Below are 57,671 nucleotides of genomic sequence, written 5' to 3'. Positions count from 1 at the left end.
ATAAACACCTTGATCAGCGATGCCGTCGAAGTCTTTGTGAACAACGAGGAAACCATTTTAAAGGGAGATTTTGGCGCAGCACTTTTGGACAAGGGGAAGTACAAAGCACAAATAGATGATATTCTAAAGTTGAGTGTTGAAAAAATCTACCAATCTGCCCATGTGATCGATAAGGAATTGGCAGGGTATCGAATCATTGCGGACCTATTGGACATGTATACTACGGCCTTGATCCGAAAAAAGGAAGACCGTGCCAACAATTATGATGGATTATTGATCAAGAGCTTGCCTGAAAATTACAGAAACACGGATGCCTCTGTATACAAGATTTTATTGGACACCAGCTGTTTTGTGGCCAGTCTATCGGATAGTGCGGCGGTACACATCCATGATAAGTTGACCGGCCGGAAAATTTAGAAGGCGTATCTAAGGCCTACCCCTAAAATCTGCTTAAACTGTATTTTGGATATTCCCGGATCGGTTATCGTACCATCTTCAGCTACCACTTCGTCAAACTTAATGTCATCATCAAAAATCACATGGGTGCCGATCATGGCGTTCATATATTCATTGACTTTTAGGTTGAAGGTCATTTCCCAATCCACATCCACGTTGCCAAAACTCCTTACATAATCCGTATAAAGGTTGATGCGATGGTTCATCAACACATTTTTAAGGATTTCCTTTTCCCAGGTGTTGGTAACGAGGAAACCAAGTTCCAGAAATACATTTTCTCCCTCATCCACCCCAAATGCACCTTGGTTGGACAAAGTTTCATCCAAAACAAAGGTAGATTTCAAGGTAGCGGGAGAAATGTAGAGGTTGAATTTTTCATTTTGGGGAATATAGGAGGTACCAATACCGACAAAAAGATAACCGGGAGCCATAAATCTGGAAATCGGGTTTTCCCGGTCGGGATATTTAAAACCGTTGGAAAACTGGGTGTTGAAATTCGCTTTTACCGAATAGTACCAGTTGGTGATGGTGTCTTTTCTAAAACCTATGGTAGAGGATAATCGTATTTGATCGTCCGTTTTTCGCAGTTTCCTCCCTTCTTGGGCGTTGAGGCCGTACCGTAGTTTCACCTCATTTTTCCAGTTCAGGTACCGGAATTTGTAATTTCGTTCAAAGTCGGCACTGGCCAAGGCAGATACGGAATTGTCACCCCCAGCATTCCAATTTACAAAGGAAACTTCATTGATATTAAGGCCAAATGCATTCTTTTTATCCCAAAAGGAATGGGGTACAAAGCGTTTGTACCACCTTTTAATGGGTTTTACCCGATTAAGCACCGTTCTTGGGTCGGTCAGTTTTGCACTACGGGTGAGGTACTTGAGTTTGACATCCTTTATCCGTACCACCCGAAAGCCGGTCTCGGTACTGTCGGGTTCAAAAACTTTTAAACGATTGATCTGGGCATTGGCGGAAAAGGAGACGGCTAGGAAGAGGAGTAAACAACAGATTATTCGCATTGGTCTAAGGTTGATTGTATAAAAGAATGAATGGTTTCAAAATCTATGCCAGCCAGTTTATGCGTCTGCGGAATTGTTCCATGACCAACAAACCTATCTGGAATGCCAAAAATTGTAACAGGTTTCACATATTGTTCTGCATTGGCAAACTCCAGTACCGCGGAACCAAACCCACCTATCTCGCAACCATCCTCGAGCGTAATGATATGATCATACGTCTTAAAAATGGTGCGCAACAGTTTTTGGTCCAAGGGCTTTACAAAACGCATATCGTAATGGCCAATGGCATCGGTTTGGTCAAGTGTTTGCAATAACCGGGAAATTTCATTTCCAATATGACCCACGGTAAGGACGGCTATTTTTGACCCTTCCTTGAGGCAACGCCCTGTTCCCCATGGAGTGGGTTCCAATTCATTTTTCCAGTCAATGGTTACACCTTGTCCCCGGGGGTATCGAATGGCGATGGGTCCATCCATGCCCAATTGGGCCGTGTACATGATGTTCCTAAGTTCCATTTCGTTCATGGGGGCAAATAAGGTAAGATTGGGAATGCATCTTAAGTATGCAATATCAAACACACCATGGTGCGTGGGACCGTCCTGACCTACCAGTCCAGCTCTATCCAAGCAAAAAATGACCGGGAGGTTCTGGAGGGCCACATCATGGATGACCTGATCATAGGCACGTTGCAAAAAGGTGGAATAGATATTGCAAAATGGGATAAGCCCTTGTGCGGCCATCCCGGCGGCCAAGGTCACTGCATGTTGCTCCGCGATGCCCACATCAAATGCCCGATCGGGTATTTGCTCCATCATGTATTTAAGGGAACTTCCTGTGGGCATGGCAGGCGTGATGCCCACTATATTCTTGTTTTTTTGGGCCAATTCCACCAAGGTATGCCCAAATACTTCCTGGTATTTCGGGGGTTGGGCCTCTTGGGGTTTCTTGAGGCGTTCCCCGGTAACTTTATCGAATTTTCCGGGGGCATGGTAAACCACCTGATCTTCTTCCGCTTTTTTTAAGCCTTTTCCTTTGGTGGTAATGATATGAAGGAGTTTGGGGCCATCCACTTCCTTTAGGCGCTGCAATTCTTCCACAAGGCGTTTTACATCATGTCCATCCAATGGACCGGAATAATCAAGGTTCAAACATTCAAAAATATTTTCATCCTTGGCCGTACCGGCTTTCACGTTGGTGAGGTATTTTTTTAGGGCCCCTACACTGGGGTCTATGCCTATGGCATTGTCATTTAGGATGATGAGGGCATTTACATTGGTGACCCCAAGATGGTTCAATCCTTCAAAGGCCATGCCGCTGGCTATGGAGGCATCGCCCACCACGGCAATGTGCTGTTTGGAGTTTTCCCCACTTAGTTTGGAGGCCATGGCCATTCCCAAAATGGCCGATATCGCCGTAGAGCTATGTCCGGTGCCAAAATCATCATATGGGCTTTCACTACGTTTGGGAAATCCGCTTATTCCACCAAGTTGTCTGTTGGTTTCGAAAATTTCCTTTCTACCGGTCAATATTTTGTGGCCATAGGCTTGATGGCCCACGTCCCATATAAGCTTATCTGTTGGAGTATCAAAAACATAATGGAGGGCTATGGTGAGTTCCACAACTCCCAAGCTGGCCCCCAAATGGCCTTCTTTTGTAGAAACAATATCAATAATAAATTCCCGAAGCTCTTGGGCGAGTTTGGGTAGTTTATCCAAAGGCAGTTTTTTAAGGTCTGCCGGGGAATTGATATGTGTTAAAAGCGTTTCCAACGAATAAAAAACAAAAGTACCTATAATAGGTAAAATTATTTTATGCTTAGCTTAGCCTTTTGATGAAAAGTTTCAATAAAAATTGTGGAGAACCCGTTTGACGACACCTATTTTATGAAAAAAGCCCTACAAGAGGCCGAAATGGCCTATGAAATGGGTGAAGTTCCCGTGGGGGCCATCGTAGTAGTGGACAACCGGATTATTGGACGTGCCCATAACCTCACGGAGCGATTGAAGGATGTAACGGCCCATGCCGAGATGCAGGCCATAACAGCGGCATCAAATTTTCTTGGCGGTAAGTATCTGCATGGTTGCACACTCTATGTGACCTTGGAACCGTGCCAAATGTGTGCTGGGGCACTATATTGGAGCCAAATTTCAAAGATTGTCTATGGGGCGGCCGATTTGGAGCGAGGATTCAATGTCATGGGAGGCCATCTGCACCCCAAAACGGAAGTGGTCAGTGGAATTATGGAAAACGAGGCTTCGGAATTACTGAAACGTTTTTTTATCCAAAGAAGAAACCTCAACTAAAGTAAAAGCCCCGGCATGGGCCAGGGCTTCGAAATTTTTCAAAATAAAATATAATTATCCGATTACTTGCACTTGTGCAGCAACCCTTCCTTTTCTTCCTTCTTCTTCTTGGTATTCTACTTTGTCGCCTTCGTTCAATTCCACCCCGTTCAATGCTGTAACATGAACAAAGATGTCCTTTCCTGTGTCGTCGTTGGTAATGAACCCATAACCTTTGGATCCATTAAAAAATTTTACTGTACCGGTCATTAAAAAAAAATAAATGTTAAAGCACGAATGTAGGATATTTTACGTCTAATCAGGTAAAATAACCATTAAATCTTGATGAGATTATTCTTTTCCAGTGTTTTTGCGCTCTTGATCCTGCATTTTTTTTATGTTGTCCTTGGTGAGCATGTAGTCTTTCATGTTCTTGCCCTTGCTCTCCTTGAACAGGAAAAGGGGCATGGCCACCAAAAACAGTCCTATGGTACCCAAACCGATATATTTGTGGGCAGTGGAAGGTTGTTCCTCTTCAATGGAAAAGCCAAATATGATGGAGGAAATGGAAGCCAGAACGATAAGGACAATGATATATTTGAGCTTGAATTTCATTGGGTGTAATTGATGAGTTTTCGGCGATAGGCCGTCAATAATTTCGATTTTGAAATAAAACCTTCGTATGTACCATCCTTGATAACGGGAAGGTTCCAGGCCCCACTGTCCTGAAACTTTTTCATGACCTGTTTCATGGTATCCTTTCCATAAAAGATATGCTCGGGAGGGGCATGCATTAAATTCTTTACATGAACGGTTTCATAAAGATCTCGATCAAACATAAATTGGCGAATATCATCCAACACAATGATGCCCATCAATTTTTTATCATCGTCCAGCACCGGGAAAATGTTCCTTTTGGATTTGGAAACGGATTCGTGCAACATATCCCCCAAGGACATTTCTGGATGTACCGATTTGAAATTTTTCTCGATTACATCGTCCATTTCCATAAGTCCCAAGACCATTTGGTCCTTATTGTGGGATAGTACGGCGCCAATTTTTGCCAGTTCTTTGGTGTAAATGGTATAGTCCAACGCATTTTTGGTGGTGAGATAGGAGATGGAAGCCGTAATCATCAAGGGAACAAAGAGTTCATAACCTCCAGTGATTTCAGCAATCAAGAAGATAGCGGTCAAAGGCGCATGGATAACCCCAGCGATCAAACCGGCCATGCCGATCAGGGTGAAGTTGCTCTCCGATACCGAAAATCCGAGCCCCAGATGGTTGATGATCTTGGCCACTACATTGCCCAACGCGCTTCCCATAACCATGGTGGGAATAAAGATTCCACCGGCACCACCAGCGGCAAAGGTCGTGGTCATGGCTATGGCCTTAAAAATGGTAATGCCGAACAAAAGGGCAATCACTACCCAAATGTTATCCGTATAAGCATCGAACGGGGTTTTTCCCAAAGCCTTTAAATGGTCCCCATCCAATAAATTATTGATGAAACCAAAACCTTCTCCGTAGAGTGGAGGGATGGCATAAAGCATAATTCCTATGGCAATACCGCCTACCAAAAGTTTGTACTTGGGGCTTTTGAACCGTTTGAAAAAGGTGAGTATGGAAAAGTACATCTTGGTAAAATATATCGAGGCGAAGGCGGTACCCACGCCCAACAATACATAAAATGGGGTATCCTTCAATTCAAATCCTTCTGTAAGGGAAAAACTAAAAAGCACTTCGTTTCCCAAAAAGAAATAGGAGGTGAGCACTCCAGAAATTGATGCCAAAAGTAGGGGTAGCATGGACATCATGGTCAAATCCAGTGTGAATACCTCCACGGCAAAGATGATGGCGGCAATAGGGGATTGGAAGATGGATGAAATGGCCCCTGCCGAAGCACAGGCAACCAATAAGGACCGGGTCTTGGCATCAATATGAAACAGACGACTAAGGTTGGAACTTATGGCCGAACCGGACTTGACTGCTGGCCCCAAAAGTCCCACGGACCCTCCAAACCCTACAGTAAGTGGAGCTGTGATCAGTGGGGCGTAAATATCCTTGGTCGATAGGAGTCCGCCTTTTTTGGAAAGGGAGAAAATGATGGATGACACGGCATGCTGAATCGGCTTTTTGTGTACAAACTTTACGTAGAGATACACAAACGTCAACCCAATGGTGGGTAGGATGAAGTAGAGCTGATTTTCTGAAAAAACGATTCCCATTTTAAGGAGGGACTCGATAAAATAGGTGAAGTTTTTTAAGGTAACGGCCACCAACCCGGCCAAAAAACCCACTACCAGACTCATGAGGTGCACAAAAGTTTTGTTGGAGATATTTTTATACCTCCATTTCAAAAACTTCGTGAATATTTTTTTTGTTCGGTTGGACATGAGGTTGATGAAACTACCTAAATGTATTAAAAAATCCCGCTTAAGCGGGATTGTGTTTTAAAGATCCAACTTTAAATGGAGTTCTTTAAGTTGCTCATCATCAATGCTCGCCGGAGCATCTATCATAACATCCCTACCGCTATTGTTTTTTGGGAAAGCGATAAAGTCGCGAATGGTCTCCTGTCCACCTAAAATGGCCACCAATCGGTCCAAACCAAATGCAATTCCACCATGGGGCGGGGCACCGTATTGGAAGGCATCCATTAAAAACCCGAACTGGGCCTTGGCCTCTTCAGGGGTAAACCCTAGATGCTTGAACATGGTTGCCTGTACTTGTTTATCGTGGATACGGATAGATCCACCGCCAATTTCATTGCCGTTCAACACCAAATCATAGGCATTGGCCTTGACAGCTCCCGGGTCGGTGTCCAACAATTCCAATTGACCGGGTTTTGGTGAGGTGAAGGGGTGGTGCATGGCATGATAGGTGCCGGTTTCCTCATCCAGTTCCAACAAGGGAAAATCCACGACCCATAGAGGAGCGAACTCATCCGGTTTTCTTAGACCGAGCCTTTCGGCCAACTCCATTCTAAGGGCGCTGAGCTGTGCACGGGTTTCGTTGGTGTTCCCGGAAAGAACACAAATAAGGTCGCCCGGTTTTGCGCCAGTGACTTCGGCCCATTGGGCCAAATCATCTTGGTCATAAAACTTATCCACGGATGATTTGTAGGAACTGTCCTCGTTGCATTTTACGTAGACCATCCCCTTGGCACCCACTTGGGGGCGTTTAACCCAATCGATAAGGGCGTCTATTTCTTTTCGGGTATAGCTTGCTGCTCCGGGAACAGCGATGCCCACAACCAGCTCGGCAGAGTTAAAGACGTTGAACTCCTTATGTTGGGCCACGGCGTTCAGTTCCCCAAACTGCATTCCAAAACGGATATCGGGCTTGTCGTTACCATACAGGCGCATGGCATCATCAAAAGTCATTCTTGGAAATTCATCGATTTCCACTCCTTTTATTTCCTTGAGCAAATGCTTGGTAAGGCCTTCAAAGGTATTCAGGATGTCCTCTTGTTCCACAAAGGCCATTTCGCAATCTATCTGGGTGAATTCGGGTTGTCTGTCTGCCCGTAGGTCTTCATCCCTAAAGCATTTTACAATTTGAAAATACTTGTCCAGCCCACCGACCATCAACAACTGCTTAAACGTCTGTGGGGATTGGGGCAGGGCGTAGAACTGACCTTCATTCATTCGGCTAGGGACCAAAAAGTCGCGCGCGCCTTCTGGGGTAGACTTGATCAAATAGGGGGTCTCCACATCGATGAATCCTTGTTCCGAAAGGTATTTTCGGACTTCCATGCTTACTTTGTGCCTAAAAATAAGCTTGTTCTTTACCGGATTCCTTCGGATATCCAAGTAACGGTATTTCATGCGGATGTCCTCTCCGCCATCCGTTTCATCCTCAATGGTAAAGGGGGGCAGGAGGGATTTGTTGAGAATGGTAAGTTCCTTGACCAATACCTCGATTTCCCCAGTTGGGATATTTGGGTTTTTTGAGGCCCGTTCAATGACCTCTCCCTTGACCTGAATCACCGTTTCACGACCCAATTCCCTGGCTTGTTCCAAAAGCTCTTTGGGGGTGCGGTCTTCATCAAACACCAATTGGGTAATGCCGTAGCGATCGCGAAGGTCTACCCAAACCACAAAACCCTTGTCACGGAGTTTGTGTACCCAACCACTTAAAACTACTTCCGAACCGATATGTGATGCCCTTAATGCACCGCAGGTATTACTTCTGTACATGATGTTTGTTATGAGACGGCAAATTTAATAGGAATGCCAAAATTTATTGCTAGATATATGGATTTTCTCCTTCCTGATCGGCATAGGATTTTGATAAAAGAGCTTTTGACCTCGATCCAATCATAGGCCAGCGTAAAGGTTTGATTCAAAAAGGGTGCTTTTTTTACCGATAAACGGGATAAAATGCAATTTTACTAAAAAGTTAACTATCTATATTTCAGTTAAATATGAATTTAATGTAAATTTATTGTTACGTAAATCTTTATTTAATGTAAAATTTAAATAAATTTATAGCGTTAGTACAAGTAGTTCAAGATTTTAAATCCCAATGTATTATGAAGAAAGCAATATTTTTTATGGCGGTGATGTTTTCGGTTTATATGTATCCGCAAGATACCCAACCGACTTTTGAGAAAGTGGGAAAAATGGTAAAAGCAACATATTTTCATGAAAACGGAGAAATGGCCCAAACCGGCTATTATCTGAACGGAAAATTACACGGTCAATGGTTGATGTACAACGCGGAAGGCAAGAAAATGGCTTCCGGGGCGTATATTAATGGACAGAGAACTGGAAAATGGTTTTTCTGGGAAGGCGATTTGTTGAGGGAAGTGGATTTCAGCGACAATAGGATTGCCAGTGTAAAAAACTGGAACCAATCTGAAATCGTATCGATTGACAAGTAATGTAAAACAATTTAATTAAAAAGCCCCTGCCATTGGCAGGGGCTTTTTTTGTGACCTAGGCGGCCATATCCAATTGTTCTTTTTTCTTTTGTTCCCTTCTTTTTTGGTTTCTATGGATTCGCAGTTTAATACGGTATACCAAAGTAAATAGGATGGGAACCACGATCAGGGTCAAGAAGGTGGCTACCAACAGACCATAGATCACTGTCCAGGCCAAAGGTCCCCAGAAGATTACGTTGTCTCCCCCAAAGTATATGTAGGGGTTAAACTCGCTCATCAAGGTAAAGAAGTTGATGTTGAACCCGGTTGCCAATGGAATCAACCCCAAAATGGTGGTGATGGCCGTAAGGAGTACAGGGCGCAACCTTGCCTTACCTCCTTTGACCACGGCTTCTTTAAAGTCTTCGGGTTCCAAAAGGTCTTCCTCGTCCAGATCCAAAGCTACTTTCTTCCTATCGATAAGGAGTTGGGTATAATCCAAGAGTACCACACCGTTGTTCACCACAATTCCCGCCAATGAGATAATACCCATCATGGTCATCATGATCACAAAAGCACTTCCAGTAGCGACGATACCTCCAAATACCCCGATTAAACTCAAGAAAATGGCGAGCATGATGATACCAGGCTTGGAAACCGAGTTGAACTGGAAGATCAAAATGAAGAAAATCAGACCAAGTCCTGTAAAGAAAGCGCCCATTAAAAAGGCCATTTGCTTGTTTTGCTCCTCAATCTGACCAGTATAGTCGACTTTGATATCCGATGGCAGCCCATCAAAATCGTTCATCTCTTCCTGAATCTTATTTACAATAGCACCAGCATCCGTAAAACCGGGGGCTAAAGCAGAGTAGACAGTAACCACACGTCTGGTGTCCCGGTGCTTGATGGCACTAAAACCAGTACTGTTCACCTGTTTGGCCACAGCGGATACTGGAACTTCCTTTATCTGTCCTGAAGACGCATCCCTAAATGTAATGCGTTGGTTAAAGATGGCGCTGGTATTGTATCTGTTCTCCTCATTGAAACGTACATAGATGTCGTAATCCTCACCATCCTCCTTGTAGATTCCGGCTTTGGCTCCAAAGATGGAGTTACGGAGCTGTTGCCCCACTTGTCCTGTGGCAACACCCAATTCACCGGCCTTTTTGCGGTCCACGGCAACCAACATGGAGGGTTTGGATTTGTTCACATCGATTTTGAGCTCATCAATACCCGGAATGTTCCTCGTATTGATGAAATTCCGCATCTGCTCTGCGGCAACGATCAATTCTGAATAATCATCACCTTCCAATTCTATGTTGATGGGATACCCTGCTGGCGGACCAACGGCATCTTTCTCTACCGAAATGGCTACTCCGGGATATACATCTTTCAAGGCCTCTTGAACTTTTCTTAAAAGATCATTACTGTCAGCCCCTTCCCTAAACTTGTATTCCCGCATGGTGGCGGTTATTTTTCCACGGTGGGGCATCTCTGCGGATGAACCTCCATCGGTTTGTGGATTTCCTGCACCCTCACCCACTTGGGAGACCCCGCTTTCTACCAAGAAATTGTAATCGCCATGCGTATAGGCATCTGCATTGACAATGTCAAATACCCGTTGCTCAATATCCTTGGTGATGGTATTGGTCTTTTTTATATCGGTCCCTTCCGGATACTCAATGTATACGATAATCTGGTTGGGGGTGTTGTCCGGGAAGAATTCCACTTTGGTCCTTTGGCTTCCCACCGAGGCTCCAAAGCCCATAAAGGCAATCAAAAGGAGAACAAAAGTCCCGATGGCAATAAAGATGGGTTTTCTACCTGATAAGGTGTAACGTAAAGTCCGCTCATAAAATCGTTCCCATCTGGGCAATACCTTGTTTTGGAACCCATTGGCCCAATTTCTCAAAAAGAGTCTATAGATCCATAGCATTATAGCGGTCAATACCATTAAGGACCCCAAAGCCCTATAAGCACCTCCAAACAGAATGATCAAAAGTCCGATTACGGAGATGATGGATGTGATACGAATAATCTGCTTTAGCGGCATACTCTTGTCCTCCGTTGTCATGTATCGCGACACGAGTACGGAGTTGAAGAAGATAGCCACAAAGAGGGATGATCCCAATACCACGGATAGGGTAACCGGGAAATAGATCATAAACTGCCCCATGACTCCAGGCCATAATCCAAGGGGTACAAAGGCCGCCACGGTGGTCAAGGTGGAAATGATGATGGGGAATGCAATCTCTCCGATACCCTTTTTTGCCGCTTCAATACGCGACATGCCCTCTTCGTCCATAAGGCGGTATACGTTTTCCACTACTACAATACCGTTGTCCACCAACATACCCAGTCCCATGATCAATCCAAAGAGAATCATGGTGTTCATGGTATAGCCCAAGGTGTTCAGGATCATTAGGGACATGAACATGGACATGGGGATGGCGAAACCAACAAATAGTGCATTTTTGAAGCCCAAGAAGAACATCAATACGGTTACCACCAAGATGATACCGAAGATGATGTTGTTCACCAAATCATCTACCTGACCTATGGTCTTGGAAGATTGATCATTGGCAATGGTCACTTTTAAATCCTGTGGGAATACATTTTTGACGGCATCGTCCACAATGACCTGAATTTGTTCGGCCGCGGCCACCATATTCTTTCCAGCACGTTTTTTAACGTCCAACATTACCACGGGAGCGCCATATTCACGGGCATACGTGGTCTTATCCTCTTCCTTGAAGGTGACCTTGGCAATATCCCTAAGATAAATGGGGTTGCCATTTTCCGATTTCACCACAAAATTTTCCAGTTCATTGGGCCTGTCTATCTCACCCACAATACGGATAGTCCTACGCTGCCCACTGGTAATGAGGTTGCCCGCAGAGGTGGTCATGTTCTCATTGCTGATGGTATTGATGATGTCGTTGAAGCTCACTTTGGCGGCCATCATTTTATAGATGTCCACGGCCACTTCCACTTCTTTCTCTTGCGCACCACGAATGTCCACTTGTTTTATTTCGAGTAGGCCTTCAATTTCATCTTCAAGGTACTCGCCGTACTCCTTGAGCTTGTCCACAGGGTAGTCCCCTGAAATGTTGATGTTCAGGATGGGCATCTCTTCGGATAGACTCAGGTCAAAAACATTGGGTTCTACCTTGGCTCCGTTGAATGTGGGCCAATCTTCTCCCGCAGTTTTTGAATCTACCTCATCCTTTACTTTTTGCAGGGCACCTTCAACGGAAATGTTCTCATCAAACTCCACAATGATCATGGAATAATCTTCCTGGGAGGTAGAGGTGATCTCCACAACATTACTCACGGTTTTCAATTCATCCTCAAGTGGGTCGGTAATCAATTTTTCAATATCCTCGGCAGTATTTCCGGGATAGAGGGAACTGATATAGATCTTGGTTTCCTTGATTTCGGGAAAACTTTCCCTAGGCATACTGAAATAGGCCGATGCTCCTAGAAAAAGGATAACGGCTATCAGCACATACATGGTCGTTTTATTGTCGATAGCCCATGAGGACAGCCTAAATTCCTTATCTACGCTTTTCTTTTGTTTGCTCATAACTGGCTGGCTATATATTGTTCTTAATTTTTACTTTTTGCCCTTCTTTTACACTACGGGCCCCTTCGTCTATGATGCCATCACCACTATTGATGCCAGATAGTACCTCTACATAATCTCCTTGGGTCTTGCCGGTTTCAATGACCACTTTTTTGGCCACAGGGTCGGATGATATGGAATCGGCATCCACCAAGAACACATATTGCTCCCCATCGGCATTTTCAGAGACAATGCTTTGAGGGATAAGAATGGCATTTTCACTGGTGTAATCATTGATCATCACTTTTGCCGTTAGGTTGGGCTTTACCTTTCCATCATGGCTTGGCACAGGGATTTCCGCAGTGAACGACCTGTTGCTGGGGTTGATGAAATTCCCGGTCTGACGAATTTTGGTGATTACACTGTCTCCCAATACAGGGAAATACACGCGAACATCTTTTCCTGGGGTAACGTTGGGCAGGTGACTTTCAGGTACCTCTACCTTAATGTACATGTTGGAAAGGTTTACGATTCGGAACACCTCAGAACCTGGTCCAGGACTTACCACGGTACCCTGATCTTTGATCACATCGTCTATGATACCGGCAAAAGGCGCACGGATAGTGGATTTGCCCACTTGGCTTTCCAATTGCTTTACGGCACTTTGTTGTGCTTCGTAAGTGGTTTTGGCCTGCAAATATTGGATTTCGGAGCCAATGTTTTGCTCCCAAAGCCTTTTCTGACGCTCAAAAGTGGTTCTACTGAGTTCGGCCTGGGTCTTTGCCTGTGCCAATTGGCTGGAAAGTCCACCGTCGTCAATGGAAGCCAATACTTGGCCTTTGGCCACTTTTTGTCCTTCCTTGACGTATACGCGGTAAAGTGTCCCGGCCATTTCTGGATAGATGAGCACATTCTGCTTGGTGGTCACATCACCTTGTAGTTCCAAATAGTGGACAAACTTCTCAGGGTTTACCTCAAAGGTGGTCACCAATGGAAGTTTGGCATTGTCATCCAATTGTGCAATGGCAGAGTCCAAGGTTTTTAGTTCTATCTCCAAGGCCTTGTGCTGCTGCGAAATCTCGGAATGCTTGGCCCTAATGGCCTCGAGATTGTTACTTTCTATAACGCTCTCCACCGAGTTTTTACTGCTACCTCCGCAAGAAGCCAAAGTTGCTGTTATAAATGCTATATATATTGCTTTTTTCATGATGGTACGGTTTTCTCTTTTGTTTATTGATTTATGATGGTTTCCAGTTCGGTTTTCTTGTTGATCACATCCACCATGGACTGCAAGTATTCCTGTTGACTGGTATATAATTGGGTCTGTGCCTGTCTTAGCTCAAAGCTGGTGGCCAAACCTTCAGAATATTTTATTTGGTTTTTGTTTTCAATGCGTTCGGCCAGCTCCAAGTTTTGCTTGGAGGTTCCATATTCCTCAATGGCCAGTATGTAATTGCTTTTGGCATTTTCCAATTGAAGCCAGATTTGTTCTTCGGCCTCGGTCAATTGGGTTTTAGCCTTCTCCAAGGCAATTTTGGCCCGTTGTGTGGAAGCGCTTCTTCCCAAAGAACTGAAAATGGGAATGTTGAGATCAACACCCAGAATGGATGATTCAAACCATGGTTGCCCGCTGCTTAAAAAGTTGAAACGGTCACTAAAGGAATTCCCGCCATAGCTTACAAAAGCATTAAGGGTGGGCAATGCCCTGCTCTTGGCCAATTTCAGCTCAAAGTAACGTTGCTCGTTGAGGTTTGTGGCCAGTTTGTAATCCACGTTGTTCTCTATGTTGAATTCGGTGTCCAACAGTCCCAAATCTATTTGTTCTTGGGTAAGGTCGTCCAAGTTCTCGGTCAACACCGTTTGGGTCTCAATGGGCAGCCCCAAAACCAGGTTCAACATCTGGAGGGTGATAATCTCCAATCGTTTGGCGTTTTTCAACTGATTGTCCACCGAAGAAAGGGTAATCTGCAATTGATCTACGCTTTCCTCATCGCCCAGGCCATTCTCATAAACCCGTTTGGTTTCGTACAGGTTTTTCTCCAAAGTAGCCTTGTTATTTTCGGAGATGAGGACACTTTCCTTGGCCAAAAGCACATTGCCATAGGCTTCCACTACCGCCTTTCTTACGTCCAAATCCGTTTTCTCCTTGTTGTTTTGACTGTAGTCCAAAAAGGTTTTGGTGGCCTGTACACCAACAATATAAGATCCATCAAAGATCTGTTGTTTTAGTGTTGCTGAAGCTGACATGGATTGGGGCTGGCCAAAGACCACTTCCTGATAAGTACCCGGTTCACCGCCAAAAAACTCGGCAGGAATCTGGGATACAGGTTGTATCAATTGGTTTTGATAACTAACGGCCCCTGAAATCTGGGGAAGACCGCTGGCAATGGTCTCCCATTTCTGTTTCTGGGCATCGTCCAGGTCCCTAGTTGCATTCAATGAACTATAATTATGTTCCAAGGCATATTGGATGGCCCCCTCCAGATTGAATCTGGGAATGGTATCCTGCGCTGAGGAAAGCCATGGGAGCAATAGTAGTAAACTGATTAAGGTTGTTCGCATTTATTCTTGGTTTGAATTGATGATTGAGTTTAAGATTTTTCGTCCTTTAGGGGTGACGATGCCCCTTAGATGGTATTCCAGATATTGGTCCAAGACATCAGGTTTGGAAAAAATCTGGGAAGGAAACAGGTTTTCATCCTTTAAGCTCATGACCCCTGAAAAATAGATTCTGGATACAAATTCCACATTAAGGTTGCTCCTGTAGATTTCCATTTCCATTCCCCGCTTTACATTTTCCAGTACACAGCCATGCATGGATTCGTATTGCTTTTCCTTTAGGGACCCATGTATCTTGGGATAATATTTTTGCAGTTGGTACAGGGGAGAGGTTTTCTCGTTCTTTAAATTCACCATGACAAACTTTTTGATCTCATAGAGTTCTTCAATGGGGTTCTTTTGCAGACAAACAATGTTGTCTATGCCACAGGTTATAAAGTCGCACATGGTCATTGTGGTCTCTTCAACCAGTTCGCTTTTGTTTCTGAAATGGGAGTAAATGGTCTTTTTGGATATCCCCATCTCGTTGGCCAAATCATCCATGGTCACACTCTTAAACCCCAGATTTATGAAAAGTTCCGTCGCCTTCTGTATAATCTTTTCCCTCATAATGGGGGCAAAAGTAGGAATGGAAACTTTAAAAACAAAAAAAGTTTCCAAGGTTTTACATTTTTTTAACGAGCACTTAAAGGTTGATCTTTAATGGGACCAACCAACTATGTGTTGACGAAATAGGGTGTCTCTTTTGGACTGGGAGGGAGATTTAGATCGTAAAGTCCAGAAAAAGGATTTGTATTGACGTTTGTAACGTTCTTGGATAAAGTTCTTTTTACTCGGTATCATGATTTTCGTTTTTGATTCGTTCCACATATGCTTTAAAAGCGGTTTCTCCTTCTTCTTTCCAGAATTGGTCATAGTGTTTCCATTCGTCGAAATCGCGCCTGAGCGAGCCACATCTTTTTTTGGAGAAGCCATGTTTTTTCTTCCGATGGGATTTTTTTCCACCCTTATCGTCCCCAAAGCCAAAGCCAAAAATGAGTTTGGCCAGGACAAAGATGCCCAGGGCTTGCCAGTAGGTTACGGTGGGCAGCCCAAAGATGTCCGGCATCAACCAGTTCCATAACCACATCAACACATAATTGGCCAATAGGAGAAAAAGGATACCCAAAATGACCATTGCGATCACCTTGAATACTTTTTTCACATAGTATTCCACTTTACTTTCCACACTTTTTTCAATGTCTTCTTTATATTCCATGACTATATACTTTTAAATTCTTTACTATTTTCCAGATTATTCAATAATACGGACATGGCCCGGTGTCTTCGCGACATGAGCGTTCCGGTTGGGATGCCGGTCCTTTCCGCGATCTCTTTGTAGGTGTACCCTTCAAAGTCAATGGCAATGATGATATCCCGGTAAGCGGGTTTCAACGCTGCCACGGCTTTTTTCAATTCCTCTTCCAATGCAGGTGAGTAGGAATTGTCCGCATCGCCATAAAAGGCCTCTGCAAAATCCTGCCACTGCTTGTCAATTTCCTCCGAGGGATATTTATGCTCTTTTCTTCCTCGCATAATATCAATGATCCTATTGCGAATGGCGCTGTAAACAAATCCCCCAATGTTGTTTATGGGGTTCAGGTCATCGGCCCGCGAATAAATACGGAGCGCCACATCCTGGACAATGTCCTCGGCATCCCGTTCCGATGTATTTCGGATTTTGGACTGCACGTACATTCGCAATGAGTGGTATTCCTCATTGAAAAAAGTGGTCAGGTTGTTGCGGTTCTCTGTTTTGCCGGCCATTTAAAAAAACGGATTGCTTGCTTTATCTGTTAAGACGAAGCTTTTCAAATCTATTGCATTTTTCGGGCGATTTTTTTGATAAATGGAACGATCACAGGATTTTCAATGGAGATAGCCGTCAAAGTATTCCGCTGCTTGACCCGTTGTTTTTTGTTTTTTTGCACGTATTTTTGGCTCCATGTCAGATATCGATATCATTAGTCAGTATAGGGAACAGTTTGTTACGCATCTTAAGGCAAGAACCCAAATGACCGAACCCAAGAACCTGTACGAACCCGTACATTATATTTTGGGTTTGGGGGGTAAACGGTTACGGCCCATACTTACCCTAATGACCGCCGAGGTTTTTGGGGGAAAGGCAAAGGATGCCATGGATGCAGCCCTGGCCATAGAAATGTTCCATAACTTTTCCTTGGTTCATGATGATATTATGGATGATGCCCCATTGCGGAGGGGAAAAGCAACCGTACACGAAAAATGGGATTTGAATACGGGAATCCTTTCCGGGGATGCCATGTTGATTCTGTCCTACCAGTTTTTTGAAGGTTATCCATCTGAGATCTTCAAAAAACTCACGGCGCTTTTTAGCAAGACAGCCATTGAAGTTTGTGAAGGACAACAATACGATGTGGATTTTGAGACCCGGGATGATGTCACCATTCCGGAATACCTGAAGATGATCGAGTACAAAACTTCGGTTTTGGTGGCTGCTGCCATGCAGATGGGCGCCCTCATTGCCCATGCATCCGATCAGGATGCCGAGGCCATGTATGAGTTTGGGAGAAATCTGGGGATTGCCTTTCAACTTCAAGACGATTACCTGGATGCTTTTGGGGATCCCAAGACCTTTGGGAAACAGGTGGGAGGCGATATCATGGAAAATAAAAAGACTTTTTTGTACCTGAAATCACTTGAAAAGTCCACCAAGGAAGACCGGGAAAGTCTCTTGCACCTCTATTCCATCAAACCGAAAGACTCCGCGGCAAAAGTCGAGGCGGTAAAGCACATTTTTACGGAGAGCGGTGCCGTGGAAGCGACCCAAATGGAAATCGAGGCCTATACGAGAAAAGCGTTTGAGGTTTTGGAACAATTGACAATCCCCGAAACCAACAAACAGCTGCTGCGAAAGTTTGGGGAGAACTTGATGAAGCGAACCGTCTAAAAAAATCTTCGAAACAATGCCTTTAGAAAAGGCCATGGTTTAGGAGCCGTCACAATCTGCAGTTCTTCGCCGAGATGGGTGCCATTACCCAAAAACTTTAAGATCAAGGATGCTTTTCGCTTGGCAAACAGCGATTCAAATATGGATTGTCCCAAATGATTCTCCCGATAGAGAATGTCCAACAGGAGTGAGTCATAAAACCCAAACCGACTCTTTTTATGGAATGTGTCCAAGGGTTTTTCCTGTTTTAGGTGGGTAACCAAAGCCTTGATTTGTCGACTTGTATTGTAAAACGTAAACCCAGTGCTGGGCTTTGCCCATCCTCCTGCAATACCGATGTGGAATACTGTATTGGAATTATGCTTGTGAAACGGATAGCAAGTCATGGGGATGCTACCAAACTCTGTTTCTGAGATGATAAACTCGGTACTGTTGTATTTTTCTTGAAGATACTTTTTCAGGGCTTCTTCGTATTCATTTTTCTCCAAAAGGTGTTCAGAGAACAGGGTGTATTCCACCAAAGCTTCCGTAGTTGAGTTAGGAAGCACGTACATAAAACGGGTATTGCCTTTTTGCGGAACGGAAAAATCCATGAATGTGGCTTCTTCTGGGTTGAAAACAGGTTCTTTGGTCGTAATGAACCATCCCAAAAAGTGTTGTTGTAAAACCGGGAATTTAGTTTGTTGGGAAACGGAATCCCAATCCACTATACTGGAAAAAACCGTTTTGCCGGAAAAAGTGTCTCCCTTCGTCTGGACCAAAGCCCCTTCTTCATTTTCCTGAATATGGGTGACCTCGTCCTGAATCCATGTGATATTGGGACAACTTTTTATTTCAGGAAGGTATTTGGAATAAAAATCTATCCCCCGAAGCATTTTGTAGGTATAGGGAGCTATGGATGTGGATAGACGAAGTTCCTTTCCCGCTACATGGATGGTGTCCCATGTTTTACAGACCAAATCGTCAAAATCGCCTTGCCCTTTTTCCCAAAAACACCAGGTACGATCGTTCCGATTCTTGGAATCCTTGTCCAACACCAATATGGATTTGGAAGCAAAAAAAGCATCTTTCCCAAGGGTATGGGCCAATAAAATTCCGGCAGCTCCCGCTCCTATGATGATGTAGTCGTATTGGGACATGGTCCCAAAAATACGGAAAGGAAGACAGTCGTATGAAAGGATTTTATTTTCTAACTATTGAAAATGGTTTTTAGTGACAGATCATCTTTTAAAAAACCGTATATCTGACTCCAAAGAAACCACGGATACCTTGGTTCGGGGCATACACGTAACTTGGGTCAAAAGTTAGGGCGTATGGATTGTCCGGAGTGGCCAAGGCATTACCATTGGCATCAAAAGTCACATTTTTGTCAAATGGGTCATTGGTACGTGCAATGATAAATGGATTGCCTTTGTTCGGGGTCCAGTCCAATAGGTTTTTGATGCCGCCGTACACCTCAAAATTGTTCCACCCCTTATACGTGAATTGAATGTTCTGGATGCTCCAAGTAGGGGAATACTCCTGTCTGGGGTCCAAATCACCCAAAAGGGGCAATCGCATGGGACCATATAGGTTTCCGGTATAGTCCACACTTAAATCCAACATTCTAAAAGTGTATGAAAGGTTCCAAGTACCCGTAATGCTCTCGGTAAGGATCTGTTGTTGTGTAATGCCATTTTCCGTATTGCTGACATCCTGCCAAGTGGCTCCCAACAAGAATTTGATGCCATTGGGAAACACTACGTCCAAATTGGCACTGATTCCTTTGGAAACCGAATTTCCATCCAGATTGTCATAGATGATTTGATTGGGGTTGGTGTCATAATCCGGTAGAATGATGTTCGAAAAATGGGTGTAAAATGCAGAGGCATCAATGCCTACAAAAGTGCCGTTGTCACTGTAGATTTTTTTCAAATAGTTAAGGTTGACGTTCACGGAGCGCTCCGGTTTCAGCTCTTCGGTGATGATCACCTCCCGGGCCCCGGTCAGGGCGGCATGGTCTTCGGTAAATAGGTTTACCACCCGAAATCCGGTTCCCGCATTGATTCGGAAAATATCATTGTCCGAAATTTTACATTTGTAGGCCGCGCGGGGTGTTAAAATGTTGCCGTGTCGTTTGTCATAATCATAGCGTAATCCTGCCAAGAAGGAGTGTTTTGGGGCAAGTTTTATCTCATCTTGGGCAAAAACACTTGGAATCCAAATATTGTCCGCTTCGGCAGTTGCCGGAGTATTGTCATCATAATAGTTGTATCGGAGGGCACTCCCGAACAAAAGATCATGGCTTCCGGCCGATTTGTCCCAAGTAAGCTGTGCAAAACCGATGCGTTGGTCCGCCAAATATTGTGTGTCGCCATACACCGAGTTCTGGTTATGGTCGTTGTACGATAAAGAGAGCAACATTTTCTCTTCAATGGGCAGTTGATATTTCCCTAAAATTTCCCAACGACGGGTGTAGATACTTTCGCCATAAATTTCATCACCCCCTCTAAATTCTGGTGTCCACTGCATTTCCCCTCCCCAACGATCTTCGTAAAAAAATCTCCCAGCGACAGAGAAGATTCGGGAATTATCCCGTTCAAAATCCCATTTTTGAAAGATGGAAATCCGATCCTGAAGGGTAACGTCGGTAAAATTGTCCCCGTTGTTGTCTATCGGGACATCATAATTAAAATAGTTGATTCCAAGGAGCATATTGGCTTTTTTGCCCACCTCGATTTTACTACCCACATCCAGATTGTATTCGCCCCACCCGGTTACAAAGCCATCCGCAAAAAATTCTGGGGCCGTGATGGCGTTTTTGGTGATGATGTTGATCAATCCCCCTACAGCTTCGCTACCATAAAGGGAAGAGGCGGGACCCTTTACAATTTCTATCTGATCAATCAAGGAATTGGGGATGCCGGTGAGGCCATAAACGGTTCCCAAACCACTTACAATAGGCATACCGTCAATCAAAACCAATGTGTACGGACCTTCCAGTCCATTGATATGGATGTCGCCCGTATTGCACACGTTACAGTTGATCTGTGGACGGACCCCATTGACATTTTGAAGCGCGTCAAAAACACTGGCAGTAGGGTTCTTTTTAAAAAAAGTAGGGGAGTAGACCTCTACGGGAACTGGGCTTTCCAGTCGGCTAACGGGTTTAAGGGTGCCCGTTACCACCGTTTCATCCAAACTTTGTGCTAAAGGTTCCAGTTGAATGTTGATGGTTTTGTCTGCTCCAGCGGTTAAGCTGATTTTGGTTTGATACGTTTGATATCCCAAAGATGTTACTATCAGCACATGGTTTCCAGGGGCAATATGGGTCAATTGAAATAGCCCATCTATATCCGTTGCGGCACCTATCTCGGTCCCCTTTAACAATATATTCACCAAGGGAAGTGGCTCTCCATTGTCAGTAACCCTTCCTGAAATGGAAGCCTCTTGGGCAAATGCAGTTGTAAAAAGACTCGATACAACAAAAACAAAGAATAATGTAAAATTTATTTTCAATGGACTAAAATTTAAATTTAGACAAATCTAAAAATAGGTTTTGATAAATAAAAATGTATTTTTGAAAAAATTTTTTTGCATGACCCGTTCCGAAGAGAACTATCTCAAGATTATCTTTCATCTAGGAGGTAGCGATTCTATCCCCATCACCACCAATGCCATTGCCGAACAGATGGAGACCAAACCCTCATCGGTCACCGACATGGCCAAGAAATTGGCGGAAAAGGGACTGGTGAACTACAAAAGGTATCAAGGGGTTTCGCTGACGGATCAGGGAACAAAAACGGCACTTTCCATCATCAGGAAGCATCGGTTATGGGAAGTTTTTTTGGTGAAGAAATTGGACTTTTCTTGGGATGAAGTCCATGAGGTGGCCGAGCAGTTGGAGCATATCAAAAGTGAAAAACTCATAGACAAGATTGATGAATTATTGGAGTTTCCAAAGTTTGACCCCCATGGTGATCCCATTCCAAGCAAAGATGGCAAGTTCATGGTGCGGGACAAACAACTTTTAAGTGAAATGCCCATCGGAGGCAAAGGAGTATGCGTTGGAGTGAAGGATTCTTCGGCACCCTTCTTAAAGTTTTTGGACAAGAATAAAATCGCTTTGGGCCATACCATCCAAATTTTGGAAAAAGAGGATTTTGATCAATCATTGCATATAGCCATGGAAGGCAGGGAGCTGCGCATTTCACATCAGATCGCATCCAATCTTTATGTTAAAAAGAACGAATAATGGAACAAGTAATTACCTATTTTGAAAGTATTGACCCTATTTTGGCCGCTTTGTACGCCACCTTGTTCACCTGGGGACTGACCGCCCTAGGTGCAGGCTTGGTTTTCTTTTTTAAAAATGCCAACCGTGCCGTATTGGATGGGATGTTGGGATTTACGGGAGGAGTTATGGTTGCTGCCAGTTTTTGGAGTTTGTTGGCGCCCGGCATTGAAATGAGCGAGGGTGAAGGCTTTGTAAAGGTGATTCCCGCTGCTGTTGGATTTCTACTTGGGGCCGCATTCATTTTTGGTTTGGATAAGATCTTGCCGCACCTCCACATCAATTTTAAGATGAGCGAGGCCGAAGGGGTAAAAACTCCTTGGCACAGAACCACCTTGCTAACCTTGGCCATAACCTTGCACAATATTCCAGAGGGTTTGGCCGTAGGGGTACTTTTTGGTGGAGTGGCCGCAGGTTTTGATGGCGCTACCATTGGAGGTGCGGTGGCCTTGGCTTTGGGAATTGGACTGCAGAATTTCCCGGAAGGTTTTGCGGTGGCCATGCCCTTACGCCGACACGGTCTTAGCCGACGAAAAAGTTGGATGTATGGACAGGCATCCGCCATAGTGGAGCCCATTGCAGGGGTGTTGGGAGCTTGGGCCGTTTTAACCTTTGAGCCAATTTTACCCTATGCGCTTTCCTTTGCTGCTGGAGCGATGATCTTTGTGGTGGTCGAGGAGGTTATCCCAGAGACCCAACAGGATAAATACACCGATATCGCCACAATGGGCTTTATCGGCGGATTTATCATTATGATGACTTTGGATGTTGGGTTGGGTTAAAACTAGTTCCCAAACAGGTCATAGACCCCCTTCACCAAAAATTGGTCGTTATCGTTGAGCTTTTCTTGGGAAGTTATCTCCACATGGCCTGCATAGCTATCGCCTAAAGTTACCCCAACACGTTCAAATTGAAGGTCATCCCCTTCTTTGGATATCAACTTTAGGAGATAGGAAGAACCTTCCACGTTAAAAACGGCCTCTTCAGGCAGACCCCAGGCTTTGGTGGTATCGGTCATGATTTTGGCGTCAACGAACATTCCGGGAAGGAAACCACCATCCTCTTTTTCCAAATGTCCATGGACTTTGATTGTTCGTTGGGCATCCTCAATGGAAGTCCCTACCAAATATACTTCGGCCCCAAAGGTTTCCTCGGAAGCCTCAGGAATCTTAAATTGGATTTCCTGTCCCTTTTTTATTTTCAAAATGTCCTTTTCAAAAACAGTCAGCTCCAGATGTACGTGCTCATTGTCCACAATTTCCAGGATTTCCATGGAAGGAGAGACATAACTTCCCGTTGATACGTGCATTTTGGTGATGCTCCCATCAATGGGGGAATAGATGACCGCTTCCGGGGTGATGATGCGCTGTTCCACATTTTTAGGGGAAATATTGAGCATCTGCAATTGCTTTTTAAGCCCTTCGTATTTGGCCAAAAAGGTTTCATAATTGCTCTTGGCTTCCAAATAGTTCTTTTGTGAAGCAATTTTTTCCTCAAAAAGCGTCTTGTTCCTGTCGTATTCAGCCTTTAAAAAATCAAGTTGGTTGAATACCTCAAGATATTCCTGTTGCATTTTTACAAATTCCTGGCTCTCCAAAGTAACCAAAGGTTGTCCCTTTTTTACCCGGTCACCTACCAACAACGGGGTTCTTTTTACAAAACCGCCCATAAATGCGGTGATTATGGCTTTGTTCTTGGGCGGGACATCAATCATTCCTGAAGTTTCCACCATATTGGGAAAGGTCTGTTTCTGCATATTTCCCAAGGCAAACCCACTACTATTGAACTGCTCTTGGGTTACAATAACGGTGGAAGTTTCGGTCGATTCTTCGTTGGAAGTCTCACTGCTTTTTTGATTGCCGCATCCTGCAATCAGCAGGGCTAAAAATGAGGCATAAATGAAGCTTATATTTTTCATGGTCTTATTATAATGTTATGGTCAAATAATTAATGGCGAGTACGGTTGTATTGTATTGGTTGAGGACATCCAAATGGCTCAATTGGATCTCGTAGGCATTTTCAAGGCTTTGGATGTACTGGAAGAAATCGATTTCCCCGTTCTGAAAATTTCCCATGGCAGCTTTGATGATCTGTTCCGAAAGTTGCTGCCCTTCATTTTCATAGTACACCAGTTCCTTGGACTGCTGTTCCAATTGATTTAAAAGGCCTTGATAGGTCTGGTTGGCGGCAATGGTAACCTGTTGGTTTTCCAATTCCGTGATCTGTGCATTGATCTTGGAAGATTTCAACCTGCTGCTATGCCCAAAAAAAAGAATGGGGATTTTTAGACCCAATTGTATTCCGTAGAGCGATGTTCCCAGCCCATTGTTGGTGCCTTGGAAATACTCTAGGCTAAGATCGGGGAGTAATCGGTTTCCCTCCAATTGTTTTTCCGCATTGCTCCTGTTTTGAAGAGATTCCAAAAAGGTGGTTTCCGTTTCCATTAACCCCACGGGGTTGACCACAGTCAGCTTTTCAGGTTTCTCCAACTTGATGTCCAAGGTATCATTGCTCTGTACCAAACTGATAATCTCCGTATAGGTGGTTCCCAGTTCCTGTTGTATTTTGGAATAGGTATTGGTGACCTGACGAAGTTTGGCCTGGGCCGTTACCTTTTCCAAATAATTGGTCTCGCCCAATTCAAAACGCCTGTTGGCCGCGTGGGAAAACTGGGAGTAAATGCTGTCCAAGGTTTTGTACAATAGTGCTTTTTGGTGCAAGGTTTGGTACTTGTAATACACGGTACTCAAGGATTTGAACAGTTCCTTTTTTCGGATTTCAAGCGCTGATTTCTGAACTTCGTACTGTGCATTTTGGAGTTTGTTTTTGGCCCCGTACACGGTCGGAAACTCAAATTGTTGCTGTACCCCGAATACTTTTAAGGGTTCATTGTTCAAGGCCAGGTTGTTTTCATCATATTGATAGTACACCTCGGTCTTGTCAAACTGGAACGCCGTTCCCTTCAGGGCATCTGCCCTGTCTACCTGTAGCGCATTGGCCTGGATACCTTTATTGTTTTCCAAGGAAAGGGACATGAGGTCTTCCAAGCCCAATTGCTCTTGTGAAAATCCAAGAAATGGCAAGGAAAAGGCTATCAGCAATAAGGTGTTTTTGGACATTTTTTTTCTTTTTCTGGTTTTTCCAAAATGAACATTATGTGAATAAGCATAGAGTACAGGGAGTACCACCAAAGTCAACAGGGTCGCCGTGACCAATCCTCCAATGACCACAGTAGCCAAGGGGCGTTGTACCTCGGCCCCGGCATTGGTGGAAACTGCCATAGGCAAGAAGCCTAGCGCTGCAGCGGATGCCGTCAACAGTACAGCCCGCAATCGGTCTTTGGTGCCTTGCTTGATCAAGTTTTCCAAGGAATCAAAATCAGAACCCTTAAGCTCTTTAAAATGCTCTATGAGCACAATTCCATTGAGCACCGCAATACCAAAAAGAGCAATAAAGCCAACCCCGGCCGAGATGCTGAACGGCATGTCCCTTAACCAAAGAAGCAAAACCCCACCCACTGCGGAAAGGGGAATGGCAGTAAACACCAACAAGGCTTCCTTTACCGATTTAAAGGCAAAGTAGAGCATTATAAAAATGAGCAATAGGGCAATGGGCACGGCAATTAACAATCGGGCCTTGGCATTTTGCAGGTTTTCAAACTGTCCACCATAGGTGATGGTGTACCCTACTGGAAGTTTCAGATGTGCATTTACCAATTCCTGCACATCGTCCACCACGGATTGGAGGTCGCGATTCCGAACATTGATGCCCACCACGATACGTCTTCGGGTATCATCCCTTGAGATTTTTGCGGCTCCTTTTTGATAGGTGATTTCCGCCAATTCGCTGAGGGGAATCTTTCCTCCCGAAGGGATGTCAACATACAGGTTTTTTAAGTTGGAAATGTCTTTTCTGTTCTCAGAATTCAATCGTACGGCAAGGTCAAACTGTCGTTCTCCTTCAAAAACACTTCCCACTACCTTTCCGGCAAATCCCATGGAGACCATTTCGTTAAGGTCGGCAATATTCAGTCCGTGTCGGGCCACTTTTGCACGATTATAGGTAACGTTCATTTGCGGAAGGCCTTCCACTTTTTCTACAGTGATGTCCGAGGCTCCCTCCACATTTTCAATGAGCTGTCTTACCTCATTGGCTTTCTCATCAAGAATCTCAAGGTCTTCCCCAAAAATTTTGATGGCGATGTCTGCCCTGACCCCGGTGATGAGCTCATTGAAGCGCATTTCTATAGGTTGGGTGAATTCCACCTCAATGCCCGGTAGAACCGAAAGGGCCTCTTTGAATTTATCGGCCAACTCGTCCTTGGACTCGGCAGAAACCCATTCCGATTTGGGTTTTAGAACAATGATCACATCACTTTCTTCCATGGACATGGGGTCCGTAGGTACTTCGGCAGCCCCAATCCGACTCACCACCTGTTTTACCTCTGGAAAATTCTCCAAAAGGATTTGTTCCATTTTGGTAGTGGTCTCCACGGTTTTCGCCAATGAAGTTCCGGTCTTGAGTACAGGTTGGATTACAAAATCGCCTTCGTCCAGAGTGGGTACAAATTCCCCTCCCATGTTGGAAAACAAGATTACGGCACCAATGAGCAATGCACTTGCTATGGACAACACCAGTTTTTTACTTTCCATGGCCCAATCGATGATGGGCTCATATTTTTTTCTGATCCAATCCATCAAACGCGCAGAAATCCCTTTTCCAGAATTTTTAGTGGGCTTTAGGAACATGGCCGATGCAACCGGCACGTAGGTAAAGCACAATATTATGGCACCAAGAAGGGCAAAACTGAAGGTCATGGCCATGGGCTTGAACATTTTTCCTTCTACCCCGCTCAAGGACAGTATGGGAATAAAGACAATTAAAATGATAAGCTGCCCAAAAACAGCGGAATTCATCATTTTGGTGGCACCCTTTAGGGTGATGTCGTCTTTAACATCCTGACTTTGTTCCTTATCAAGGGCGTTCAGTTCAGAGTGCTTGGCCGTAATTTGAAAGGCGATATACTCCACGATGATAACGGCCCCGTCTATAATGATTCCAAAATCTATCGCTCCTAAACTCAGCAGGTTGGCATCGACCCCAAAAATATACATCAAAGTGAGGGCAAAGAGCAGACATAAAGGGATTACAGAGGCTACGACCAATCCTGAACGCCAATTGCCCAAGAGGAGTACCACCACAAAAATGACGATCAAACAGCCCAATACCAGATTTTCGGTCACAGTAAAGGTGGTTCGACCAATGAGCTCACTACGATCCAAAAAAGGATTGATGTAAACTCCTTCGGGCAGTGACTTTGAAATTTCGGCCACCCGTTCCTTTACGGCATCAATGACCTTTTTGGAGTTGGCATCCTTGAGCATCATAATCTGGCCCAGAACTTTTTCCCCTTCGCCGTTGCCTGTAATGGCCCCAAAACGGGGAGCACTTCCATAACCTACTTGGGCGATGTCGCGAACATAAATGGGAGTGCCGTTTCTTCTGGCCACCACAATGTCTTCGATGTCCCGTAAATTTTCAACCAAGCCTTCCCCTCTGATGAAATAGGCCTGATTGACTTTTTCGATATATCCACCACCGGAAACACTGTTGTTCATTTCCAAAGCGGTAAAAACTTCCTTGGCTGAAATGTTCAGGGCATTGAGCTTTTGGGTCTCAATGGCTACTTCATATTGTTTCAGATAACCGCCCCAGGTATTCACTTCCACCACACCTGGTATACCGGAAAGCTGCCGCTTAACCACCCAATCCTGAATGGTCCGCAATTGAGTGGGGGTGTATTGATCCTTGTAGGCGGGTTCCACATCCAAGGTGTATTGGTAGATTTCTCCCAAACCTGTGGTAATGGGCCCCATTTCCGGGGTGCCAAAGCCCTCCGGGATTCGTTTGGAGGCCGATATGATTTTTTCGGCAATCAATTGTCTGGGGAGATAGGTTCCCATATCATCCTCAAAAACAATGGTAACCACCGAGATTCCAAATTTTGAGATGGAACGGATTTCCTTGACCCCGGGAAGGTTGGCCATTTCCAGTTCAATGGGGTAGGTTATGAACTGTTCCATATCCTGTGTGGAAAGGCTGGTTGAGGTGGTAATGACCTGAACTTGATTGTTGGTGACGTCTGGTACAGCACCTATGGGAATCTTGGACAAAGAAAACAGGCCAAGTCCAATAATAAATAAAGTAAAGAGCAGAACAATGAATTTGTTCTTAATGCTAAAGTTTATGATGTTTGAAAACATGATTCATAGAAATAGATAGCGTTACAGATTTGATAAAGCTTCCGAAAAAGTGTCCAGCGTGGCTGGAGAGACTATGAATTATGCCTGTTTTGGGGGCTGAAAAGGCCCATCTCCCCAAATAGTGGAGTAGGACATTTGGTAGTGAAAATTATCTGAAGTGGCAACGGGGACTTCCGAGCGGGATTCCAAAATGGGTTTGTGGTCTTCCACAAAAACCAAAAGTTGGGAACATTGTGTTTGATGTTGAAAAGGAAGTTCTTCATGTTCCTGTTGTTCTTCCTGATGCTGTTGACTGTGAGTGTTTTTCTGCGCCCCGTAATGTTTGGAGATGAAAATCAAGAAGTTGTCGCCATATTCATCACTGTGAAACTGATAGTGTTCAACAAGTTCATCCAACTCCACCAAATCATTAAAGTGGAGGTTGATGCTCTGCATAAAAATGAGCGAAGAGAGTGATATGGCAAATAGCCTTAACATACAGCGCCCTAAAAATACGACTTTTTACAAGGTTGATATACTGCCAGTTGTTAATTTAGACTTAATCTCATTTAAGTTCAAGCCATTGCATCTTATGGCAATTTGACCATGGATGCCCCATTTTTTTGCAATGCTGCGTTTATTTTGGGCAATTGCTTTTTTAGAGTTTCGTTCAGTTTTGCCATATGAACATCCAATTCTTTTGAGAGCTCATCAAAAACTTTATAAGCCCCATCAGTGGGCCTTGCATCCCCGGTTTCGATGCTTCGCTGCAAGGCGTTGAATCGGTTGTTCAGTTTTATGGGAAAATTCAAGGGATCTTGCCCGGAACGGTTCTTTACCTGATAAAGGTCCTCTTCAATCTCCGTCAATGTAACCAGAAATGCCTTGGCTTGTTTTTGGAAGGATTTGCTGGAAACGGTTTTGCCCAGACTATCCAGTTGTTTTCTGATGTTTCGGATTTGTATAACCGCTTCATTGGCGATACTGGCCTTTTGTGTGATTTTTGAGGCCAATTGAAATTGCTCTTGCAAATCTTCTGCTGTGATTCCTTTTAGATTGGGGTCCATGGTAATTTTGAACGGAGCGGTCTGTACTACTTCCTCTCCAATTTTCATTCTAACGGTATAGTCTCCCAAAGGAGCTTTGGGCCCTCTGTCCGCAGCGGCGCCCCAAATAATAATACCATCAAAGGTGGTGGGTCCGGGATATCTGAGATTCCAGGAAAAACTGTTCAGCCCTTTGGCGGTAGTGGGTTTTGTGCTGGCACTGCCACCCCACCAAGAGGTACTTTTTTTCTCTTCGTATTTGGGTTGATTTCCTCCAAAGGAATCGATTAAGGCATTGTTGCGGTCCAAAATTTCAAAAGTGATGGTATCCACCTCTTCTTGCAGGTAATATTGGAACGTGGCATCATAAATTCCCCGAATGGCATCCGTAGGCTTAAAAAGTGCTTGTTTTTTAGCGATCAATTCGTTGGAGTATTCACGGAAAGGTTGAATATCATCCAAAATCCAAAATCCTCTTCCGTGGGAACCCAAGACCACATCGTTGTCTTTAATGACCAAATCACGGATAGGGGTATCGGGCAAGTTCAGTTGAAGCGATTGCCATTGTGCCCCATCATTGATGGAAAAATACACCCCATGTTCCGTGGCCAAGAACAGCAGGCCTTCTTTTTGGTGGTCTTCGCGAATGGCCCGTGCAAAATGCCCAGGGGCGATTCCATTGATGATTTTGGTCCATGTTTTTCCGTAGTCATGGGTTTTAAAAACATAGGGTTCACGGTCATCCACTTGATATCGGTTGGCCGCCACATACAGGGTGCCAGGGTTATGGATAGACTCATCAATGATGCTCACCCTTGAAAATTTGGGCAGTTCAGTGGGGGTGATATCCGTCCAGTTTTTTCCGCCATCACGGGTGATGTGGATTTTTCCATCGTCCGATCCCGCCCAAATGGTATTGATGTCATGATGGGAAGGCGCCAAGGCAAATACAGTGGCATAGATTTCAGGGCCGTTCATGTCCATGGTAATGACCCCTCCTGTTTTACCCAAGGTCTCTGGGTCTGCATAGGTAAGGTCCGGGCTGATTTTTTCCCAAGTTTGTCCATCATTGGTGGTTTTCCAGACATGTTGGGAGCAGGTATACATCACATTGGAATCCTTAGGAGCAAACATAATGGGGAATGTCCATTGCCAACGCTCGGGAAGGGCACTGGCCGGTTCCCCGGAAAAGAATCGGGGATACACCTGAATGTCCCTGGTCTGACCGTTGCTGCGGTCGTATCGGGTGAGCAAGGCACCTTGGCTTCCTGCGTAAAAAACATCAGGATTTGTAGGACTTTGGGTAATCCATCCACTTTCACCACCACCCACGGCATAATACCATCCATGGTTGGCACCCATTCTAGCTTGCATAAAATCCCATCCATCGCTGGGCATGGCCAAAGTGGTATTGTCTTGTTGCGCCCCTACCACATGATAGGGAACATCACTGGTGGCCATCACATGATAGAACTGTGAGGTGGGAAAATCCTGTTCGGTCCAAGTTTTTCCACCATTGATGCTGACATTGCCGCCACCATCATTGGAACTGATCATTCGCTCTGGATTATTGGGGTCGATCCACAGATCATGGTTGTCGCCATGGGGCACTTCAATTTCAATGTCGAATGTCTTTCCGCCGTCGGTGGATTTAAAGAAATCCACATTCAACCCGTAGACCACATCCTTGTCCTTAGGGTCGGCATAAATTCGTGAATAATAAAAAGCCCTCTGTCTTAGCTTACGTTCGTTATTGGTGAGTTCCCAAGTCTTTCCAGCATCATCGGATCGAAATACACCACCTTCGTTGGCCTCAACAACGGCCCAAACCCTATTGGAATCGACAGGGGAAACCGTCACCCCAATTTTACCGATAGGACCTTTGGGCATTCCTGGATTTTTGGTGAGGTCGGTCCAAGTTTCTCCGCCATCCGTGGATTTCCACAATTTGCAATCCGGGCCGCCACCCCACATTTTCCAAGCTTTGCGGTATACTTGCCAGGTGCTGGCGTATAGCGTGTTCGGGTTGTTTCTATCAATGATCAAGTCGGCGGCTCCGGCCTTTTCACTGACATATAGTACTTTTTTCCAAGTCTCCCCACCATCTGTGCTTTTGAACACTCCACGTTCCTCATTGTCTCCATAAGGGTGGCCCAGTGCGGCCACATAAACAATATTCTCGTTGGTGGGGTGTACGCGTATTCTGGAAATGGCCTGGGTTTCCTCTAGTCCCAAATGGGACCATGTTTTTCCACCATCCTTGGTTTTGTAGACGCCATCCCCTTGGGTGATGCTGCCTCGGAGTTGGGTTTCTCCCATGCCGATATAAACCACATCAGGATTGGTCTCCGCAACGGCCACAGCTCCAACGGAAGAACTGGTCACTTGACCATCGGTAACGCAGGACCATGTGTTTCCACCATCAATGGTTTTCCATAAACCACCTCCGGTAGCACCAAAATAGTACTCGTTGGGTCGGGTGGGACTTCCGGCGCATCCCAACGATCTCCCCCCTCTGTCGGGACCAATGTTTCGCCATTTGAACCCACTGTAAAAGCTGGTGTCAACGGCCATGTTTTGTGCTTGAATAAAAAAAGAGGGGATCAAAAGGGCAAAAAACAGCCCTATACGCAAGGAGGTTGGTTGCATTTTCATAGTGTCAGTTCTGGAGTTGATACATTAGTCGTATCCTAATGTACTGAATCTTTTTGAATCACTCATGGAGTTGGTTTCCAAAAGGATGTGTCACAAATTCTCCAGAATCAACCCGTAGTCGTACTGTAAATCCTCGTGGAGGGTTGGCAATTTTTTCTTGATGTATTCCAACTGCCTTTGGTACAAATTGTGCAAGGCGGTGTTGCGATGGATGGAAGGTGTGAAGGAGTTCAATTTTTCGCAAAAGTAGAGGAGGAGCTCAACTTCGGTCTCTTTCTTGTTGGAATAGCGACTATATTTTTTGATGGTCCGCAAGATTTTACGGATACTTTTTTTGATGTAGAAAAAGCTCTTGGTATTGATTTCCCCAAACAATTCATCCACCTCTAGTTTGATGGATTCCACATACCCACTTTCGTTCTCGGCCTCGAACAAAAGATAGGTGAGCAGTTCTTTATTTTCCTTTTTGAAACGGGCCAATCGAAGGCAGAGTTGTAACACTTCGTCCTGAGATCTATGTTGGAGTTCCTTTTTTAATTGGGCAATGGTAGATGCTTTCATAGGCTCAACTTCTAAGGTAGGATGCCCCGTTTACATCGATAATGGTTCCGGAGGAATAAGCGGCACCCTCCGATGCCAAAAATAAAATGGCGTGCGCCACCTCCTCGGGGCGGGCCATTCGTTTAAATGGGGATTCGCGCAGCAAATTTTCCCTCTCCTCAGGGGTAAGGGTCTTGGCAGCCATTTCGGTTTCGGTAAACCCCGGGGCCACCACGCCAACATAAATGTTGTGGGGCGCCAACTTCTTGGCCAGGGATTGGCTCATGGCATTCAAAGCGGCCTTGCTGGCCCCATAGGCCGGTTTGGTGGGTTCGCCCCTAAAGGCGCCCCGAGAAGAAACATTCACGATATGGCCTCCGCCAGATTTCATCATGGATTGGGCTGCCCAGTAACAAAGATTGGCCGCAGCAAAAAGATTGGTTTCAAACGTTTTTTCCCAAGCATGGGTCCAGTGGTCAAAATCCACTTGGTCTATCTCATGAAAAATGGAAATCCCTGCGTTATTTACCAACACATCTAAATGGCCATACGCTTTTACAAAGTCCTCGATCAAGGCTTGGGTTTCCCCTTTTTGGGATATGTCTCGCTTAAAGAGTTGATGGCCTTCGCCGGGCAATTCCTTTAAAGTGTATTCGGCCGCTTCATCGTTACTTCTGTAATTGAGGCCCACATTGGCTCCGTTTTGGGCAAAGGCAAGGGCCGCTGCCCTTCCAATTCCTCGGGATGCACCAGTGATTAATACGTTCTTGCCTGTGAAATTGTTTGCTTGCATTTGAATATCAATTAAATACCGCTATGATGTGTAATAAAAAGGGGTGCTTCTTAAGCATTGACCCTAAAGATAAGGAGTTGGACAGATTTAATAAGGTATTAAGACAAAGCAGATTGGTTAAATAGGAAATCCAAGTTCCAAAACAAGGGCTATGGCCACATTGAATTCTCCATTGAATTGCGTTATCTTTAAAAACTTCAAAAAAGTAACGTAATGAATACATTTTTTCGTTTGTTGTTTTTGGTATGTGCCGTTCAGGTTACCATGGCCCAAAAACAAAACTTTTCCTATCTCGATATTTTTGACCTTCAATATGTGTCCGATCCACAAATCTCCCCAAATGGGGAATGGGTAGTATACCGCCGCATGGGCTTGGATATTATGAAAGATGCAACTACGGGCAACCTTTGGTTGATCAAGGCAGATGGAAGCCAAAACCAAAAGCTCACCTCTCGCGAAGTGAACGAAAGTAGTCCCCGATGGTCTCCCAGTGGGGACCGTATTGTCTTTGCGAGCAGTACCGACGAGGGTTCCGAAATCTATATGTATTGGGTTGCTTCGGGAAGAGTGGCCAAGCTTACGCAATTGCCTTTTAGTCCCAGTTCATTGACCTGGTCGCCCGATGGAAAACAATTGGCCTTTTCCATGAATGTGCCCCAAGCTCCTCCTGTCATTGCCAAGATTCCAGCCAAGCCCAAAGGGGCTAAATGGCAGGATACGCCGCGGATTACGGATCGGGTTTACCACGAAGCAGATGGCAGAGGCTATATCGCACCGGGCTTCAACCATATTTTTACCATTCCCGCCAATGGAGGTGCGCCCCGTCAGATTACTTCTGGGGATTGGCACCACAGAGGAAACCTTTCATGGGGTAAGGAGGGGTCCAAGATTTATTTTTCGGCCAATAGGGTAGACGATTGGGAGTACCGTTTTCGAAATAGTGAAATCTATTCGGTGGATGTGGAAACGGGCAAGATAGTCGCCTTGACCGACCGTGATGGTCCAGACCATGATCCCCAAGTATCCCCAGATGGAAAGCACATTGCCTATGTGGGGTATGAGGACAAGATACAGACCTATCAAGTCCGAAAATTGCACATCATGGATATGGATGGGAGAAACAAAAGGGTTGTTTCTGAGGATTTCGACCGATCTATCGCGGATATCCAATGGAATGCCAAAGGCGATGGAGTTTATGTGTATTATGATGACAAGGGAAATGGAAAGGTTGGTCTGATTTCCCTTAATGGAAAAATGACCAAGCTGGTGGACAATGTGGGAGGAACCACCTTAGGTCGGCCTTATTCCGGGGGGTCATACAGTGTTTCCAACAACGGGACTATAGCCTATACCCAAACCCGGCCAGAATATCCATCGGATTTGGCCATTCTGGGACCAAAAACAAAGAACCCTATCCGGGTTACCCGTTTAAATGATGCCCTGCTCAACTACCGGGAGCTAGGAAGGGTAGAGGAGGTCTGGTACAAATCGTCCGTGGATGGGCGCGACATTCAAGGATGGGTGGTGTATCCCCCAAATTATGACTCAAGCAAAAAATACCCTTTCATGGTGGAGAACCATGGTGGGCCCATTGCCAATTATGGAGACCGTTTTTCCACTGAAATGCAGTTGTTCGCGGCTGCTGGCTATGTGGTTTTTTATCCCAATCCAAGAGGAAGTACGAGCTACGGTGAGGAGTTTGGAAACTTACTGTACAACAATTACCCTGGGGACGACTACCATGATGTGATGGATGGGGTGGATCACTGCATCCAAAAGGGCATTGCCCATGAAGACCAGCTTTTTGTGACTGGGGGAAGTGCAGGAGGAATCATGTCGGCATGGATGATTGGCAAGAACAATCGATTTGAGGCCGCTGCGGTGATAAAGCCCGTGATGAACTGGATCAGCAAAACCCTTACGGCTGACAACTATTTTTATTATGCCGAGAATCGGTACCCTGGGCAACCCTGGGAAAATTTTGAGGGTTATTGGAAATTTTCGCCTATTTCCCTCGTTGGAAATGTACAGACCCCTACCATGGTCATGGTGGGGATGGAAGACTTAAGAACGCCACCCAGTGAGGCCAAACAACTGTACCACGCGCTTAAACTGCGCAAGATCGAGACCGTCTTGGTCGAGGTTCCCGGCGCAAGCCATGGCATTGCTGGAAAGCCAAGTAATCTCATGACCAAGGTAGCCCATATTGTGGCTTGGTTTGACAAGTACAGAACGGATAAAAAGGATGAATAGGAAAAAAAGACATTGGCTTTGGAACATATTGATTGTTCTTACCTTGGTGGCCTGTACCCTTGCCTTTGTGGCCCATTACAAGAATTGGCAGAAAATCGAGGAGGGGGAGTTCAGCATTTTTTCAGGGATTTATCGCCAGAAAATCCCCCTTGCGGACATGGACAGCATTATGCTGGTGGATAAATTGCCGGAGATGGAACGTTCTTCCGGCTTTTCATGGATGGCAAAGGAGAAAGGGGTGTTCAAGGATTCCATTACCCAAACCAAGGTCTATGTGTTTGTGGATGACTTAAGACAGCAAAAGATCAGATTGGTCCACCATGATTCCCTAAAAATGTATTTCAACCTACAGGACAGTCTGGAAACCCAAAAAATATATACTATTTTGCAATCGGAATTGATGGACAACCTCAAAGAACCAAATTGATTTTTTTAATCGTACATGGTATGCAACCCAATAATTGTCCCAATTTACTATGAAACTGATTTTTTTAGTACTCGTGTTGGCCCCAATATCCCTTTTTTCGCAAAACACGATTTCGGTACACATTAAAAATGTGGATTCCACCAAAGGCCATGTGAATGTGGCGGTGTACAACTCGGATGATTCTTTTTTATCGTTTGATGACGTCCTTACAACCGAAACGGTTCCCGCCCATGAGGGGGTGGTAAGCCTGGAGATACAGGATTTGCCCATGGGGGAATACGCATTGGCCGTCTTCCATGATGAAAACGCCAACGGAAAACTGGATACCAATTGGCTGGGTATTCCAAAAGAAAAAGTGGCTTTTTCCAAGGCCAAGATGAAAGCTTTCGGACCACCAAAATACAAGGAGTGTGCCTTTAAGGTCACTTCGGATTATGAGATCAGTATTGATCTTTGACCAAAAAAACGTAAAAATGGAAACCATTTTTCTCACCCAGTTCATGGGGGCACTTTACGGATTATTGGCCGTTGTTTTTGGCGCCTTTGGCGCCCATGCCCTTAAAAAGAAATTGACCCCTGAGCTACTCCATAGTTTTGAGACAGGGGTCAAATATCAAATGTACCATGCCATTGTGCTGTTGGTTTTGGGCTTTAATCTGGGCTTTGACCAAGCTTTGGATTCGGCTATCGCCAACTGCTTTATTTTTGGCACTCTTTTGTTTTCCTTTAGCATTTATGCACTCTGTCTGAGTGCCGCTAAGGGAGAAAAGCTTAGCTTTTTGGGTCCGGTTACCCCAATTGGGGGATTACTCTTGGTTGTGGGCTGGGCCTTGCTGCTCTACAAGTTTGTCTCGCCTATATTTTAAGGGATCAGTCCACCGTGACTGGAGTGATTTCTGGATAGAACCATGGTGTATGCTGATTGGTCACCGCGGTCCATTTCCAACCCTCTTTTTCCTTATGGGCGTTCAAGGTCATCAGCCCAATCTCCTTAAAAGTGGTATCCGGGGGAATTTCCTTTTTGTACCAGAACATTTTCCAGGAATAATAGGCTATCGCATTTTGTGAATCCAATAGCCGTATTTTGGGTTTTCCTACTTCATAGTAATACGCCAAGGAGTCATTGCCCATCATCATGCCATGAAACTTTTCAAGCTCTTCCCTTCCTTCAAAATAATATCCTTGCGAATTGATCCAAGTGGCATCCTCGGCAAACCTGTCCATGGCCAAGGCCATGTCTTTTTGGATCATGGCCCTCTCCCGTTCCGCGACCATCTGGATCAGCTCCAAGGAATCTTGCTCACGGGTATTGGTAAGAGGCGCAGTTTTATTTTGACAGGACAGGGCCGTTCCACCAATCCATAGCAACCCCAAATAGAAAATCTTCATGATCTAAAGTCTCAAGTACATATTCCCGTTGATGGTGTTCAAACGAAGGCGATGGGTGGCATTGTCAAATTTGCCTTCCACTTTTTGACCTACATGCCTGTCCGTTACTTGCAGTTTCAGATTTTCATCGGCATAAATATTGCCATGGATGGTTTCTGCTACCAAACGGGAGTTTTTCATGACCAAATCTATTTCACCATTGATGGTTTTCAGGTTCATATCGCCAGCATATTTTTTGATTTCAATGTTTCCATTGATGAGGTCAGCGGTAAAATCGCCCTCAATGATTTCGGCATTCAGGTCCCCATTGATGCTACGTACCTTGAAAATGGCATTTTTGGGAACGTAGAGCACATAGTTGAACTGATAGGTTTCATTGGTGTGGTAGTAGTGTCGCTCCCCTTCCGAGCGGTTATTGTTCCACTCGTCATGTAAAGCATCAAAGACGCCCTGTGGGTCGGAGGTGATGGTAATGGAACTGTTGCCCTCATTGATGTCCAATGTATACTTGTCCAGATATTTTCCGTCTTCCGTAGTGATGTCCGCTTTGAAATACACCGAGGACTTTTCCCAAGTCTTGACTTCAATCTTATAAGCAAATTTTACGTCCAATTCTATGAATTGGTTGGCATAGGGAATGGTTTTCTCAATGACTTTTTGCGCATTGAGGGACAGGCACAGGAAGCCCATCAAGAGTAGGGTCATTACATTTTTCATGAGGATTCGTTTTTATGATGATGAATTGAATTATTGTTTTCTTAGGTAGATGTTGCCATTGGTAGACTTTAGGGAGATACTTACGCCACCATTGTTTATGGCTGCATTGAGTTTACGGCCCGAAACGGATTTAAGTCCATCCTTTTCTTCTCGTTTTAGATCAAAATTGGTATAGATGTCCCCGTTCACAGAACTTAGGGAAAGGTCTGCAGGGGTGTTTCCAGGAAGGGTGACGTCCACAGCGCCATTGGTGGAATAAATGGAAATGGGGGAATTTTGCTTAACGGTCCCAAACTCCACGGTGACTTCACCATTTAAGGTGTTGGCGGTAACAGGACCGTTCACGTCCAAAATCTCTATACTGCCATTAAGTTGGGCATCCGCTTCTATTTCGCCTGCGAAACCATCAATTTCTATGTTTCCGTTCCATGTACTCTTTACGGCCACATTTTGGTTTTTGGGCAAAAAGATTTCGGCTCCTTCGGATTTCCTTAAATTTTTTACGATCAAGGTGTTCCCGTCCTGTACCACATAAAATCCGACTTCTGTATTGTCGTTTCCACCTTCTCCCACTAAGCGGAGTCCTTTGGCACGTTCAGAAACTTGGTGTCGGTCACCGGCTTTGATCAATATCTCATTGGATGTGTACGTTCTAACGGTGATGTCTGCCTTAGATTCAATCTTCACCCATTCTATCCCGTTGAGGGATTTGGTGTAATCGTTTTGTGCATGTGTCAGGGCACTTAGGACAAGGGCCGTGAAAAGAAGTGTCATTTTTTTCATGATTTTCGTTTTTTGATGTTTATGTTATTTTGGGTAATACAGCTTTGATCTGTTCTTTGATGAAAGGCTGTGTGTCTTCTTGCTCCAACAATTTTTTCATGGGAGCGATGGCTTTTTTCTCCTGTATCTGTACCAACATCTCAATGATGCCAATCTGGATGCTTGGGTTTTTTTCCTTTCCGAGGGCCTCGATGAACACGTTCTTCACGGTATCCGATGCCGAGAATTTTGAAAGGGCCTCAAAAGCGGTAAGGCGCACATTGTCATTTTCATCATGAAGCAAACGATTGGCCAATGCCTGTATGATGGCTTCATCCGGGTGTTCAAACTCTTCAATATAATTGACGCCTTGTATGCGTTTGCTGGCGGATTGGTTTTCCATCAGGGAAAGCATGGCGGTCTGTTTCATCTGTAGGGTTTCGTCTTTTAAAGCGGTAATGTCCCCATCGACTTTCTTTTGTTGAAACAGGCTTCCCATCTGAAAAGAGGCCACCAAAAGTGCTATACTGGCCGCTACTTTGAGCAGATCAGTGGCCCAATTGGATTTTTTCTTTGGGGTCAACGGAACCACTCTTCCCAGATTCTCTTTTTCGGCTTCCAAGGCTTCCTCAAATTTGTTCCTGAGTCGATCTGTAGGTGCTTGGGCGTCTTCTTCTTCAAAAGCGTCGAACAGCGTTTGCATTTCTTCCAATTCTTTTTTACAGTTAGGGCATTGGGGTAGATGCTCCTCCACTTTTTTCCGGGTGCTTTCATCAAGAATACCATCCAAATATGCTGGAATCAAGTCCGAAATGTGATTATTCTCCATGGCTATAAACTTTCTAAATAAATTTTCTTTAACTTTTTAAGGATACGGCAGACCTTGGTCTTCATTGCTCCAGGGGTACTTCCCATGATTTCCGCCAGCTCTTCATACCGTATTTCCTTATATCGGTTTAAGATGACCAGCTCACGATCCTCAGGGTCCAACCGGTTAAGGGCTTGCTGCAATTGGGAATAATCTTCAAGATTTTCATCTCCTTCCCCATCGGATTTGTACTCAAGGACCTCCAAACCATCGTGATACTTATGGTTTCTTGAAAAGTGACTTTTAAGATTGTTCCGGGCTATGGTGAACAGCCAGGATACGAACGAGCCATTTTTATAGGAACCCCTGTACTTGATGAGCTTGTAAAAAACATCTTGGGTCAGATCCTCGCTCAACATACTATCGCCGGACATCTTGTACAAAAAATTGTACACATGTTTGTGATGTCGGTCAAAAAGGACCTTGAGCACATCCAGATTGCCTTCGGCAACCTTTTGCATCAGTATTTCATCTGAAAGCGCTTTCAATAGCTGTTTTTGGTTGTTGTTTGTCTTATATAGTCAAGAAAATGAAAAAGGTTACAGTTGGAAAGAAAAAAAGAACGGGAGGGATTATTCGATGGTTTTGATCTTGATGACACCACTGGCGCCCCTTGAGCCATATTCTGCTGTTTCAACGCCGGTCAGGGCCTCAATGCTCTCGACCATAAAGCTGTTGACCAATTGGTCAACAGACCTAAATGAGTTTCCCACAATATATCCGTTGAGAACATATAAGGGTTCGGTGACTTGTTGACCAAAGACCTGATTGGAGGCTTTAACGAAATAGGGAAGCCCGTTTCTCAAGGTAACCCCTGGTAATTGCCGGATACGCTGAAGTAGACTGATATTGCCTTTGTTCCTTTGCTCAAGCTCTTTGGCGATTTCTGGATTATAAGCTGTGCTTTTGGACCCTGAACAGCTCACCAAGGAGAAAACAAGGAACAAAACACTGAGGGTGAATAGCTGTTTCATACAGGTACAATTACCTTACAAGCTATTAATTTTTAGCGAATTAAGTCGAAGTTATCTGGAAAAATTGGACTGGGGGAATTTTATCCACAACCACAATTGTCATCTCCACAGGATTTGGAACTTTTCTTTTTGCCAAAAAGCATGGATTTGGGTAGGAAAAACTTCCAGACCAAATAGCCCACGGCAAGGGCCACGATAATGTATACCAATAATTGTTGAAGTCCCATTAGCTAAGAATTTGATAGGCCACCATGGCAACAAGGTAGGCAAATATGCTCATAAAGGTCAATTGGTATAGGGGCCACTTCCATGAATTGGTCTCACGTTTTACAATGGCCAAGGTGCTCATACATTGCATGGCGAAGGCATAAAAAAGCATGAGTGAAATTCCGGAAGCCAGATTGAAAAGGGGTTTCCCCATCGGGCCCAATTCTGCTGCCATCCGATTTTTTATAGTCTCTTCCTCATCACTGCCCACACTGTAAATGGTGGCAAGGGTGCCCACAAATACTTCACGGGCGGCAAAGGACGTCAGTACCGCAATGCCTATTTTCCAATCATAGCCCAAGGGTCTTACCAAGGGTTCAAAGGCTTTACCGGCATAGCCAATGTAGGAATGTTCCAATTTATAACTGGCAATTTCCTGGGCTTTGGCCCTTTCCATCAGGTCTTGGGTCCTGATTTGGATGGAATCTTGAACGGCTTTTGGGCTTAGGCCGTTATGGTCGGTTGCCAAAGTCTGTTCGTAACTGTTGATGTTGTTTTGGATGTAATTTTTGCTATACGTGCTAAGCCCTTCCTCCCCAATTCGGTTGTTGACAATTTGCTCGGCATCATGGAAATCTTCGGAGAAGCCATTGGACCCCAAAAACCAAAGGACGATGGAAATGGCCAGAATGATCTTTCCTGCCCCGAACACAAAGCTTTTGGTTTTCTCCAATACGGTATAGGCCACATTTTTGATAAGGGGTAGGCGATAGGTGGGCATTTCCACCATAAAAAGAGCCCTACTTTTTATCTTCAATATTTTATTCAGGACCATGGCGGAGAAAATCGCCATTCCAAAACCGATGAGGTAGAGCAACATCAAGGTCAGTGCTTGGTAACTCACACCCAAAATACTTCCTTCGGGGATAACGAGGGCGATAAGGATAAGGTACACCGGTAATCGTGCGGAACAGGTGGTAAACGGGGTCACTAAAATAGTGATGAGACGTTCCTTCCAATTTTCAATGGTTCGCGTGGCCATTACGGCAGGGATGGCACAGGCAGTTCCTGAAATAAGGGGGACCACACTTTTGCCACTCAGTCCAAACGGGCGCATCAGCCGGTCCATCAGAAACACCACCCGGCTCATGTACCCGGATTCTTCCAGCAACGAAATGAATAGGAACAAAAAGGCGATCTGTGGAATAAAGATGACAATACCGCCTATTCCGGCCAAAATCCCTTCGGCCAACAGGTCTGTGAGTACTCCGGGAGGCAAAGTGTTTTTAATCCATTCACTGGCTGCTGCAAATTGTTCATCAATAAAATCCATGGGATAGCTGCTCCAATCAAAAATGGCTTGAAAAATGAGCAGGAGAATTGCAAAAAATATCAGGTATCCAAAAACCTTATGGGTAAGTACCTTGTCTATGGAGGCTCGAAGCCCCTTGGCAGCCAAGAAATCTACCTTGTAGGTCTCTTTTAAAGCGTTATTGATGAACTGGTATCGTAATACGGTCTCTTTGTGCTGCAGTTTTTTGAGTTCATCCTTGGACTTGGTGGAAAATGAGGTGACATCCTCTATCTGCTTTTTCTCAATGGGCATAAAGTTGACATCCTGCGTGATGACCAACCATAACTTGTAGAGATCCTCATTGGGGAATGCTTTTTGCAATCTTCCAAAGTAGTCCGGGGCAATCCTTGTGGTGTCTATGTTGGGAGATGTGGACAGACTTTTGTAATCTGCAATAAGCTCCTTTAAGTGATCAATACCATTGCCTTTTCGGGTACTCACCAGCGCAATTTTGGCATCCAGTTTTTTCTCCATCGCCGCAACATCCAATGAAATCCCTTTTCTGGACATGCGATCGGCCATATTGATGACCAAGATGGCCGGAATCCTAAGGTCTTTGATTTGGGTGAAGAGCAGAAGGTTCCTTTTGAGGTTTTCCACATCGCTGATCACCACCGCGACATCGGGATAATTTTTGTCGTTCTTGTTGAGAAGGAGTTCAACAACCACGCTTTCGTCCAAGGAAGTGGTGTTGAGACTGTAAGTTCCGGGAAGATCCAAAATATGGGCCTTTACGCCCCGGGGAAGTTTACAGATACCCTCTTTCTTTTCCACGGTAATGCCCGGGTAATTGCCCACCTTTTGTTTAAGGCCCGTTAATTGGTTAAAAACAGAGGTCTTTCCTGTATTGGGATTGCCGATCAGGGCAACATTGATGTTTTTGCTCATAGGGCCTTCGTATCTTCAATAATATCCAACTCAATGCATTGGGCCAATGATCGTCTTATGGCAATGTGGCTTCCGCTAAGATTGATGTAGATGGGATCTTTCAATGGGGCAACCTGTACCAGCTCCACAATGTTTCCGGGCAAGCATCCCAATTCCAAAAGTTTTATGGGAAGGATGTGTTCCGAAAAATCTTTGATCACTCCTTTTTGCCCATGCACAAGATCCGCTACTGTAGCCACTATATTTATTTAGATTGATTTTAAGTAACAGCAAAAATACATAAAAAACATATAAGGTCATGAAGGAACGGTGAGTAAGGCTATAGCCCTATTCCGTATAGCTGGCTTTCAGGGTTTTAAGGTCCTCGAGCAATTTGTCAATTTCCTTTCGGTTGGTGCCATCATAAAAGCCCCTGATCCTACGCTCTTTGTCCACAAGGATAAAATTTTCGGTATGGATCATATCGTAGGGACCCCCATCACCATCGGTCTTTACGGCCAAATACGATTTTCTGGCCAACTCATAGATTTGTTTCTTATCACCCGTGACCAGGTTCCACTTGCTATCAACGACCCCTTTTTCCAGGGCGTATTTTTTTAATTGGGGCACAGAATCTATGACCGGGGTCACGGAATGGGACAGCAACATGACTTCGTCATCATCCAAAATGGCATCCTGTATTTCGGCCATGTTCTTGGTCATTATGGGACAAATGGTAGGGCATGTGGTAAAAAAGAAATCGGCCACATAGATTTTATCCCTGTAATTGTCTTGGGTGATGGTTTTTCCGTTCTGGTTGACCAGTTCAAAATCAGCAATTTTATGGTACTTCTTTTTATAGTGTAAGGTGCTGTCCACCAAAGAAGGGTCCACCATGGAAGGTTGGTACAAGGGGAGCATCTTTTGGGGCTGTAGGGCATTGTAAAATAGATAGACGATTACGGCGGAAAGTGCCAAGAGGACAGCTCCAAAGAACTTGTATTTTGAAAAGAAGGACAACATGCTTGCAAAATTACGGCTGATGGGAGGATTCTTCAAGTTGAAAACAAGTTTTTGGTGCTAAATCTTTCTTAAAACAAACCTCTGTTCACCATGCTGTTTTCATATCACTGGGTAAAAGGTTACTTTTGTGGGTTTTAACAAAACACTTCGGATGAGTCCCATACTTATAAAGACAATTCAATTCTTTCTTAGTCTGTCCTTACTCATTGTGCTTCATGAGCTTGGACATTTTATTCCCGCTAAGATTTTTAAGACCCGAGTTGAAAAATTCTACCTCTTTTTTGATGTGAAGTTTTCCCTTTTCAAGAAGAAAATAGGGGAGACCGTATATGGTATCGGGTGGCTGCCCTTGGGAGGTTATGTGAAGATTTCCGGGATGATCGATGAAAGTATGGACACCGAGCAGATGAAGGAAGAACCCAAGCCATGGGAATTCCGGAGCAAGCCGGCCTGGCAACGGTTGATCATTATGTTGGGAGGAGTCACGGTGAACTTTATTTTGGCCGTGGTCATCTACATTGGTATGGCGTATTCCTATGGTAGGCAATACATCCCCATGGAAAGCCTAAAGGATGGGGTTTGGGTGACCGAAAAAACCATTGGGGACAAACTGGGGATAGAGACCGGGGACAAGATCGTTGCTGTGGATGGCAATGAATTGGAATCCTTTGACAGTGTGTTTGGGGAATTGATTAATGGGAACAGCATTACCATTATTCGCGATGGTCAACGCATTGAAAAGGAAATTCCAATCGATTTTATTTCCACCTTACTCGATGACGAGGACAAACTACGCTTTTTGAGTGTTAGGGTTCCCTTTGTGGTGAACAAGGTGCCCAAAACCTCCCATAATAAAGAAGCTGGATTCAAGCCCAAGGACAAATTTTTAGCCGTGAATGGCCAAAAAGCGATGTACAGGGACCAGGTGATAGCGTTTTTGGAAAAAAACAAGGGCAAGGATATCGATATCACCTTGCAGCGACAAGATGGTTCACAAGATCAGGTAACGGCCCATGTAAATGCCGAAGGCATGTTGGGGTTGGAAGTCGGCGGATATACCATGGAAGATTTGGAGGACGAAGGTTATTTTAAGATCAATACCGAGGAATACACTTTTATGGAAGCCATCCCTGCGGGGATAGACAAGGGTGTGACCACCTTGTCCAGCTACGTAAAACAGTTGAAGAAAATCTTCAACCCCGAGACGGGAGCCTACAAGGGAGTTGGAGGTTTTGCGGCCATAGGAAGCTTGTTCCCCGATACGTGGAACTGGGCCACCTTTTGGTCTACCACCGCATTTATATCCATTATGTTGGCTTTTATGAACATCTTGCCCATACCGGCATTGGACGGAGGGCATGTGGCGTTTCTATTGTATGAAATGGTTACCGGACGTAAGCCCAGTGATAAGTTTTTGGAGTATGCACAGATGGTCGGGTTCTTCTTGTTGATCGCATTGTTGTTGTTTGCCAACGGGAATGATTTGTATAAATGGCTTTTTAAATAGAAAAGCGATTTTTTTCTTTGTACTGTATTAAAGAATCTGCTATATTTGCACCCGCTTAAGGTAAAATATTCCTCCTTAGCTCAGTTGGTTAGAGCATCTGACTGTTAATCAGAGGGTCCTTGGTTCGAGCCCAAGAGGGGGAGCAGAAAGCGAAAGAGCTGCACATTTGTGCGGCTCTTTTTTATTTGTGGCCTTTGTGTTGTTATCCCAGAGAAACCCTTTAATGGTGCACTACTTCCGAAGGAATCCTGAGTTTAAACAGGTGTTGGTTCATGCCTTTTGTGGCCAATTTGAACACGTGGACCTCCTTGCTTTGCAGTCTGCTTCCGTAATTTCTGTACACGGTAACTTTTAGATAGGTAGGGGTAAGCTGTTTGTTGCCATGGTAGGTGGCATTGATCTTCCAATCGCCCAAGAGCTCCTCATCCAGTAAAAAGTCGGCCATGGAATACCCCAGTTCTTTTTCGGAACGTATTCTTTCCGGCATTTCCCCTTGCGTGTGCTTCCATTCAAAATATTGGTTGCCCGGATTTACAAACTGAAGATTGAATTCCGCTTCGGAGTCGTTCCACTCAAACACCAACCGGGTGTTGTTTTCATCATCGGTTTTCTTTCTCTTTTTGATTTTCAAAGAGCCATTATCCAAAGCGAACAGATTATCCACCTCTCTTTCCATGATCGCTGAAAGTTCCATACTGTCCTTGGGTAAGAGGCCTTTGTCCAGCAAATAGGAATGTCGGGCATAGAGCGAGGCCGCGGATTCCGGTTTGTCCAAATCCCGGTAGCTGTTGGCCATGTCTATGAAGCTTTGTGCATATTCCGGTCTGAGTTTGTATACCTGTTTATAGACCGAATGGGCCTTTTCCTGCTGTCCCTGCGCCTCCAAGACATAGGCCATGGCTTTCAATAACGCAGGATTATTCCCAGCTAGATTATGATAAGTGTTTAAAATACCATCGGCATAAGATTTTTCCTTTTCGGTCTCATAAAAATAACGGTAAGAATCCAAATGGAAGAACGGATGATGGGCATAAGTGGCCTTATGATTTTCAAATACGGATTTGGCGGCTTGGGTAGATCCACTCCCGCGAAGTTCTTTCAAATAATGGGGCAGGGATGCACCAAGACCCTCAACATCGGCGACCTCCTCGGTAAGATAGTTGTTGCGCAATCGGGCTTGGTCATAAGGAGCGCCATCCGATTCTTTTGGAGTGATCGTACCTGTTTTGGTATTGATGACCACCACTCCTGTTATTCCTCTACCATATCGTGCCAAACCAGCAAGCGATGAGATAAAGGCTATTCTGCGAACATTGCCCCGCAAAGCCCCACACGAAATTTCGTTCAATATCATTCCATCAACATCAAAAACAACATTTGATGCGTTTGCAAAGGGGTTTCCTTTGCTTAAGGACAAGCTTTTGGGGGCGGGCCTCCCCACCAAACTACCAGAGGATATACCGCTAGGTCGCATGGAAGCAAAGAGCATATCGGTCGTAAGACTACAGCCTGCTGATACTCCGGCAAACCTTCCACTTATTGCAAAATCCAAATTTGCAGCCTTTTCAATCTCATCTTCTGCGATAATCCGTATGGAGTAACCGGAGGTTTCCTTGTTCAGATACCCATATGCCGATTTGATGATGTTGGGGTTGGAATCGTACTCCAGTTCCAGTTCTTTTTGGCCTTTGAGAATGGTCTTGGAAACAGTGACCTCTTCCAATTCTTCTACCCTTAGGCTCATTTTTATATTGAGGATTCGCGTAATGTCCTCCACAATGACCGAAACCGTATCCATCCCCATATAAGTGAACCGTAATTCCTCCTTGGGACGGGCTTGGATGCTATACATTCCTTCCTGGTCCGAAGCCATCTGTACCCCTGAATCAAGATTGGTCACATGCACATCGTGCAAAGGGGCTCCTGCTTGGGTAATGCGGCCTTGGATGGTCTGCTGCCCATGGGTAGTGGTTAAAAAGAGAAGAAAAATACTGGCAAGGCTCAATGATTTCATTGCTTACATTTTTTAGTACGGATTCGATGAACTTCTATGGGGGGTGGGTGTATAATGTAAAATGTTATAAACCAACAAGATAACAAAATATTGTAATATATTTCTTTCGTTGGGGATTCTTGGCATCAAAAAGAAAGCCTGTGTTATCCGCCGTATTTTTCAATCAATCTTGGTAGACCGGCATTCAAGAATTTTATTTGCTGTTCAATGCCGTTGGGGGTATCGTGGTTATGGGTGGTTACAATGACCAGTTTTTTTGCAGGAACCATGATAATGAACTGGCCCCCATACCCCATACCGTAATCAATGGTGTCTCCATCAATGGCGGCTTTATACCAGCAAAACCCATGGACGGAATTTTTCAGGCCCCATTCCGTGGCCTTTTTTTCGGAAGCATCAAAAAGGGTGTTCACCCAAGTTTCGGATATCAGGGGCACCCCATTGTGTCTGCCCTTGTTTTGTAATAGTTGGCCAATTTCCATAAGATCAAGGGGCCTCATTTTAAGTCCTAGGCCGCTACCATCATAATAACCTTTGTTCCTTTTTTGCCAATCTACCGGATGTATGCCCAAGGGAGCGAACAATACCTCATTGGCAAATGCCAAAGTGGATGTTCCAGTAGCTCGACTAAGGATCACGGATAGCAAATGCGTGGCGCCAGAGTTGTAGTTGTAGGTTGATCCTGGGCCATGTAGCAGGGGTTTGTTCAAAACAAAACCGATGGGGTCCTCACTTTGCAGCCAAGCCTCGTGCTCCAAGTAACCTTTCCATGCTAGACCGGAAGTTTGGTTTAACAAGTGCCTAATGGTAATGGATTGCTTATCGGAATTAAGGGACTCAAATTCTGTGGGGAAATAGTTCAAAATGGGCTCATCCACATTTTTTAGATGCCCTTTGTCAATGGCTATGCCCACAAGAATGGCCATAATACCCTTTGTCAAGGATTGCACATCACACAAACTGTCTTGGGTTTTTTGGTTGTAGTACTGTTCAAGGACCAATTCCCCGTTTTTGGATACCAAGGTAGCATAGCTATAATCGGTTTCCAGAGAAATGTTGTTTGCTGGATTGTGTTGTTCCGATTGCTCTTTCTTGGTCTGTTTGCACGAAAGAAATAGAAGCAAAAATACAGAAGCAAAAATGTGAAGGTTGGTTTTTGATATCATGTGTTATTGGCTATAGATATTGAACAGAAACGATCTTGAAGGTTGCTCTTAATCCTCAGGACCCACCCAAGCAAATGGATTATGCGCCACCTCCCATAGGTGGCCGTCCAAGTCTTTAAAATAACCGTGGAAACCGCCCCAATCTGCTCTTTGGGCAGACTTTATCAATACGGCACCAGCGTTGACGGCCTGTTCCAAGACTTCCATAACTTCGTTTTCCGAAGCTACGTTATGGGCTAAATTTATTCCCGTATATCCGCTTCCTTCGGAAGGAATACCGACATCGGCTGCCAAACTTTCGCGGCCCGAAAGTCCGAGCCATGTACCGTTCAGGTTGAAAAAAGCAACGCCGGGAGGGGAAGGGAGCATGGGCAGTCCCAGCCCATCGCGATAAAATGCAATGGATTTTCCTAGGTCGGCAACCCCCAAAGAGACCATACTGATTCTAGGTTTCATAGGTTCTTATTTGTTTTCATATTCAGGGTTCAGTGTTGTAGGAATGGGTGCTTTGGTTTCTTTCCACCATGTTTTTAGCGCTTTGAGCAGCTCCTCCTTTTTTTCAGGCTCCTGCGAAGCCAAATTGTTCCTTTCACTACTATCTGTTGTCAGATTAAAGAGTTCAATTTCGTCATTTTCAAAATAATAGTGCAGTTTCCAGTCCCCTTTCCGTATTACAGAGCCTGGCCGTGTTCGGAACAAACTATCCCTGTTTTCATTGTCTGAGGCATTGTAGGCTTCCAAGTAAATGGGGAAATGCCAATATAACTCGCGGTCCAATGAACTGGTTTTTCCCTCTAAAATAGGGGAGAGGTCATGGCCATCCAACTCCTTTTGGCCCTCTTGGATTCCGGCATAGTGCATCAGGGTCGGGAAAAGGTCTAAGTTGGTGATGGGAACATCGCTTTTGGAATGGGCGGGGATGTTGTCCTTCATTACAAAGAAAAAGGGTACACGGATGCCCCCTTCGTAATAACTTCCCTTCCCTGCTCGTAGCGGTTGCTGTTGGGTAATGCCGTAGAGTCCGCCATTGTCTGAAGTAAAAATGATCAGCGTACGGTCAAAAACACCCTTTTCCTTCAATTTTGAGATCAACAGGCCAATATTCCTGTCCAGATTCTCCACCATGGTGGCATATTCGGCATTATTTTGCCCCTTGGAGCCAGATTTTTGCTGGTATTTTCCCAATAGATCTGCCACAGGCTGTATGGGAGTATGTACTGCATAAGGAGCATAATACAGGAGAAAGGGTTGGGTCACGCTGTCCACAAACTTTAGGGTCTTTTCCATGATGACATCGGTAAGGTAGCCATCGCCATCTGTATTTAGATCGACATTTTGATATGGCGGGTAATAACTGCTGGGATGCCCATTGTGACCGCCACCAATGTTCAGTTCAAAACCATAATCCAGGGGGCTGTCGCTGATGTGCCATTTGCCCGAATGGCAGGTAGCATAGCCGTTCTTGTGCAATATTTTGGAAAAGGTGGTATGGGTCTGGGCCAGTGTGGTCGTGTTTTGGATGGGAATGAGCTTTCGGTCTTTCGATGCACCCCTCTCGGAGGAATTGACGGTATAGATGCCATGACGGGGTGTCCATTGTCCTGTAAGAAGACTGGCCCTGCTCGGGGCACAGTTGGATGCACCCGCATAGCCATTGCTGAACACCATGCCTTGGGCCGAGAGCGCATCAATATGTGGGGTTTCGTAATAGGTGCTGCCCATAAAGCCCACATCTTTCCAACCCATATCATCCACATTGATGATCAATATGTTAGGCCGTTCCACGGTAGGGGAAGGGTTATCGCAAGCACTGATACAAAGTATCAGAAGAACAAAAGCAATGCAGAGAGTTGACCTCATGAAGGTTTGGTTTGATTTTTCCTTGATGACCTTACTAAGATACAATTCGCAAGTCATTTCTTTGGTCGGTTCATGCTTTGGTGCCATTGGGATGTATAACAAATGGGCTATCTTGTGGCGAGTATCCAACCAACCATCTATGTCGCCATCTACCACCAACGTTTCCCAACGTCTTTTTTCCTTGGATGTATTCCGGGGTTTGACCATGTTCCTATTGATTGCCGAAGCGGCCGGATTTCACGGTAATTTTTCAACCTTGGCCGAAGGCACTTGGTTGGAAGGACTTGCCCATCAATTGCACCACCACCCTTGGAACGGGCTTCGGTTTTGGGACTTGATCCAGCCCTTTTTCATGTTCATCGTGGGGGTGGCCATGCCTTTTTCAGCACGTAAACGACTGGCCAATGGGGACAAGGGCGCAGTGACCCGGCATATCTTGAAAAGGTGTTTCCTGCTGTTCAGTTTTGGAGTACTGCTGCACTGTGTCTACAGCCATAAACTGGTCTGGGAACTTTGGAATGTTCTGGTGCAGTTGGCGTTCACCATACTGATCGCCTACGCCATCATGCAGCTTCCCCATAAAGTTCAATTGGCCATATCCGCAGCACTTTTAATATTGACCGAAGTATTGTACCGGGCCTACAATCCCGAAAACCCATACAACCAAGGCGAAAGTTTTGGTTCTTGGGTAGATATGCTGGTAATGGGAAAGACCAATAGTGGTTATTGGGTCTTCATCAATTTTATCCCTACGGCGGCCCACACCATTTGGGGTGTGGTCTGCGGACAGGTGTTGCTCTCCAATAGGGATGCGAAGGAAAAACTAAAGGCATTCGTCATTTGGGGACTGGGGATTCTGGTGCTGGGTCTGGCCATGGATGTGTTGGACATTACCCCGATCATCAAAAGGATTGCCACGACCTCCTTTACCTTGGCCTCCGGGGGTATTGCCGTTCTGGTATTGGCCTTGTTCTATTGGGGGATTGATGTTAAGGGTTATAAGGCCAATTGGTTGAAAATATTCTCCGTAGTGGGCACCAACTCCATCTTTATCTATTTGTTTGCAGAGACCGTGGGGGTGCAATGGTTTCAGGATTTTGGAAAAATTTGGACCGAAGGGCTCTTGACCCCGATCGGCCTGCCCCAAGATTGGATCATGGTGATCAATGCCTTGTTCGTACTCTTTATCTTTTGGTACCTCACCTACTTTTTGGATAAGAAGAGAGTCTATTTTAAGGTGTAAGGACGTTTATTAACAAAACTCACTTTCATCAATTTTAATACTCAAACAAATCCAGTAACTGTTCTTTGTTTAGGTTCAGAGCCCTAGCCACTCTAAGTAGACTGATGACACTGGTATTGATCTCCCCATTCTCCAATCTACTGATTTGGGTTCTGCTGATGTTGGCCTCCAACGCCAATTGATGTTGGGATAATCCGATTGCGGACCTATGGCCCTTGATTTTTTCACCAAGCTGTTTTTTGAACTCGTTTTCCTGCCTTTCAAGCTCGCTTTCATAAAATCCCATTTGTGTTGGATTGTGATTCAAAAAAATATTTTATCGGCACATTCAGTGCTTGTGCCAAAAGATGGAGATTGACAATGGAAGTACTGATTTCTCCACGTTCTATTCTCCCGACCTGATTTTTGGACATCTTCGCATCTGTTTCCAAAGCAGCCTGGGACAGTCCGGCCGCTTCCCTTAAATCTCGTACCCGTAGTCCAAAATCTTTTAAGATTTGTACCTCTTCTTGGGTGTATTTTCTTCGCATGGTTCTAACCCTCTTTCAAAAATAAGGTGTACAAGGGAACTCCCAAGGCACTGGCAATTCGGTTGAGGGTGACCAAACTGGTGTTACGCTCTGCACGTTCAATTCTTCCAATATGGTTTTTGGTGACATCTGCTTCTATGGAAAGTTGGAATTGGGACAATCCTTTCGCATTGCGAAGTTGTCGGATTCTCTCACCAACAGACTTCATGATTTCCTTGTCTTCTTGTGTGTAGGTATTGAGCACATGCCAATTTGCCTATAGTTTAATAAAATAATGACATCCTCGATGAGGTATTTTAATTATTTTTCTTATCATTGTAACAGAAATGCTGGCATAACCCCCTGAACCGTAATCTCTTTGCTATGCCTATTGATCTATTGGGGGAGATCCAATATTTTTTGGACCAGCGTACCAGTACCTCCCTAGAAATTACCTTCTCCCATCTGGACATCCATTTGTTCAATGAAAACAAGTTGCTCAACAGGATCGTTCGGGAGAATGCCAAACTCCGCATCCATGCCCCACCATCGCCCGGAATACCCCAAATGGAGGTGTTGGACCAACTGGTGTTTCAGTTTTCCTTTCGGTTTGGGCTACCCACTTCTAAATTCTCGTTCGAGAGCAATGCATTGGGCATGCCACGACCCTTGGCTCGCGGTTTTTTACAGATCAACACCGATGAACTGGACCTACAGTTCACCATTGAGGCCCCAGACCCCCAACTCCACATCTTGGTACGGCATTGTTATGTAAATCCTCTATATATAAAACTGGTGGAGCGGCAAGGTGTGGCCCAACCCTAAAGGGTTGTTGCAGTAAAAAAGCCCACCGATATTGGCGGGCTCTTTCCTGTAAAGCTAGTTTTTCAGATTGTTTTGATCTGATGTTGTTGGTCGGGAAGATTGCCCCTTGGCTTACAGGGCGTCTTCCATTTTATTGGTCAGCACCATCGGCCATGGCGCGATCAATGGTATACTGTGCCACTTCACGGCCTTGGTCGGTACCCACGGTGGCATCAAAGCTCCAATGGATTCCACCATACACCCGTGATATGGCGGCCTCTTCGGCCCAACCCCTTACCTTGCTGGCCTCTTCGGGGAAAACATAGGCCAACACTTCCGATCCCGCTGCCGAGAACACACTGTGCCCAGAGGTATAGCTCGGAAAGTTCGGGGTCCCGGCGATGGTCTCAAACCCTTCGATCATCTGGATGGGTCTGGGATAGTGGTAATAATATTTGGCATCCCAACAGCTGATTCCCGCATCCATGATGGCCATGTTCATATAGGCCAAGGTACGGGAGGTCTGTAAAGGGTTCAATCGGTAGTCCACGATAAATTCGTTGGCAATGCGGTTCCAGTGTCCCGGAGGGGTGTAGGTGCCCAGTCCATCTTGCCAAAAGTTGGCAATCCTGCGATATTCGTCCGTCATGTTGCGGGCATAGTCCTTGAGCAGTTCCACATCGTCCAAAAATTCCTGTGAGTCCAGTTGTGGTGGTGCAATGGGGCGTACACTTTCCACATCGTCAATACTCCACATGGTCACTTTTCCAAAAAGAGGTGTCAACCCCACAGGACGTACTGGGATTTCCAAATTATCCCAGGCCCAACCGAATCGGTCATAGGCGGCCTGTTTAATGGAATCGGAAACGGCTTTTGGGGTCTGGGCCTTGCTCATGCCATCGGTGGAAGCCCGTGCCAAGGCAGTGGCCGAGACCACATCGCCAATGGCCACGCCTGCGGTGACATCGCTCATCACATGCCCGCCGGACAATCGGAGGCTTTCCAAATGCTCTTCCTCCAAATCTTGCAGATACTCCGCTTCCAAAGGAAACATGGCTGTAAGGATGTTCCGTGAGGCCCTTGCGATCACCGCTCCATCCGAGGGATAGGAGGGGATGGCATTTTCCTCATAGGCAAAATCGATGCCCCCATCCTGTTGATAGGGTGCCGCCCGATTGTATTGGTATTTGTAATGCCATGCACTGATGAGGCCATCAAACTGTGCCACGGACATATAGGCCAATGCCCTACACGCATAAGGTGGGTGCGCAAAAGGAAAGGCCGGTGGCCCTTCTGGGTTGGATGGACTGGGCAGGGTATAGGTGCCATCGGCATTGGGACCGGGGATGAGGTTGTACTTGGCAATGAGTTCCAAGGCAACCTCGTTCCAGCGAATGGCCGGATTGTTGGTCCAATACTTTACGGCTCTTTTCTGTTCTGAGCTCATGCTTTGCATGTCGGCTTTCAGGTCTGCCAGCTCCGCTTGATAGGCTTGGGAATCGGAAGACTCGGGTGCATCCACGGGTATCGAGGCCCCGGAATCATGCAGCACGGGGGTCCAGTCCCCACCGTTTTCATCAAGTTCGGAATACGCATAACTTTCATAGGGAAGGTAGCGCGGGGTATCTTTTTCGCAGGAGACCAAAACCACAAGGGCAATGGCCCAAAGTAGGGTGGATATCTTATTGTACATCATCGGTTGCTTCAATTGGTTTTTTGAATGGGTTGAACTGATAGGTAATACCAAAGCCGGTATTGCTGAGTTTGGGCATATTCCGCCCATCAATGATCCTGTTGTGGTAGGCCACAACGCCCAATCCCTTCAAGGATTTAAAATAGTATTGTGCCGAAAGCCCAATGCGGTCAAACTTCACCTTATTGGTGGGCTGTGCGGCATTATAGGCCCTGATATCGTCCCCGCTGGTGGAATCCAATCCGGTATAGTTGAATTCCAACTTGAACGAGTAGTCAAAGAACCACTTTCCAACGATGCCTTCATAGGTCCAGGCGTTCGGGACATCCATCCAAGCGGTGTAGTAGCTGCCGTTGTTGTAATAGTAATCCCGTTCGGCCTCGGTATAGCCACGCCAAAGATGGGCCAAGGAACCTCTTACGAACCAGCCGTTGGAGAGTTGGTATTGACTTATCGCCCGTAGTGAAAACTCTGGAGCGCCCGAACCAATGCTGTAGGGCTTGTAATCGGACAGATAATTGGTGAGGGGAGTTGAAAATCCGGCCGTGGTCAAGACGGATAGCTCCCCATTGCCCAAGGTTTTTTGAACGGCCCTATACTTTAAGGCGAAGCCAATATCCTGAAACCCTCTTGCCCCAGTAAACTTTCCTCCATTGGGTTCCGAAGAATCCGTACTGATGAAGGGCAGGCCAATATAAAAGTTGAGGTCGTCCAAAATACCAATGGCCGCCATGGGCAATACCGTGTTACGGTCTACCGTGGCAATGGTCTCATTGGACCGTAGATAGCCGCCTTCCCAATAGCGGTCAAAGCTGCCCATGTCATAGGCAAACAAGACGCATATGTTCTTGGAGGGCATCATCAAGGCATCGCTGGGAGTCTGTGCCCGAAGCGGGTTCGGTGACCAGATGCATAATAGCGTTAGGGTAACCAGCAGATGGGGCCAAGAAAACCTGGACCTAAATGGGGAACCCTGTTTAGAAGTGTTGTTTAATGGAATCATTATTTAGTTTTGATTGGAAAAAGGTCAAGGCAATGACTCCGGGCCTATTTTATGATTGATATGATGGTCGTTGGGTCATGCCGCTGGCTAAAATAGAGGTATGGCGCAAGCGAACAGATTAAGGAAAAATAAGAAGGGTTAAGGAAGGGTTAATAAGGTTAAGAAAGACCTAAAAAGGGGAAATTAAGGCTAAAAGGAATTATATATAACAAAGCAATACATAAGATTTAATAAAAAAAGCCACCAAAGTTGGTGGCTTTTATTTTTTATTGTTGGGCCATTTCCAGATTAATGGTCAGGTCAACGTCATTGCCAAGGGAAACGGTTTCACCGCCCACACCAAAATCCAATCGGTTGATGGTGCCGGTGAGCTTAAGCCCCGCTTTCAACTTTTGGCTGCGTTGGTCGGTTATAATTCCATTCACCTTTCCATTAAGGGTAACTATTTTGGTTACGCCGTGCATGGTTAGGTCTCCAGTAAGTTTAAAGGTCTTGTCCCCGGTTTTTTCAAAGGTGTTGCTCTTAAAAGTGATGGCGGGATGGGTCTCGGCGCCAAAAAAATCATCGCTTCGCAAATGATTGTCCCGGTTGGTGTTGTCTGTATCGATACTGGTGGTTTTAATATCGACCGTGAATTCAGCATTGTCAAAAGTATCGGAAGCCGAGGCGGTAATGTCAAAATCGCTGAAATGACCTTCCACTTCGGAAATCATAAGGTGGGTAATGGCAAATCCAACCTTGGAATGGGCCCCGTCCGATTTCCATGTGGATTGTGCGGATACCATGGCCCCAGCAAGAAGGGCGAGAATGAATACAGTTTTTTTCATGATGGTTACTTTTAGATTATTAGTGAAGTTTCCTTTTTTGGGTTGATACCTACTAATTTGATCAATCAAGGCGGATATGTTGAACTATTTTCCGTGAACGGTAGAAGTGGATATGTCATCAACAGGATTTATGAAAATTTTAACTAAACTGTCGTTCAAGGGGTAAATTTTGTTGTTGGCAAAACATTTTTCCTTTAAAGGGGGATTATACCTAGTTTTGACATTCACTTAATGGTAACGTGTTGATTTCAAGGAAAGAGCTTATTTTTCAAATTGTGCTGCACCTGATCGTGCTACTGTTTTTCTCGTTTAACAAACATGAGGGCGGTATTGATATTGATCGGGCCATCTTTCTGTTGTTCTACAGTGCGGCCACGGTCATCATCACCTATTATTTAATGCCCAAATACCTCTATAAAAAGAAGTATTGGCAATTCTTCATTGCCTTTGGCCTTGTGGTCACCGCGGTGATCTTGTTGGAGGAATTGGTGCTGGAACCTTTAATGTTTCCCAATACCAAAAGGGGAAACTCTTTCCCCGGGGTGTATCTATCCTTATTGGGAGTGTTGCCGGTTATGACCATATTGTCCGGTTGTAAATTTGGATGGGATGCCCTTCAAAAACAAGCAGAGATAGACGAGCTGCAAAGCACCATACAGGAAAGCGAGCTTCAATTTTTACGATCGCAGATCAACCCCCATTTTTTGTTCAATAATTTGAACAACCTTTATTCCTATGCATTGCAGAACTCACCCAAGACACCAGAGATCATTTTGGAGATGAGTGGGGTTCTGCGATATATGCTCTATGAGTCCAAAGAGCAGTTTGTTCCCTTGAAAAAGGAGCTGGAACAGTTGGATAATTTCATCAAATTGTACAAGTTGCAGATTGAGGATAGAGGGCAGGTCCGCTTTGAAACAAGCAACATAGGTGCAGGATACA

The 57,671-nt window shown here is 45.0% G+C and carries 54 protein-coding genes and 1 tRNA gene (2 of these 55 only partly in view); 15 read left to right on the top strand and 40 right to left on the bottom strand.

Annotation, left to right across the window (positions count from 1 at the left end; all coding sequences use genetic code 11):
• Positions 1-417 carry the 3' end of a dGTP triphosphohydrolase gene (gene dgt, locus ACPD8L_RS09835; RefSeq protein ID WP_423943178.1) on the top strand. It extends 942 nt beyond the left edge of the window, so only the last 417 of its 1,359 coding nucleotides appear in the window; its start codon lies beyond the left edge, outside the window; its stop codon occupies positions 415-417.
• Here the strand turns inward: dgt and ACPD8L_RS09830 are convergent.
• Positions 414-1,472, bottom strand: a complete 1,059-nt coding sequence (locus tag ACPD8L_RS09830; RefSeq protein ID WP_423943177.1) for a DUF3078 domain-containing protein — start codon at positions 1,470-1,472, stop codon at positions 414-416. The genes dgt and ACPD8L_RS09830 overlap by 4 nt on opposite strands.
• On the bottom strand, positions 1,463-3,241 hold the full coding sequence (gene dxs / locus ACPD8L_RS09825; protein ID WP_423943175.1) for a 1-deoxy-D-xylulose-5-phosphate synthase: 1,779 nt from the start codon (positions 3,239-3,241) through the stop codon (positions 1,463-1,465). The genes ACPD8L_RS09830 and dxs overlap by 10 nt, the downstream gene beginning before the upstream one ends.
• Positions 3,242-3,325: 84 nt before the next feature.
• On the opposite strand from dxs, the gene ACPD8L_RS09820 reads away from it, so the two are divergent.
• Positions 3,326-3,775: a nucleoside deaminase gene (locus tag ACPD8L_RS09820; RefSeq protein WP_116216856.1), complete on the top strand. Its 450-nt coding sequence runs from the start codon at positions 3,326-3,328 to the stop codon at positions 3,773-3,775.
• 54 nt (positions 3,776-3,829) lie between these two features.
• Here ACPD8L_RS09820 and ACPD8L_RS09815 read toward each other — a convergent pair whose 3' ends face one another.
• The 4 genes from ACPD8L_RS09815 to aspS form a co-directional block, all read right to left on the bottom strand.
• A complete protein-coding gene (locus ACPD8L_RS09815; protein ID WP_116216857.1) occupies positions 3,830-4,024 on the bottom strand; it encodes a cold-shock protein in 195 nt (64 codons plus the stop codon).
• Positions 4,025-4,105: 81 nt separating this feature from the next.
• Positions 4,106-4,369: a hypothetical protein gene (locus tag ACPD8L_RS09810; protein ID WP_116216858.1), complete on the bottom strand. Its 264-nt coding sequence runs from the start codon at positions 4,367-4,369 to the stop codon at positions 4,106-4,108.
• Positions 4,366-6,066, bottom strand: a complete 1,701-nt coding sequence (locus tag ACPD8L_RS09805) for a chloride channel protein (protein WP_421810524.1) — start codon at positions 6,064-6,066, stop codon at positions 4,366-4,368. The genes ACPD8L_RS09810 and ACPD8L_RS09805 overlap by 4 nt, the downstream gene beginning before the upstream one ends.
• A gap of 141 nt (positions 6,067-6,207) precedes the next feature.
• Positions 6,208-7,956: an aspartate--tRNA ligase gene (gene aspS, locus ACPD8L_RS09800; protein WP_423943174.1), complete on the bottom strand. Its 1,749-nt coding sequence runs from the start codon at positions 7,954-7,956 to the stop codon at positions 6,208-6,210.
• 335 nt (positions 7,957-8,291) lie between these two features.
• On the opposite strand from aspS, the gene ACPD8L_RS09795 reads away from it, so the two are divergent.
• Positions 8,292-8,642: a toxin-antitoxin system YwqK family antitoxin gene (locus ACPD8L_RS09795; protein WP_116216861.1), complete on the top strand. Its 351-nt coding sequence runs from the start codon at positions 8,292-8,294 to the stop codon at positions 8,640-8,642.
• A 55-nt stretch (positions 8,643-8,697) separates the two neighbouring features.
• Here the strand turns inward: ACPD8L_RS09795 and ACPD8L_RS09790 are convergent, their stop codons facing one another.
• The 6 genes from ACPD8L_RS09790 to ACPD8L_RS09765 all read right to left on the bottom strand — a co-directional run bounded on the left by ACPD8L_RS09790 (position 8,698) and on the right by ACPD8L_RS09765 (position 16,551).
• A complete protein-coding gene (locus tag ACPD8L_RS09790) occupies positions 8,698-12,207 on the bottom strand; it encodes an efflux RND transporter permease subunit (RefSeq protein ID WP_116216862.1) in 3,510 nt (1,169 codons plus the stop codon).
• Between the two features lie 10 nt (positions 12,208-12,217).
• Entirely contained in the window at positions 12,218-13,393 is a 1,176-nt protein-coding gene (locus tag ACPD8L_RS09785) for an efflux RND transporter periplasmic adaptor subunit (RefSeq protein ID WP_421810526.1), read from the bottom strand.
• A gap of 23 nt (positions 13,394-13,416) precedes the next feature.
• Positions 13,417-14,748, bottom strand: coding sequence for a TolC family protein (locus ACPD8L_RS09780; protein ID WP_116216864.1), 1,332 nt, complete (start codon positions 14,746-14,748; stop codon positions 13,417-13,419).
• A complete protein-coding gene (locus ACPD8L_RS09775) occupies positions 14,749-15,354 on the bottom strand; it encodes a TetR/AcrR family transcriptional regulator (RefSeq protein WP_116217626.1) in 606 nt (201 codons plus the stop codon). It abuts the gene before it with no gap.
• A 220-nt stretch (positions 15,355-15,574) separates the two neighbouring features.
• Positions 15,575-16,003, bottom strand: a complete 429-nt coding sequence (locus tag ACPD8L_RS09770; RefSeq protein WP_116216865.1) for a hypothetical protein — start codon at positions 16,001-16,003, stop codon at positions 15,575-15,577.
• A 2-nt stretch (positions 16,004-16,005) separates the two neighbouring features.
• Complete coding sequence (locus tag ACPD8L_RS09765) at positions 16,006-16,551, bottom strand: RNA polymerase sigma factor (RefSeq protein WP_293303511.1); 546 nt, start codon at positions 16,549-16,551, stop codon at positions 16,006-16,008.
• Between the two features lie 178 nt (positions 16,552-16,729).
• On the opposite strand from ACPD8L_RS09765, the gene ACPD8L_RS09760 reads away from it, so the two are divergent.
• Positions 16,730-17,713 (top strand): polyprenyl synthetase family protein, encoded by a 984-nt coding sequence (locus ACPD8L_RS09760; protein ID WP_423943170.1) that lies wholly within the window; start codon positions 16,730-16,732, stop codon positions 17,711-17,713.
• On the opposite strand, the gene ACPD8L_RS09755 is transcribed toward ACPD8L_RS09760, so the two are convergent.
• Together ACPD8L_RS09755 and ACPD8L_RS09750 are read right to left on the bottom strand one after the other, a co-directional pair.
• On the bottom strand, positions 17,710-18,852 hold the full coding sequence (locus ACPD8L_RS09755) for a lycopene cyclase family protein (RefSeq protein ID WP_423943168.1): 1,143 nt from the start codon (positions 18,850-18,852) through the stop codon (positions 17,710-17,712). The genes ACPD8L_RS09760 and ACPD8L_RS09755 overlap by 4 nt on opposite strands.
• Positions 18,853-18,940: 88 nt before the next feature.
• Entirely contained in the window at positions 18,941-21,211 is a 2,271-nt protein-coding gene (locus ACPD8L_RS09750; RefSeq protein WP_423943166.1) for a TonB-dependent receptor, read from the bottom strand.
• A gap of 79 nt (positions 21,212-21,290) precedes the next feature.
• Between ACPD8L_RS09750 and ACPD8L_RS09745 the strand changes: the two genes are divergently transcribed.
• Both ACPD8L_RS09745 and ACPD8L_RS09740 read left to right on the top strand, forming a co-directional pair.
• Positions 21,291-21,947, top strand: coding sequence for a metal-dependent transcriptional regulator (locus tag ACPD8L_RS09745; RefSeq protein ID WP_116216870.1), 657 nt, complete (start codon positions 21,291-21,293; stop codon positions 21,945-21,947).
• On the top strand, positions 21,947-22,768 hold the full coding sequence (locus ACPD8L_RS09740) for a ZIP family metal transporter (RefSeq protein ID WP_423943164.1): 822 nt from the start codon (positions 21,947-21,949) through the stop codon (positions 22,766-22,768). Before ACPD8L_RS09745 ends, ACPD8L_RS09740 begins: the two co-directional genes overlap by 1 nt.
• A gap of 2 nt (positions 22,769-22,770) precedes the next feature.
• Here ACPD8L_RS09740 and ACPD8L_RS09735 read toward each other — a convergent pair whose 3' ends face one another.
• From ACPD8L_RS09735 to ACPD8L_RS09710, 6 genes are all read right to left on the bottom strand, one after another.
• Positions 22,771-23,904 carry an efflux RND transporter periplasmic adaptor subunit gene (locus ACPD8L_RS09735; protein ID WP_423943162.1) on the bottom strand — a complete coding sequence of 378 codons (1,134 nt, stop codon included), beginning with the start codon at positions 23,902-23,904 and terminating at the stop codon, positions 22,771-22,773.
• 7 nt (positions 23,905-23,911) lie between these two features.
• Entirely contained in the window at positions 23,912-28,249 is a 4,338-nt protein-coding gene (locus ACPD8L_RS09730) for a CusA/CzcA family heavy metal efflux RND transporter (RefSeq protein ID WP_423943161.1), read from the bottom strand.
• Positions 28,250-28,327: 78 nt separating this feature from the next.
• Positions 28,328-28,726, bottom strand: a complete 399-nt coding sequence (locus ACPD8L_RS09725; protein ID WP_147300814.1) for a hypothetical protein — start codon at positions 28,724-28,726, stop codon at positions 28,328-28,330.
• A 92-nt stretch (positions 28,727-28,818) separates the two neighbouring features.
• Positions 28,819-31,929, bottom strand: coding sequence for a WD40/YVTN/BNR-like repeat-containing protein (locus tag ACPD8L_RS09720; protein ID WP_423943159.1), 3,111 nt, complete (start codon positions 31,927-31,929; stop codon positions 28,819-28,821).
• Between the two features lie 90 nt (positions 31,930-32,019).
• Entirely contained in the window at positions 32,020-32,490 is a 471-nt protein-coding gene (locus ACPD8L_RS09715; RefSeq protein WP_421810534.1) for a hypothetical protein, read from the bottom strand.
• A gap of 4 nt (positions 32,491-32,494) precedes the next feature.
• Entirely contained in the window at positions 32,495-33,262 is a 768-nt protein-coding gene (locus tag ACPD8L_RS09710; protein WP_421810535.1) for an SDR family NAD(P)-dependent oxidoreductase, read from the bottom strand.
• 213 nt (positions 33,263-33,475) lie between these two features.
• Here ACPD8L_RS09710 and ACPD8L_RS09705 point away from each other — a divergent pair, with 213 nt between their 5' ends.
• Genes ACPD8L_RS09705 through ACPD8L_RS09690 form a run of 4 tightly spaced genes read left to right on the top strand, consistent with a single transcriptional unit; the run spans position 33,476 to position 36,808 of the window.
• Complete coding sequence (locus ACPD8L_RS09705; RefSeq protein ID WP_423943157.1) at positions 33,476-35,515, top strand: S9 family peptidase; 2,040 nt, start codon at positions 33,476-33,478, stop codon at positions 35,513-35,515.
• The gene (locus tag ACPD8L_RS09700; RefSeq protein ID WP_116216879.1) at positions 35,508-35,942 is read left to right on the top strand and encodes a hypothetical protein; all 435 of its coding nucleotides are present in this window, start codon (positions 35,508-35,510) and stop codon (positions 35,940-35,942) included. The genes ACPD8L_RS09705 and ACPD8L_RS09700 overlap by 8 nt, the downstream gene beginning before the upstream one ends.
• Positions 35,943-35,991: 49 nt before the next feature.
• Entirely contained in the window at positions 35,992-36,399 is a 408-nt protein-coding gene (locus ACPD8L_RS09695) for a DUF2141 domain-containing protein (RefSeq protein WP_421810537.1), read from the top strand.
• Between the two features lie 16 nt (positions 36,400-36,415).
• A complete protein-coding gene (locus ACPD8L_RS09690) occupies positions 36,416-36,808 on the top strand; it encodes a DUF423 domain-containing protein (RefSeq protein WP_421810538.1) in 393 nt (130 codons plus the stop codon).
• Positions 36,809-36,812: 4 nt separating this feature from the next.
• Here the strand turns inward: ACPD8L_RS09690 and ACPD8L_RS09685 are convergent, their stop codons facing one another.
• From ACPD8L_RS09685 to ACPD8L_RS09640, 10 genes are all read right to left on the bottom strand, one after another.
• The gene (locus tag ACPD8L_RS09685) at positions 36,813-37,331 is read right to left on the bottom strand and encodes a DUF4440 domain-containing protein (protein ID WP_421810539.1); all 519 of its coding nucleotides are present in this window, start codon (positions 37,329-37,331) and stop codon (positions 36,813-36,815) included.
• Between the two features lie 3 nt (positions 37,332-37,334).
• Positions 37,335-38,048, bottom strand: a complete 714-nt coding sequence (locus tag ACPD8L_RS09680; protein ID WP_116216882.1) for a DUF4097 family beta strand repeat-containing protein — start codon at positions 38,046-38,048, stop codon at positions 37,335-37,337.
• Between the two features lie 30 nt (positions 38,049-38,078).
• Positions 38,079-38,831: a DUF4097 family beta strand repeat-containing protein gene (locus ACPD8L_RS09675; RefSeq protein WP_293303499.1), complete on the bottom strand. Its 753-nt coding sequence runs from the start codon at positions 38,829-38,831 to the stop codon at positions 38,079-38,081.
• 19 nt (positions 38,832-38,850) lie between these two features.
• Positions 38,851-39,639 carry a HEAT repeat domain-containing protein gene (locus tag ACPD8L_RS09670; protein WP_423943153.1) on the bottom strand — a complete coding sequence of 263 codons (789 nt, stop codon included), beginning with the start codon at positions 39,637-39,639 and terminating at the stop codon, positions 38,851-38,853.
• Positions 39,640-39,641: 2 nt separating this feature from the next.
• Positions 39,642-40,166, bottom strand: a complete 525-nt coding sequence (locus tag ACPD8L_RS09665) for an RNA polymerase sigma factor (RefSeq protein WP_423943152.1) — start codon at positions 40,164-40,166, stop codon at positions 39,642-39,644.
• An 84-nt stretch (positions 40,167-40,250) separates the two neighbouring features.
• Positions 40,251-40,652, bottom strand: coding sequence for a TonB-dependent receptor (locus tag ACPD8L_RS09660; RefSeq protein ID WP_423943151.1), 402 nt, complete (start codon positions 40,650-40,652; stop codon positions 40,251-40,253).
• A gap of 80 nt (positions 40,653-40,732) precedes the next feature.
• On the bottom strand, positions 40,733-40,879 hold the full coding sequence (locus ACPD8L_RS09655; protein WP_181898156.1) for a FeoB-associated Cys-rich membrane protein: 147 nt from the start codon (positions 40,877-40,879) through the stop codon (positions 40,733-40,735).
• Complete coding sequence (gene feoB, locus ACPD8L_RS09650) at positions 40,879-43,101, bottom strand: ferrous iron transport protein B (protein ID WP_423943149.1); 2,223 nt, start codon at positions 43,099-43,101, stop codon at positions 40,879-40,881. The genes ACPD8L_RS09655 and feoB overlap by 1 nt, the downstream gene beginning before the upstream one ends.
• Positions 43,098-43,343 carry a FeoA family protein gene (locus ACPD8L_RS09645; protein ID WP_116216888.1) on the bottom strand — a complete coding sequence of 82 codons (246 nt, stop codon included), beginning with the start codon at positions 43,341-43,343 and terminating at the stop codon, positions 43,098-43,100. Before ACPD8L_RS09645 ends, feoB begins: the two co-directional genes overlap by 4 nt.
• Positions 43,344-43,428: 85 nt before the next feature.
• Positions 43,429-44,103, bottom strand: a complete 675-nt coding sequence (locus ACPD8L_RS09640; protein ID WP_423943856.1) for an SCO family protein — start codon at positions 44,101-44,103, stop codon at positions 43,429-43,431.
• A 151-nt stretch (positions 44,104-44,254) separates the two neighbouring features.
• On the opposite strand from ACPD8L_RS09640, the gene rseP reads away from it, so the two are divergent.
• Both rseP and ACPD8L_RS09630 read left to right on the top strand, forming a co-directional pair.
• The gene (gene rseP, locus ACPD8L_RS09635) at positions 44,255-45,610 is read left to right on the top strand and encodes an RIP metalloprotease RseP (protein ID WP_423943147.1); all 1,356 of its coding nucleotides are present in this window, start codon (positions 44,255-44,257) and stop codon (positions 45,608-45,610) included.
• Between the two features lie 69 nt (positions 45,611-45,679).
• Positions 45,680-45,753 (top strand) — tRNA-Asn (locus ACPD8L_RS09630).
• Between the two features lie 77 nt (positions 45,754-45,830).
• Here the strand turns inward: ACPD8L_RS09630 and ACPD8L_RS09625 are convergent.
• The 4 genes from ACPD8L_RS09625 to ACPD8L_RS09610 all read right to left on the bottom strand — a co-directional run bounded on the left by ACPD8L_RS09625 (position 45,831) and on the right by ACPD8L_RS09610 (position 50,650).
• Positions 45,831-47,624, bottom strand: coding sequence for a hypothetical protein (locus ACPD8L_RS09625; RefSeq protein WP_423943145.1), 1,794 nt, complete (start codon positions 47,622-47,624; stop codon positions 45,831-45,833).
• Positions 47,625-47,767: 143 nt separating this feature from the next.
• The gene (locus ACPD8L_RS09620) at positions 47,768-48,790 is read right to left on the bottom strand and encodes a serine hydrolase domain-containing protein (RefSeq protein WP_423943144.1); all 1,023 of its coding nucleotides are present in this window, start codon (positions 48,788-48,790) and stop codon (positions 47,768-47,770) included.
• Between the two features lie 48 nt (positions 48,791-48,838).
• Positions 48,839-49,246: a VOC family protein gene (locus ACPD8L_RS09615; protein WP_423943142.1), complete on the bottom strand. Its 408-nt coding sequence runs from the start codon at positions 49,244-49,246 to the stop codon at positions 48,839-48,841.
• Between the two features lie 6 nt (positions 49,247-49,252).
• Positions 49,253-50,650: a sulfatase gene (locus tag ACPD8L_RS09610; RefSeq protein ID WP_423943140.1), complete on the bottom strand. Its 1,398-nt coding sequence runs from the start codon at positions 50,648-50,650 to the stop codon at positions 49,253-49,255.
• Between the two features lie 139 nt (positions 50,651-50,789).
• Between ACPD8L_RS09610 and ACPD8L_RS09605 the strand changes: the two genes are divergently transcribed.
• Positions 50,790-51,893, top strand: coding sequence for an acyltransferase family protein (locus ACPD8L_RS09605; RefSeq protein ID WP_423943138.1), 1,104 nt, complete (start codon positions 50,790-50,792; stop codon positions 51,891-51,893).
• 34 nt (positions 51,894-51,927) lie between these two features.
• Here ACPD8L_RS09605 and ACPD8L_RS09600 read toward each other — a convergent pair whose 3' ends face one another.
• From ACPD8L_RS09600 to ACPD8L_RS09590, 3 genes are read right to left on the bottom strand one after another with little or no spacing between them, the layout of a single operon-like run.
• Positions 51,928-52,179, bottom strand: a complete 252-nt coding sequence (locus tag ACPD8L_RS09600) for a helix-turn-helix domain-containing protein (RefSeq protein ID WP_423943136.1) — start codon at positions 52,177-52,179, stop codon at positions 51,928-51,930.
• Positions 52,166-52,423, bottom strand: coding sequence for a helix-turn-helix domain-containing protein (locus ACPD8L_RS09595; RefSeq protein ID WP_423943135.1), 258 nt, complete (start codon positions 52,421-52,423; stop codon positions 52,166-52,168). Before ACPD8L_RS09595 ends, ACPD8L_RS09600 begins: the two co-directional genes overlap by 14 nt.
• 4 nt (positions 52,424-52,427) lie before the next feature.
• A complete protein-coding gene (locus ACPD8L_RS09590) occupies positions 52,428-52,667 on the bottom strand; it encodes a helix-turn-helix domain-containing protein (protein ID WP_423943133.1) in 240 nt (79 codons plus the stop codon).
• 119 nt (positions 52,668-52,786) lie between these two features.
• On the opposite strand from ACPD8L_RS09590, the gene ACPD8L_RS09585 reads away from it, so the two are divergent.
• Complete coding sequence (locus ACPD8L_RS09585) at positions 52,787-53,227, top strand: hypothetical protein (protein WP_423943132.1); 441 nt, start codon at positions 52,787-52,789, stop codon at positions 53,225-53,227.
• 130 nt (positions 53,228-53,357) lie between these two features.
• Here the strand turns inward: ACPD8L_RS09585 and ACPD8L_RS09580 are convergent, their stop codons facing one another.
• The 3 genes from ACPD8L_RS09580 to ACPD8L_RS09570 all read right to left on the bottom strand — a co-directional run bounded on the left by ACPD8L_RS09580 (position 53,358) and on the right by ACPD8L_RS09570 (position 56,729).
• A complete protein-coding gene (locus tag ACPD8L_RS09580; RefSeq protein WP_423943131.1) occupies positions 53,358-54,902 on the bottom strand; it encodes a vanadium-dependent haloperoxidase in 1,545 nt (514 codons plus the stop codon).
• Positions 54,889-55,902 (bottom strand): transporter family protein, encoded by a 1,014-nt coding sequence (locus ACPD8L_RS09575; RefSeq protein ID WP_423943129.1) that lies wholly within the window; start codon positions 55,900-55,902, stop codon positions 54,889-54,891. Before ACPD8L_RS09575 ends, ACPD8L_RS09580 begins: the two co-directional genes overlap by 14 nt.
• A gap of 266 nt (positions 55,903-56,168) precedes the next feature.
• Positions 56,169-56,729, bottom strand: coding sequence for a YceI family protein (locus ACPD8L_RS09570; RefSeq protein WP_423943127.1), 561 nt, complete (start codon positions 56,727-56,729; stop codon positions 56,169-56,171).
• 242 nt (positions 56,730-56,971) lie between these two features.
• Between ACPD8L_RS09570 and ACPD8L_RS09565 the strand changes: the two genes are divergently transcribed.
• Positions 56,972-57,671 carry the 5' portion of a sensor histidine kinase gene (locus ACPD8L_RS09565; RefSeq protein WP_116217633.1) on the top strand. The gene runs 299 nt beyond the window's last position, so the window shows 700 of its 999 coding nt (coding positions 1-700); it begins with the start codon at positions 56,972-56,974; its stop codon lies beyond the right edge, outside the window.

Origin of the sequence: Flagellimonas algicida, assembly GCF_049629585.1 — a bacterium.
Lineage (GTDB): Bacteria > Bacteroidota > Bacteroidia > Flavobacteriales > Flavobacteriaceae > Flagellimonas.
This window is presented reverse-complemented; position numbering and strand designations above follow the sequence as displayed.

Bases quoted from the DNA above. Each gene is read 5' to 3' on its own strand.
- ACPD8L_RS09620 (WP_423943144.1), bottom strand. From the start codon at position 48,790: ATGATATCAAAAACCAACCTTCACATTTTTGCTTCTGTATTTTTGCTT.
- ACPD8L_RS09695 (WP_421810537.1), top strand. From the start codon at position 35,992: ATGAAACTGATTTTTTTAGTACTCGTGTTGGCCCCAATATCCCTTTTT.
- ACPD8L_RS09575 (WP_423943129.1), bottom strand. From the start codon at position 55,902: ATGATTCCATTAAACAACACTTCTAAACAGGGTTCCCCATTTAGGTCC.
- ACPD8L_RS09745 (WP_116216870.1), top strand. From the start codon at position 21,291: ATGACCCGTTCCGAAGAGAACTATCTCAAGATTATCTTTCATCTAGGA.
- ACPD8L_RS09600 (WP_423943136.1), bottom strand. From the start codon at position 52,179: ATGGGATTTTATGAAAGCGAGCTTGAAAGGCAGGAAAACGAGTTCAAA.
- aspS (WP_423943174.1), bottom strand. From the start codon at position 7,956: ATGTACAGAAGTAATACCTGCGGTGCATTAAGGGCATCACATATCGGT.
- ACPD8L_RS09660 (WP_423943151.1), bottom strand. From the start codon at position 40,652: ATGAAACAGCTATTCACCCTCAGTGTTTTGTTCCTTGTTTTCTCCTTG.
- ACPD8L_RS09785 (WP_421810526.1), bottom strand. From the start codon at position 13,393: ATGAAAAAAGCAATATATATAGCATTTATAACAGCAACTTTGGCTTCT.
- ACPD8L_RS09610 (WP_423943140.1), bottom strand. From the start codon at position 50,650: ATGAGGTCAACTCTCTGCATTGCTTTTGTTCTTCTGATACTTTGTATC.
- ACPD8L_RS09775 (WP_116217626.1), bottom strand. From the start codon at position 15,354: ATGAGGGAAAAGATTATACAGAAGGCGACGGAACTTTTCATAAATCTG.
- ACPD8L_RS09705 (WP_423943157.1), top strand. From the start codon at position 33,476: ATGAATACATTTTTTCGTTTGTTGTTTTTGGTATGTGCCGTTCAGGTT.
- ACPD8L_RS09580 (WP_423943131.1), bottom strand. From the start codon at position 54,902: ATGATGTACAATAAGATATCCACCCTACTTTGGGCCATTGCCCTTGTG.
- ACPD8L_RS09675 (WP_293303499.1), bottom strand. From the start codon at position 38,831: ATGAAAAAAATGACACTTCTTTTCACGGCCCTTGTCCTAAGTGCCCTG.
- ACPD8L_RS09740 (WP_423943164.1), top strand. From the start codon at position 21,947: ATGGAACAAGTAATTACCTATTTTGAAAGTATTGACCCTATTTTGGCC.
- ACPD8L_RS09725 (WP_147300814.1), bottom strand. From the start codon at position 28,726: ATGTTAAGGCTATTTGCCATATCACTCTCTTCGCTCATTTTTATGCAG.
- ACPD8L_RS09670 (WP_423943153.1), bottom strand. From the start codon at position 39,639: ATGGAGAATAATCACATTTCGGACTTGATTCCAGCATATTTGGATGGT.
- ACPD8L_RS09810 (WP_116216858.1), bottom strand. From the start codon at position 4,369: ATGAAATTCAAGCTCAAATATATCATTGTCCTTATCGTTCTGGCTTCC.
- ACPD8L_RS09585 (WP_423943132.1), top strand. From the start codon at position 52,787: ATGCCTATTGATCTATTGGGGGAGATCCAATATTTTTTGGACCAGCGT.
- ACPD8L_RS09605 (WP_423943138.1), top strand. From the start codon at position 50,790: ATGTCGCCATCTACCACCAACGTTTCCCAACGTCTTTTTTCCTTGGAT.
- ACPD8L_RS09700 (WP_116216879.1), top strand. From the start codon at position 35,508: ATGAATAGGAAAAAAAGACATTGGCTTTGGAACATATTGATTGTTCTT.
- ACPD8L_RS09720 (WP_423943159.1), bottom strand. From the start codon at position 31,929: ATGAAAATGCAACCAACCTCCTTGCGTATAGGGCTGTTTTTTGCCCTT.
- feoB (WP_423943149.1), bottom strand. From the start codon at position 43,101: ATGAGCAAAAACATCAATGTTGCCCTGATCGGCAATCCCAATACAGGA.
- ACPD8L_RS09655 (WP_181898156.1), bottom strand. From the start codon at position 40,879: ATGGGACTTCAACAATTATTGGTATACATTATCGTGGCCCTTGCCGTG.
- ACPD8L_RS09830 (WP_423943177.1), bottom strand. From the start codon at position 1,472: ATGCGAATAATCTGTTGTTTACTCCTCTTCCTAGCCGTCTCCTTTTCC.
- ACPD8L_RS09680 (WP_116216882.1), bottom strand. From the start codon at position 38,048: ATGAAAAATGTAATGACCCTACTCTTGATGGGCTTCCTGTGCCTGTCC.
- ACPD8L_RS09570 (WP_423943127.1), bottom strand. From the start codon at position 56,729: ATGAAAAAAACTGTATTCATTCTCGCCCTTCTTGCTGGGGCCATGGTA.
- ACPD8L_RS09815 (WP_116216857.1), bottom strand. From the start codon at position 4,024: ATGACCGGTACAGTAAAATTTTTTAATGGATCCAAAGGTTATGGGTTC.
- ACPD8L_RS09765 (WP_293303511.1), bottom strand. From the start codon at position 16,551: ATGGCCGGCAAAACAGAGAACCGCAACAACCTGACCACTTTTTTCAAT.
- ACPD8L_RS09805 (WP_421810524.1), bottom strand. From the start codon at position 6,066: ATGAGTCTGGTAGTGGGTTTTTTGGCCGGGTTGGTGGCCGTTACCTTA.
- rseP (WP_423943147.1), top strand. From the start codon at position 44,255: ATGAGTCCCATACTTATAAAGACAATTCAATTCTTTCTTAGTCTGTCC.
- ACPD8L_RS09625 (WP_423943145.1), bottom strand. From the start codon at position 47,624: ATGAAATCATTGAGCCTTGCCAGTATTTTTCTTCTCTTTTTAACCACT.
- ACPD8L_RS09685 (WP_421810539.1), bottom strand. From the start codon at position 37,331: ATGAAGATTTTCTATTTGGGGTTGCTATGGATTGGTGGAACGGCCCTG.
- ACPD8L_RS09595 (WP_423943135.1), bottom strand. From the start codon at position 52,423: ATGCGAAGAAAATACACCCAAGAAGAGGTACAAATCTTAAAAGATTTT.
- ACPD8L_RS09780 (WP_116216864.1), bottom strand. From the start codon at position 14,748: ATGCGAACAACCTTAATCAGTTTACTACTATTGCTCCCATGGCTTTCC.
- ACPD8L_RS09730 (WP_423943161.1), bottom strand. From the start codon at position 28,249: ATGTTTTCAAACATCATAAACTTTAGCATTAAGAACAAATTCATTGTT.
- ACPD8L_RS09690 (WP_421810538.1), top strand. From the start codon at position 36,416: ATGGAAACCATTTTTCTCACCCAGTTCATGGGGGCACTTTACGGATTA.
- ACPD8L_RS09755 (WP_423943168.1), bottom strand. From the start codon at position 18,852: ATGTCCCAATACGACTACATCATCATAGGAGCGGGAGCTGCCGGAATT.
- ACPD8L_RS09760 (WP_423943170.1), top strand. From the start codon at position 16,730: ATGTCAGATATCGATATCATTAGTCAGTATAGGGAACAGTTTGTTACG.
- ACPD8L_RS09795 (WP_116216861.1), top strand. From the start codon at position 8,292: ATGAAGAAAGCAATATTTTTTATGGCGGTGATGTTTTCGGTTTATATG.
- ACPD8L_RS09790 (WP_116216862.1), bottom strand. From the start codon at position 12,207: ATGAGCAAACAAAAGAAAAGCGTAGATAAGGAATTTAGGCTGTCCTCA.
- ACPD8L_RS09710 (WP_421810535.1), bottom strand. From the start codon at position 33,262: ATGCAAGCAAACAATTTCACAGGCAAGAACGTATTAATCACTGGTGCA.
- ACPD8L_RS09715 (WP_421810534.1), bottom strand. From the start codon at position 32,490: ATGAAAGCATCTACCATTGCCCAATTAAAAAAGGAACTCCAACATAGA.
- ACPD8L_RS09615 (WP_423943142.1), bottom strand. From the start codon at position 49,246: ATGAAACCTAGAATCAGTATGGTCTCTTTGGGGGTTGCCGACCTAGGA.
- ACPD8L_RS09735 (WP_423943162.1), bottom strand. From the start codon at position 23,904: ATGAAAAATATAAGCTTCATTTATGCCTCATTTTTAGCCCTGCTGATT.
- ACPD8L_RS09770 (WP_116216865.1), bottom strand. From the start codon at position 16,003: ATGGAATATAAAGAAGACATTGAAAAAAGTGTGGAAAGTAAAGTGGAA.
- ACPD8L_RS09640 (WP_423943856.1), bottom strand. From the start codon at position 44,103: ATGTTGTCCTTCTTTTCAAAATACAAGTTCTTTGGAGCTGTCCTCTTG.